The organism is Caballeronia sp. LjRoot29 (assembly GCF_964252755.1).
In the GTDB taxonomy this organism is placed as follows: Bacteria; Pseudomonadota; Gammaproteobacteria; order Burkholderiales; family Burkholderiaceae; genus Caballeronia.
On the sequence record NZ_CAXUPU020000013.1, the window covers coordinates 114698 to 170270 of the forward strand.

The window sequence follows — 55573 nt, forward strand, 5'->3', positions numbered from 1 at the left end:
GAATCCTATGCAACTGGATAGTGGAACAGTGGGGCCGGTCGTTCGAATGTCGATGTGCAAGGTATGCAACGAACCTGCGCCTCTTTACGGCGTTACGGATTTCAATAAGAGCTGCGAAGAGCGGCGCGGGCGCTACTTGCCGCTTACCGGCGTGCCGGTCTATTACCATCAATGCGATGCTTGCGGCCTGATCTTCACGAATGCGTTCGATCAATGGAGCAAGGCCGACTACCTGCAGCACATTTATAACGACGATTACGTGCTCGTCGACCCTGACTACATTGATTCACGGCCTGCGGGCAACGCCGCTTTCATTCTCGATTTCATCAAGAAAGATCGCGCGTTGAGGTGTCTCGACTATGGCGGTGGCAATGGCGCGCTGACGTCGTTATTGTGCGCGGGCGGAGTCGACGGACATAGCTGGGACCCGATGGATGAACAAGCTGTGTCGCCGGCCGGCTCATTCGATTTCATCAGTGCATTCGAGGTTCTGGAACACACGCCTGAACCGCTGGCAACGGCCAAGGAAGCGCTCGGACTTCTAAACGGACGGGGTGTGTTGCTGTTTTCCACGTTGACGATAGATCACGTGGCGCCGCGGGGGATGGACAATTGGTACATCGCGCCTCGCAACGGCCACATCACGCTTTACACGCGACGCTCATTGCAGACGATGTTTGCGGGATTGGGATATCGGATCCATCATTTCAACGACAACCTGCATATGGCGTTGAAGGAAGCTCCCGACTGGCTGAGCTGAGACCGACAAAGGCGAGATCGGAGAGAACGCTGAATTTTCAGCGCTCAACAGACGCTTCGGAAACCTAAGGTATTTCGTCGGGCCGTGATCCACGACATTCCAACATCGCCAACGGCGGATTAACCCTTAGCCTGAACCACGCCCAAATCCACGCCCACGACCCGCGTTCCGGCCAGCCGGTCGTGCAAGAACTGTCGCGCCGGATCGAGCCATACCGCTGCTGCCCAAAGCACGATCCACACAGTGGTCACCACCAGCGTGGTCGGAACGGAAAGCTTGAGCAGCGGATGCAATGCCAGCGGCGGCAAGAACCACAACCACGCGAACACATACCGCGCGATGGCGCGAGCGGTCGAAACCGGCGCGCCACGCGCATCGACCACTTTCAGCCGCCAGGTTTTCATCGGCAGGGTCTGGCCGCCATGCGTCCAGAAGTAGACGAAATAAACGGCGAGCACAAACCCGATCCACGCCATCAGCAGATTGTGATGGGTGAGTCCGTTGCGTTGCTGGGTGAGTGTGCTGAACAAATATCCAGCGATGAAAACGATCCCGAACAGGATCACGCCTTCGTAGAGCATCGTAGCCAGGCGACGACGCAGCTTGGGCGCGGTCAATCCGGGAGACCCGACAGATTCCAGGGAGGATGCGCTCACTTTTGCCTAAGACCCGTTGAAAACGGATGGCGCCTGCTGCGGCGAAACCGGAATTGGCGTGGCCGGCACAAAACTAGCGGCGCCGGGAATCGATGGCGCGGCGGGAGCGGCAGTGGCGGCGGGAGAACCGGACGCCCCCATTTCGCCAACAGCCTCGGAAGCGCGCGCGTGTTCCCGGGCAGTCATCAGCCGGTCGATATCCTTGACCTCGGTCTTGCCGGTTGGCGGCGCGCTGACAACGGTCGGCCGGCGAGGGTGCTCGGCCGCGGCGAGCTTTTTCTTCTGCTCTTCCGGGAGCTTTTGGTACGCATCCCACGCCCGTTCCCGTTTCTCAACAGGCACTGACTTGGAAACCTGATAATTCTCGCGGGCGACCTTGCGCTGATCCGGTGTCATATGGATCCACTCGGCCATTCGCTCGTGAAGGCGTTTTTGCGCTTCAGGCGACATCTTCTTGTATCGCGACGCTATCTTGATCCAATTGCGTTTGCGTTCCTCGCTGAACTGATCCCATTCGGAGGCAAACGGCGCGAGCGCGACCCGTTGAGCGTCGGTGAGCTTGGCCCAGGCCATGGGACTTGCGGGGGAGGAGAGCGAAGAAAGCGGCGACAAGACTTCTGCCGCGCTCGCCCCGGCAGGGGCGGCGGCAACGGGCACCGCCGAAGCGGACGAATAGAAACGCGGATAGGTGGCGGCAAACGCGACAAGTCCCGCAATTGCGCATCCAAAGACAATCGCGAGGCCGCGCTTGTAACTCACCCGATGACTCCTGCAGTCTTAGTGATTGCGCGTCAGGTACGCGTTAAAACCGTGGTCGAGATAGGCGTCGAGCGGAAGCGTGTCGCTGAGCATGGCAGCGTCGATATCGGCGAGTTCCGCGGTGCGCTGCTGGTCCTCGAAATAAGCGATGCCAGCCAATCCGATCACCAGCGCGAGCAGCGGCCACGCCAGCGCGAGCCGCGAGAAGCGACCGCGTTTACCCGTGTGCACCGAGTCGTGCGAACCCGGACCGGCGATGGCCGCCCCGGCGAGCGCAGGCGCAAAAACCGGCGCCGCGACGGCGACTTTTTCCGGTTTCTTGCGTGCGATCGCCGTCCGGCGCCCCGCTGCGAGCTTGTCGAGCGATGCGGTGGGCAGCGAATTGATATTTTCGTCGAGCGCGCGGCGTACCTTCAGCGCGAACTCGGTTTCCTTGTGATCGAGAGCGTTGCTCATAGCGTGATTCCTTTCGCCTTCAGCGCGTGTGCCAACGCATGCGTGGCCCGCGAGCAATGTGTTTTTACGCTGCCTTCAGAGCAGCCCATTGCAGCGGCGGTTTCGGCGACATCCATATCCTCCCAGTAACGCATGAGAAACGCTTCCCGTTGACGTGCTGGTAGTTTTTGGATCTCGGCGTCGATCAGGTTGAGCACCTGTTCACGCTCAAGCCGGCTCTCGCTGCTTTCCGCACCGACCGTCCCATCTTGCGATTCGAAGGTTTCGAGGGGGTCGAATTCGTCGTCGTCGGCGTTGCCGAACGAGGAAAACAGGCTTACCCACGTATTGCGGACCTTTTGGCGCCGGAAATAGTCGTGCGTTGCATTTTGCAGGATACGCTGAAACAAAAGGGGCAATTCGGGCGGAGGCCGGTCGCCGTATTTTTCGGCGAGCTTGATCATCGCATCCTGAACGATGTCGAGCGCCGCATCGTCGTCGCGTACGGTGTACACCGTCTGCTTAAACGCGCGTCTTTCGACGCCCGCCAGAAAATCGGCGAGTTCCTTGTCTGATGCCATCCGTGAGGCCCGGCGCAACGAGTGTGCGTCGATAAGGGTTGGTGAGAGGTTAAAGCCTGCGGATGCTAGCAAACTTTTGAGTGAACAGCGAGGAAATGCGCCGCTGTTACAGGCTGAAACACACAGCTTTCGTCGGTATTTCACAGAAATCCATGCTTTTAACGCCGAATTCCATGCGCTTGCCGCGCTATTGCGCAGTTTTTCCTTGACGAACTTTATAGCCTCGGGCTATTGTTTCCGACTCGCATCATAAAGTGAACTGTCTCTTTGAGGCGAGCCCAAGAAGCCCGCTTCCCATTTAGACGCGCCGCTTGAACCCGAGCCATAAGCCCGGCAGAGAGCACCCAATCAATTTTTTGCCGAAAATTCGAAAGGTGAATGTATGAATATGCCCAGCGCGGAATTCTCCACGTCGGATACGACTCCCTCGCTCGAAGCTGAATCCATTGGCGGCACCGTGCTCATGCGCGCGCTCGCTGACGAAAAGGTCGAGTTCATTTGGGGCTATCCCGGCGGCTCGGTACTCTATATCTACGACGAGTTGTACAAGCAGGACGAGATCCAGCACATCCTCGTGCGCCACGAACAGGCCGCGGTTCATGCCGCCGACGCCTACGCGCGCTCCACGGGAAATGTTGGCGTCTGCCTGGTTACCTCCGGCCCCGGCGTCACCAATGCGGTGACCGGTATTGCCACTGCCTACATGGATTCCATACCGCTCGTCATCATCAGCGGCCAGGTTCCTACGGCGGCAATCGGTCAGGATGCGTTCCAGGAGTGCGACACCGTCGGCATTACACGTCCCTGCGTCAAACACAACTTCCTCGTCAAAGACGTGCGCGAACTCGCTGCGACCGTCAAGAAAGCGTTTTATATCGCTCGTACGGGACGTCCCGGCCCGGTGCTGATCGACATTCCGAAAGACGTGTCGAAGACGCCGTGCAAGTACGAACCGCTCAAGTCCGTCTCGCTGCGTTCATACAATCCAGTGACCAAAGGCCATTCGGGCCAGATCCGCAAGGCCGTGCAGTTGTTGCTCTCGGCGAAGCGTCCGTACATTTATACGGGCGGCGGCATCATCCTGGCGAATGCGGCACGTGAGTTGAACCAGTTCGCCGACCTGCTCGGTTATCCGGTGACGAATACGCTGATGGGCCTGGGCGGTTATCGCGCGGACAACCAGAAATTCCTCGGCATGCTCGGCATGCACGGCACGTACGAAGCCAACATGGCCATGCAGCATTGCGACGTGCTGATTGCCATTGGCGCGCGTTTCGACGACCGCGTGATTGGCGATCCTGAGCATTTCGCGTCGCATGCGAAGAAGATCATTCACATCGATATCGATCCGTCGTCCATCTCCAAGCGCGTCAAAGTCGATATCCCTATCGTCGGCGACGTGAAAGAAGTGCTGAAGGAGTTGATCGAACAATTGCAGACGGCCGATCATGGTCCGGACACTGCGGCGCTGGCCGACTGGTGGAAGGACATCGAAGCATGGCGTTCGAAGGACTGCCTCAAGTTCGACCGCGCAAGCGAGATCATCAAGCCGCAGTACGTGGTCGAAAAAGCATGGGAACTGACCGACGGCGAAGCCTTCGTTTGTTCGGACGTCGGCCAGCATCAAATGTGGGCGGCGCAGTTCTATCGCTTCAACAAGCCGCGTCGATGGATCAATTCGGGTGGTCTCGGCACCATGGGCTTCGGCCTGCCGGCGGCGATGGGCGTGAAGATGGCGCACCCGAACGACGAGGTGTTGTGCATCACGGGCGAAGGCTCGATCCAGATGTGCATTCAGGAATTGTCGACGTGCAAGCAGTACAACACGCCGATCAAGATCATTTCGCTCAACAATCGCTATCTCGGCATGGTTCGCCAGTGGCAGCAGATCGAATACAAGAAGCGCTATTCCAGTTCGTACATGGACGCGCTGCCTGACTTCGTGAAACTGGCTGAGGCGTATGGTCACGTGGGCATGCGTATCGAGCACACGCGCGATGTCGAACCGGCGCTGAAAGAAGCATTGCGCCTGAAGGATCGCACGGTGTTCCTCGACTTCCAGACAGATCCCACCGAAAACGTATTTCCAATGGTCCAGGCAGGTAAGGGCATCACGGAAATGCTGCTCGGATCGGAAGATCTATAACGGCTCGTTTCTCGTTCGGATTCGCGCGCGCCCGTCTTCACAAAAGACGTCCGGCCGCGCACGAATCTCGCGAAAACACGCTATCTAACTGGATAAATCAGGAACGCACCTATCATGAGACACATTATTTCCGTGCTGCTGGAAAACGAACCGGGCGCGTTATCGCGTGTCGTCGGGCTCTTTTCAGCGCGTGGCTACAACATTGAAACCTTGACGGTGGCGCCGACCGAAGACAGTTCGCTGTCGCGGCTGACCATCGTTTCCATTGGCTCGGATGACGTGATCGAACAGATCACAAAGCACCTGAACCGCCTGATCGAGGTGGTGAAAGTGGTCGACCTGACAGAGGGCGCCCACATCGAGCGCGAGCTGATGCTGATCAAGGTGAGAGCGGTCGGTAAGGAACGGGAAGAGATGAAACGGATGGCGGATATCTTCCGCGGCCGCATCATCGACGTCACCGAAAAAAGCTACACGATGGAACTGACGGGCGCGAGCGACAAGCTCGACGCATTTATTCAGGGGCTGGACGCAACGGCGATTCTCGAGACCGTTCGCACAGGCAGTTCCGGCATTGGCCGGGGCGAGCGAATCCTGAAGGTCTGAGAGCGGCTGAACAAAGCGCACGTTATTTAGCACCCAATTCACTTATTAAATTCAAGTTAAGGAACCACCATGAAAGTTTTCTACGACAAAGACGCCGACCTCTCCCTCATCAAGGGCAAACAAGTCACGATCATCGGTTATGGCTCGCAAGGCCATGCACACGCGCTGAACCTGAAGGAAAGCGGCGTGAACGTGACGGTCGGTCTGCGTAAGAACGGCGCATCGTGGAGCAAGGCTGAGAAGGCCGGCCTGAAGGTCAAGGAAGTGGCGGAAGCCGTGAAGGGCGCGGACGTGGTCATGATGCTGCTGCCGGACGAGCAGATCGCTGAAGTCTACAAAAACGAAGTGCACGACAACGCCAAGGAAGGCGCTGCACTGGCATTCGCGCACGGTTTCAACGTCCATTACGGCCAGGTTATCCCGCGTGCCGACCTCGACGTGATCATGATCGCCCCGAAGGCGCCGGGCCACACGGTCCGCAGCACGTACTCGCAAGGCGGCGGCGTTCCCCACCTGATCGCCGTGGCGCAAGACAAATCGGGCGCAGCACGTGACGTCGCATTGTCGTATGCAGCAGCTAACGGCGGCGGCCGTGCCGGCATTATCGAAACGAACTTCCGCGAAGAAACCGAAACCGACTTGTTCGGCGAGCAAGCTGTGCTGTGCGGCGGTACGGTCGACCTGATCAAGGCTGGCTTTGAAACGCTGGTGGAAGCAGGCTACGCGCCGGAGATGGCGTACTTCGAATGCCTGCACGAACTGAAGCTGATCGTCGACCTGATCTATGAGGGCGGCATCGCCAACATGAACTACTCGATCTCGAACAACGCCGAATACGGTGAATATGTGACGGGTCCGAAGATCGTGACGTCGGAAACGAAGAAGGCCATGAAGCAAGTGCTGACGGACATCCAGACGGGCGAGTACGCGAAGAGCTTCATCATCGAAAACAAGGCGGGCGCACCGACGCTGCAATCGCGTCGCCGCCTGACGGCTGAACATCAGATTGAAACGGTCGGCGCCAAGCTGCGCGCAATGATGCCGTGGATCGCTGCAAACAAGCTGGTTGACCAGTCGAAGAACTAAAAAAGCTTGAACGACCGGCTTTGTTTGCCGGTCTTAGTAAAGACCGAAAGCCGTCCGGTGTCGCTTGGCGCCGGACGGCTTTTGCTATCCTACGGTTTTACTAAAAATATAGAACTCGTTCATGAACTATCCACATCCGATCATCGCGCGTGAAGGCTGGCCGTTTATTGCCATTGCGGCTGTCATTGCCGTGTTGATCCAGGCCATCGGCGGCTTTGGTTTTGCCTGGCCGTTCTGGCTGCTGACGATCTTCGTCGTCCAGTTTTTCCGTGACCCCGCCCGGCCGATTCCGGTTCAGGCGAACGCTGTGTTGTGTCCCGCCGACGGTCGCATCGTCGCAGTGGAAACGGCACACGACCCATACGCGGGCCGCGAAGCGCTGAAGATCAGCGTGTTCATGAACGTGTTCAATGTCCACTCGCAGCGCTCGCCCGTAGATGGCGCGATCAGCAAAGTGGAGTACTTCCCCGGGTCTTACCTCAACGCCGCCGTCGATAAAGCCTCGACCGAGAACGAACGCAACGCGATCGTGATCCAGACCGCGGCAGGGCATACGGTGACATCGGTGCAGATCGCTGGCCTGATCGCGCGGCGCATTTTGTGCTATGTCCATGTGGGCGAGCCGCTTAATCGTGGCCAGCGTTATGGCTTTATCCGCTTCGGGTCGCGAGTCGATGTGTATTTGCCGGTGGGCAGCCGTCCGCGGGTGGCGATTGGCGAGAAGGTGTCGGCCTCGTCTACCATCCTCGCCGAGTTCGCAGAATAATCAGTACAAGTAAAGCGGTAAAACCAGGCTGCACAACGGAGGACTCGATGGCGGCACTCAAACCGCGCCGGACGCGAAGCACGACAACACCCCCGCGGGCGTTTCGCCGCAATAAGGCGACACAGGATCTCGGCGTGCTGGAAACGCGGCGTGCGAAGCGGCAACAATTTTTGAGGAAGCGCGGCATTTACCTGCTGCCCAACGCGTTCACCACGGCCGCGTTGTTCTGCGGTTTTTTCGCGGTGGTTCAAGCCATGAACGTGCGCTTCGAGATCGCGGCCATCGCGATCTTCGTGGCCATGGTGCTGGACGGCATGGACGGCCGTGTCGCGCGCATGACGCATACGCAAAGCGCGTTCGGCGAGCAATTCGACAGCTTGTCCGACATGGTTTCGTTCGGCGTCGCGCCGGCGTTGGTGATGTACGAATGGATCCTGAAGGACCTGGGCCGCTGGGGCTGGCTTGCGGCGTTTGTCTATTGCTCGGGCGCGGCATTGCGTCTCGCGCGCTTCAATACGAACGTAGGCGTAGTCGATAAACGCTATTTCCAGGGCCTGCCGAGTCCGGCAGCGGCGGCGTTGATCGCGGGTTTCGTGTGGCTCGCCACCGACAACCGCGTGCCGCTGAAGCTCGTCTGGCTGCCGTGGGTGGCGTTTGCGCTGACCATTTATGCCGGTGTCACGATGGTGTCGAACGCGCCGTTCTACAGCGGCAAGGCGCTCGACGTGCGGTTCCGCGTTCCGTTCGCCGGCGTGTTGCTGGTGGTGGTGGCATTCGTGCTGGTATCGTCGGATCCGCCGTTGATGTTGTTCGGCTTGTTCGTGTTGTACGGTTTCTCCGGTTACGCGTGGTGGGGCTACATGGCCATCCGCGGCCGGCCGAATCCGGCCAGATCGTCTGAAAAGGCGCATTGACCGTATTGAACGCATTGAACATGAAGCGAGCGCGCATCGGAGTGATTCCGGTGCGCGCTTTTTGCTTTTGGGCGTTTAATGGCGCAAACGCATGCGGGCAGGCGTGACAGGCATCCTCAATGACGTCGATCGGAAAGCCCAATTGCACGCTCTCAAAAATCTCGTTATAGTCTTAAAATGATTTTTTTCGCCCATCCCCTCTCGTTTTCCCTAGCTGGCGCGCCGCTACGCGCGCTATCGCTACTAGCGCGTCTACCGCGCTAAGCTTCCCGCCTCCCGTCTGCTCGTTCGTGGTTTTCGACGCCAGCGGTGGCGCGAACACCCGGATTCCGTATTGTTTTTCCGTTTTTCCCCACCGTTTTCAATACTTAAAAACTCCCCACTGGAGCCCGACATGGCAGACAAACTGATCATTTTCGACACGACCTTGCGTGATGGCGAGCAATCCCCCGGCGCGTCGATGACGAAGGAAGAGAAGATCCGGATCGCGAAGGCACTCGAGCGGATGAAGGTCGATGTGATCGAAGCAGGCTTTGCTGCCAGCTCGAACGGCGATTTCGACGCGATCCATACCATTGCCGGCCTGATCAAGGACAGCACGATCTGCTCGCTCGCCCGTGCCAACGATAAAGACATCCAGCGCGCCGCCGACGCCCTGAAGCCTGCCGATCACTTCCGCATCCATACGTTCATTGCGACGTCGGCGCTGCATATGGAAAAGAAGCTGCGCATGACCGCGGATCAGGTCTACGAACAGGCGCGTCTTGCCACGCGTTTCGCGCGCAAGTTCACTGATGACGTCGAATTTTCGCCGGAAGACGGCAGCCGTTCCGATCTCGATTTCCTGTGTCGCGTGCTGGAAGCGGTGATCGATGAGGGCGCGACCATCATCAATATCCCTGATACGGTCGGCTATGCCGTGCCGGAGGGCTACGGCAACCTGATCAAGACCATCCGCGAACGCGTGCCGAATTCGGACAAGGCGATTTGGTCCGTGCATTGTCACGATGACCTCGGCATGGCGGTCGCGAATTCGCTGGCCGGCGTGCACATCGGCGGCGCGCGTCAGGTCGAGTGCACGATCAACGGTCTGGGCGAGCGCGCGGGTAATACGGCGCTCGAAGAAGTCGTGATGGCGATGAAAACGCGCAAGGATTACTACGGGCTGGAGCTCGGTATCGACACAACGCATATCGTGCCGACGTCGAAGCTCGTCTCGCAAATCACCGGCTTTGTCGTGCAGCCGAACAAGGCTGTCGTCGGCGCGAACGCGTTTGCGCACGCTTCGGGCATTCACCAGGATGGCGTGCTCAAGGCGCGCGATACCTACGAAATCATGCGTGCCGAAGACGTGGGCTGGTCGACCAACAAGATCGTGCTCGGCAAGTTGTCAGGACGTAATGCGTTCAAGCAACGCCTGGAAGATCTGGGCGTGACGCTGGAATCGGAAACGGATGTGAACGCCGCGTTCGTCCGCTTCAAGGAACTTGCCGATCGTAAATCCGAGATCTTCGATGAAGACATCATGGCGATCGTCTCCGAAGAATCCGCGGAAATGCAGGCGAAGGAAACCTTCCGCTTCGTGTCGCTGGCGCAGCACTCGGAAACGGGCGAGCAGCCGCATGCACGCGTGGTGTTTGCTGTCGATGGAATTGAAGTGCACGGTGAATCACGCGGCAATGGCCCGGTCGATGCCACGCTCCACGCGATCGAATCGAAGGTGACGAGCGGCGCCGAGCTGGTGCTGTATTCGGTGAACGCGATCACCACCGGCACGCAGGCTCAGGGCGAAGTGACCGTGCGGTTGTCGAAGAGCGGCCGGATCGTGAACGGCGTGGGCACGGACCCGGACATTGTGGCGGCGTCGGCGAAGGCTTATCTCGCGGCGCTGAACAAGCTGCATTCAAAGGTCGAGAAGCTCAATCCGCAGCTTTCCTCGCTTTGATTTCGTGAATTGACTCGGTCGAACGAGGCGCGTATCCGGCGCTTTATCGGTTAAAAACGGCTCTCGCCACAAGCGAGGGCCGTTGTTTACTGGAGCTGAATAGCCAGTCCGATACTGCATGCAATACCCTGCGGGATTCCGATCCACGGATCAGTCATCAGTACACCTACTATAGTCACGATGAATGACGAGAAGTGTTCGAAGATCCGGCGGGTTCTCCAGACGACAGTACCTTGATGCGCCCATCGCGCAGACCGAAAATCCAGCCGTGAACGCGCGGGGGACGCTCGGCGTCGCGCACGATGGACGTCTCACGCAGCGCGCTCACTTGTTCGAGCACGCTCAGTTCCGATAGTCGGTCGATGCGCGAATCCATTGTGCCGAGCGCGTCGAGTTCGCTGCCGTGGGTCCGAGCCAACGCACACAGCGGGGCAATGCGGCGATTGACGTGGGGCAGGGCGTCGGACAGCGGCAGCAACGACGCTCGCACGCCGCCACAGCCGTAGTGTCCGCACACAATGACGTCGTCCACTTTCAGGACGTTCACCGCGTATTCGAGGACGCTCATGGTGTTGTCATCGTCCGGTGAAACAGGTTCGCAATGTTGCGATGGACGAATAGATCACCGGGCTTCGAATGCGTGATGGTTTCGGCGGGAACGCGGCTGTCCGAACAGCCCAGCCACAGGACGGTTGGACTTTGGCCCTGAGCCAGGGTGTCGAAGAAATCAGGGTCGCTGGCGGCAACTTCCGCCGCCCAGCCGACGTTTTCAGCCAGCATGCGTTCGGGTCGATTCATAGGTATCAGTTCCAAAAGCGTAAGAGGTACGACACTGCAACGGCGAAATTATCGCTGGAAATAAACTTTCAACGTCATTGCTGCGGCGCGACGAAACTTGACGAATTACGTTCCACGACAATTTTCCGGCAATGAAGACGCGAAAAAAATGCCGCTTTCCGAGCGGCATTTTTTTCGTCGACAAAAGATTTCTTCGCTGTTTAAAAGCAATATCAGAAGAAATTCCGTTGATCGGGATCGTGGAGCGGGTCGGGCGTTTTTTGCGTCAGGCGCAGCGTGCCCTGATCGTCGAAGTAAAAGCTGTACATCATGTACCAGTAGTTCGCCTCCATGTACCGGTACGTCCAGACCTCGCGTTTCATTAACGGGAAGTAGGACGTTTCCACCGGGCGGCCGAAGTTGAGCAACACGTCCTTGCGCGTCCACGTGCCAATCTGCGCCTTGAAGAACTCGTTTTCATCGAGGACCTGGCGCACGCTCACGATCTTCCCCGATGCATCGATATCCGCCGCCGTCGTCACTTCGCCCAGTGGTTGCGTTGGCCACATCAGGCGGCGGCCGCCGTTCGGCAGGTCGTAGACCTCTCTTGGCGGCCCGAGCCTGGCCGTGATCGTCGACGAGTCCGCGCCTGCCTGATAGTTCTGCCATGGCTGGGCGCATGCCGTGAGCAGAAGGGCGAGTGCCATTGCTGCGGCGGGTTTTCGTATTGCCTTGCTCAACATCGAAGCCTCCTTCGTATTCGTATCGGCGCGATATCCGATTGGTCGCGGGTTTTTCTGCTGATCTGCGCCGTATTGCTTATTTTGACATGCGGGATAGCCGGGCGGTTTCGATCGACGTGCACTTAGAGCATGTCGATGGAACGTGCAGGCTCGGGCGGCTATTCCATTTGCGTTCGCATTTTCCACGGGCGGTTGCGCGCAGCGTGTTGAACGCCCTATGATCCGCGATTCGCTTTGCTGTCATTTTTCGATGGATGAACTGAAATGGACTGTATGGGTTTCGGCCTCGGCTTGCCGCGCGTGGTTTTTCTGAACGCACGTGATCGGTTCCTGCCGGCACGATGGTTTCGGCCGCTCGGTCGCGCGTCGCGGGTCGGCAAGCGCCTGTGCGGTTCATTACTGGCGGCCGCATGCGTTGGCGGCCAGTTGGTCGCTCCCGCGTGTGCGGCGGACGCCAATTCGAGTTTGCCGCCTATCCGTATCGCGATGATCGAAGGCATGTCCGGTCCGTTCGCGAACGCGGGCGCAGCCGTCGAGCGCAATGTGCGCTTTGGTGTCGAGCGCGTCAACGCGAACGGTGGCGTTACCTTGCCCGACGGCAAACACCCGCTGCAGCTGGTGGTTCTCGACGGCAAGGGCAGCAGCGAAGCCAGCCTGGTTCAGTTGCGTGCGGCTATCGACCAGAATATTGGCTTTGTCATGCAGGGCAACAGTTCGGCGGTTGCCGCGGCGCTCATCGACGCGATCAACAAGCAAAATGCCCGCGATCCCGAACATCGGGTGGTGTTCCTCAATTATTCCGCCGATGACCCCGCGCTCACCAACGCGGATTGCAGCTTCTGGCATTTCCGCTTCGATGCCCACGCCGGCATGCGCATGAACGCGCTCGCCGATGTCATCCAGCACGATCAATCGGTGAAAAAGGTCTATTTGTTCAACCAGGACTACAGCTTTGGCCACGATGTCGGCCGCGAAGCCCAGCGCGCGCTGAAGGAACGCCGTCCGGACATAACAATTGCCGCCGATGAATTCATCCCCGCCGGCCGCGTGAAGGACTTCGCGCCGTACGTTGCCAAGATCCGCGCAAGCGGCGCCGACGCGGTGATCACCGGCAACTGGGGTAACGACCTGACATTGCTTGTCAAAGCTGCGCGGGAGCAAGGGCTCGACACGCATTTCTACACGTTCTACGGCAACAGCCTGGGCGCGCCCGCCGCGCTGGGCGACGCGGGCGTAAAACACGTCGTAGCGGTGGCCGACTGGCATCCGAACGTGGGTGGCAGTGCATCCGACGCCTACTACGGGGCCTTTCGCGCCCGTTTTCCTGCCGCCGCCGATGACTACCTCTTCCTGCGCATGCCGCTCATGGTCGAGATGCTCGCGCAGGCGATGGAGAAGGCGCGCAGCGCCGATCCGGCCGCAGTCGCCCGAGCGCTGGAAGGGATGAAGCTCGACAAGGGTTTCCAGACGATGGAAATGCGCGCCGCCGATCACCAGGTGATCCAGCCCCTTTATGTCATGGAAATGGATAAGGCGGGGACGGCAGGCGTACGTTTCGACAACGAAGGCTCAAGCTTTGGCTTCCGGACTCTGCTGAAGATCCCGGCAGCCCAGACCGCGATGCCGACCACGTGCCAGATGAAGCGCCCTGCGTCGTAACAACAAAGCAACAACACAGAAAGCTTGGGCGCAGGCCTATTGCATCATTTCATCCGTCGTGTCGAACCGGGTCGACGGCAAAAACCGCTGTGCTATAATTCGCGACTTGCCGTATGGGAAGGGGGTTGCAAAACCCTTATAGAACCTCGCGCGGTGAGTGAATCAGAGCTTGATTCAAGAATGTAGAAAACCCACGGCACGGCCCTTCTTCCGTGACCGCCTGTCCGTTTCAAAGGAAAATCAAATGTCGACCGTAGCAGCAGTTACTCATGCAAAGAAGTCCGACGTCGTCGCAGAATATGCGCGCGCCGCTAACGATACCGGATCGCCAGAAGTGCAAGTCGCACTGCTGACCACCCGTATCAACGAACTGACCGTTCACTTCAAGGCTCACACGAAGGATCACCACAGCCGCCGCGGCCTGCTGCGCATGGTGAGCCGCCGTCGTAAGCTGCTCGATTACCTCAAGGGCAAAGACGCTGATCGTTATCGCTCGCTGATCGAGAAGCTGGGCCTGCGCAAGTAAGCGGCCAGCGTACACAACGAAATGCCTGTGTCAGTCTGCTGATACAGGCATTTTGTTTTTGAACGGCGCGCTCTTCATGGGCGCAGAAGTGAAAGTAGCGGGAATTATCGAAGGCTTGCATTAAAGCCAACCCCGGATCGGAAACTGATTCGACTACAGGACCGGGCCTCGCGGCAGAGCTTTGTGTCATTCCAGCGCGTCATGCGCATCGCGTGTCGTGTTGCGTTGGAATGACATACACCCCTCTCTCGTGTGGTTCCGGTCATCGCTTGGCTTCGCCGTTTCTTTATCGTGTGCATGGGCTCCGGATGCTCCGAAGTCCACGACAACACGTAGGAAACACGCGAGGCATAACGAAGAAGGAGTGAGAATGTTTAAAAAGATCGTCAAGGAATTCAAGTGGGGACAACACAACGTTCGCCTGGAAACAGGTGAAATCGCACGTCAGGCTGGCGGCGCGGTAATCGTTGATATCGAAGATACCGTGGTGCTCGCGACGGTTGTCGGCGCGAAAACGGCAAAGCCGGGCCAGGATTTCTTCCCGTTGACCGTCGATTATCTGGAAAAGACCTACGCAGCCGGCAAGATCCCGGGTGGTTTCTTCCGTCGCGAAGGCCGTCCGTCGGAAGGCGAAACGCTGATCTCGCGCCTGATCGACCGTCCGTTGCGCCCGCTGTTTCCGGAAGGCTTTTATAACGAAGTGCAGGTAGTAATTCATGTGCTGTCGTTGAACCCGGATGTGCCCGCGGACATTCCTGCGCTGATCGGCGCATCAGCGGCTCTGGCGATCTCCGGCTTGCCGTTCAACGGCCCGGTGGGCGCTGCCCGCGTTGCGTATATCAACAACGAATATGTGCTGAACCCGACCCGTCCGCAGATGAAGGAATCGGCGCTCGACCTGATCGTGGCCGGTACGGAACGCGCGGTATTGATGGTGGAATCGGAAGCGCAGCAACTGACCGAAGAAGTCATGCTCGGCGCCGTGGTGTTTGGCCACGACCAGATGCAGGTTGCTATCGACGCAATCCACGAACTGGTTGCCGAAGGTGGCAAGCCGGAGTGGGACTGGACGCCGGCCCCGAAGAACGAGCCGCTGATCGCCCGCGTGACGGAATTGGCGCAAGCCGACCTGAACGCCGTTTATCAGATCCGCGACAAATCGGCTCGCACCGCAAAGCTGAAGGAAGTCTACGCAGCAACGACCGCGAAGCTGACCGAGGACGCAGTGGCAGCAGGCCAGACGCCGGCTGACAAGGCGACCATCGGCAACGTGATGTTCGACATCGAAGCGAAGATCGTCCGTACGCAGATCCTGAACGGCGAACCGCGTATCGATGGCCGCGACACGCGCACCGTCCGCCCGATCGAAATCCGTACCGGCGTGCTGCCGCGTACGCACGGTTCGGCGCTGTTCACGCGCGGCGAAACGCAAGCGCTCGTGATCGCGACGCTGGGCACGAAGGGCGACGAACAAAACATCGACGCGCTCGAAGGCGAGTATCGCGAACGCTTCATGCTTCACTACAACATGCCTCCGTTCGCGACCGGCGAAACGGGTCGCGTCGGTTCGCCGAAGCGCCGTGAAATCGGTCACGGCCGTCTGGCGAAGCGCGCTTTGGTTGCAGTGCTGCCGAGCGCCGACGAATTCGGTTACTCCATCCGCGTCGTATCGGAAATCACGGAATCGAACGGATCTTCGTCGATGGCATCGGTTTGCGGCGGCTGTCTCGCACTGATGGACGCTGGTGTGCCCATGAAAGCGCACGTCGCGGGTATCGCGATGGGCCTGATCCTGGAAGGCAACAAGTTCGCAGTGTTGACTGACATCCTGGGCGACGAAGATCACCTCGGCGACATGGACTTCAAGGTGGCGGGCACGGCGCAAGGCGTGACGGCACTGCAGATGGACATCAAGATCCAGGGCATCACGAAGGAAATCATGCAGGTCGCGCTCGCACAGGCGAAGGAAGGCCGCATGCATATCCTCGGCAAGATGACGACCGCGGTTCCGGGCACGAACACGAACCTGTCGGACTACGCGCCGCGCATGATCACCATGAAGATCAATCCGGAAAAGATCCGCGACGTGATCGGCAAGGGCGGTTCGGTGATCCGTGCGTTGACCGAAGAAACCAACACGACCATCGATATTTCCGATGACGGCGTGGTGACCATCGCAAGCACGAGCAGCGAAGGCATGGCGGAAGCGAAGAAGCGCATTGAGAACATCACGGCTGAAGTGGAAGTGGGTCAGGTCTACGAAGGTCCGGTACTCAAATTGCTGGACTTCGGCGCGATCGTGAATATTCTTCCGGGTAAGGATGGTCTGCTGCACATCTCGGAAATCGTGAACGAGCGCATCAAGGACATCAACGACTACCTGAAAGAAGGCCAGATCGTGAAGGTCAAGGTCATTCAGACAGACGAAAAGGGTCGTGTGCGTTTGTCAGCAAAGGCTTTGCTGAACGAAGGCGGCGCGCCTATCGAACCGATCCAGCCGCCACAGCAGTAATGCGGTAAGTTCGGGATGGCCGGCGCGTGACGTTTGCGTGCCGGCCGTTTTTGAATTTGTCGGTGGAAGATGAAGGTTCAAATGTGATTCGATGTTATTGCGGGTTTCGGCTGATGGTTTGGCCGAGTGAGCCTGCAATGCCATGGAGTTATGTCTCGGTGTTATGTGCGTGTGACTTGAAGGGAACAAGCAGATGAAAGCCATCGAAATCACCGAGTTCGGCGCGCCCGACGTATTGAAGCTGGGCGAGCGTCCCATGCCCGAGCCGAAGGCCGGCGAAGTGCTGATCAAGGTCGCGGCGTCGGGCGTGAATCGTCCGGACGTGTTCCAGCGCAAGGGCGGTTATGCACCGCCGCCAGGTGCGTCGGATCTGCCGGGGCTGGAAGTGGCGGGTGAGATCGTGCGCGGCGACTTCGATCCGAAGCACAATCCGTTCGGGCTGAAGGCAGGCGACCGCGTGTGTGCGCTGCTCGCCGGCGGCGGTTACGCCGAATACGCGTGTGCGCCGCTCGAGCAATGCCTGCCGGTGCCGAAGGGGCTGACGGACATCGAGGCGGCGTCGCTGCCGGAAACGTTCTTCACGGTCTGGAGCAACGTGTTCGAACGCGCGCATCTGGGCAAGGGCGAGAACGGTGCCGAAGAAACGCTGCTGATCCAGGGCGGATCGAGCGGTATCGGCGTGACGGCTATCCAGATCGCAAAGGCGCTGGGGCATCGCGTGTTCGTGACAGCCGGGAACGACGAAAAGTGTCAGGCGTGCGAAACACTGGGCGCGGAACGCGCGATCAACTACAACACCGAAGATTTCGTCGATGTCGTGAAGTCGCTGACCAATGACCGAGGTGTGGACGTGATCCTCGACATGGTCGCGGGCGATTATCTTCCGCGCGAGTTGAAGGCGCTGGCCGATGGCGGCCGGGTCGTGGTGATCGCAACCCTGGGCGGATCGAAGGCCGAGATCAATCTCAACGAAGTGCTGCGCCGGCGTTTGGTGATTACCGGTTCCACCTTGCGGCCGCGCTCAATCGCGTTCAAGGGGAAGGTTGCGGTGCAATTGAAGACGCAGGTGTGGCCGGAAATTGAAGCAGGACGGATTAAGCCGGTCATTCACCAGGTTTTCCCAGCCGATCAGGCCGCTGCCGCTCACGCGTTGATGGAAGGCAGCACGCATATCGGCAAGATCATGCTGGACTGGAGCCAGGTTGCCTGAAGGCTGGGCGCGGAGTCCGGATAACGGCGATCTGGTTTTGCTGTTTGACTACGCTGATTGAGCACGTTGTTTGACCGATTTCCGCCGGGCACAGTAAAATCGCATGTTGTGCTGGAGCGTTGCGTCCGAAAGTTCCATTTTTCTATTCCAATGATCGGCAGCCTCGCTGCTACGACGAGACAAATGCCGAAAGAACAAGCCAAACGCGCAAAACTGGTAGTCGGAAACTGGAAGATGCACGGCCGTCTGGCTGAAAATGCGGTCTTGATGCAAGGAGTCGCCGCTGGCGCCGCGACGTTGGATAAGGGCGTGCGTGCAGCGGTTTGCGTGCCAATGCCGTATCTGGCGCAAGCGCAGGCGCTGCTGGGCGGATCGGTGGTCGCGTGGGGTGTGCAGGATGTGTCAGCCCACACGCAGGGCGCGTATACAGGTGAAGTCGCGGCAGGCATGGCGGCGGATTTTGATGCAACATTCGCGATCGTTGGCCATTCGGAGAGGCGCGCCTATCATGGCGAGCATTCGGGCCTGGTCGCGGTGAAAGCGCAGCGAGTGCTCGAGGCAGGGTTGACGCCCATCGTGTGCGTGGGTGAGACGCTGGAGCAGCGCGACAATGGTCTGACAGAACAAGTGATCGGCGCGCAGCTGGAAGCGGTGTTGCTGGTGCTGAGCGAAGCCCAGGCGGCGAAGATGGTCGTGGCGTACGAGCCGATCTGGGCGATCGGCACGGGAAAAAGCGCGACGGCGGCGCAAGCGCAACAGGTTCACGCATTCCTGCGCGCGCAACTGGCAGGCAAGGGCGCGGCAGTGGCGGACGTGCCGGTGTTGTATGGCGGCAGCGTCAAGCCGGAAAACGCCGAAGAATTATTCGCTCAACAGGACATTGACGGCGGATTGATTGGCGGCGCATCGCTGAAGTCGAAAGATTTTCTTGCGATTTGCCAGGCGGCACAAAACGTTTCGGTTTAATTACCGAGTTTCAGCTTTCGAAAATGTAAGCATTAAAAGCGTGGCGCAACAGTGTCACGTGAACATTAAAGAGTCGGGTGAACGTAATGCTGTATTTAAAGACTTTGATTATTGTCGTCCAGTTGTTGTCGGCATTTGGTGTTATCGGGCTGGTATTGCTGCAGCACGGCAAAGGTGCTGATATGGGCGCGGCGTTCGGTAGTGGCGCGTCGGGAAGTCTCTTCGGGGCGACCGGTTCGGCCAACTTCCTGTCACGCACAACGGCCGTGCTCGCCGCCGTGTTTTTCATCTCGACACTGACTCTGACGTACCTCGGCAGCTATAAGCCGGCAGCCTCCGCAGGCTTGCTGGGCGGGGCGGCAATGACCGCGCCCGTCGCGCATCCGGCCGTTGGCGTATCCGGTTCCGCGGCGGCTTCGGCACCGGTTGCATCGTCGGGTCCGGGCTCTGACGTTCCGAAATAATTTTTCGCCTGGATAGCTTTTTGTGCGTTGAACAAACTGGTTAACCCGGTTATAATTTTGTTCTTGAAGCGATTCCCGGCAATAAGAAGTTGTTTTTCCGGATTGCAAGACAGTGCCGACGTGGTGAAATTGGTAGACACGCTATCTTGAGGGGGTAGTGGCGAAAGCTGTGCGAGTTCGAGTCTCGCCGTCGGCACCAAAAGTTATCCAATGCCAGCCGCATGCATTGCTTCGGCTGGCATTGTCACTTCTGGCGAGTGATTTTGCTCAAGGTCTCTTGTGCATGTTTCTCGGCTTTAGTTGAAAATCGGCGGGGCAGTCGTCCCGGCCGGCACACCAGATCAAACCGATTTGAGGATAGTCGTGAATCTCTCAGCCTATTATCCCGTCTTGCTGTTCCTTGTCGTAGGCACCGGTTTAGGTATCGCGCTGGTCAGCATCGGTAAGATCCTCGGTCCCAATAAGCCTGACACCGAAAAGAACGCACCTTACGAGTGTGGCTTCGAAGCATTCGAAGACGCTCGTATGAAGTTCGATGTGCGCTACTATCTCGTCGCTATTCTGTTCATTATTTTCGACCTCGAAACCGCGTTCCTGTTTCCGTGGGGCGTCGCCCTGCGCGATGTCGGCTGGCCTGGTTTCCTGTCAATGATGGTTTTTCTGCTCGAGTTTCTGCTTGGTTTCGCCTACATCTGGAGAAAGGGTGGGCTGGACTGGGAGTGATGCCGTATCGAGCGGGTTGAAGATCACCGGATTGCTGGGCGGCTTTGGCTGGCTGCTCATCTGGAGTGAAAGCAAATGAGTATCGAAGGGGTCTTGAAGGAAGGGTTTGTCACCACCACGGCTGACAAACTGATTAACTGGACGCGCACGGGTTCGCTGTGGCCCATGACGTTCGGCTTGGCGTGTTGTGCGGTCGAGATGATGCACGCGGGTGCTGCCCGCTACGATCTGGACCGTTTCGGCGTCGTGTTTCGTCCGAGTCCGAGGCAGTCGGACGTGATGATCGTCGCCGGCACGCTATGCAACAAGATGGCGCCCGCGCTGCGCAAGGTCTACGACCAGATGGCCGAGCCGCGCTGGGTCATCTCCATGGGTTCGTGCGCCAACGGCGGTGGTTACTACCACTATTCGTATTCGGTAGTGCGCGGATGCGACCGGATCGTACCGGTCGATGTCTACGTGCCCGGATGCCCGCCGACGGCTGAAGCGCTGGTGTATGGCGTGATTCAGTTGCAGGCGAAGATTCGCCGCACCAGCACCATCGCTCGTCAGTAATTGTCGTTAGTATGTGCGCCGGAAAGTCCGCGCGCACATAAGCACGTCAGTCAGTGGCATTGAAGTCCCGGCGTTGAAGTCCGTGAAGTCCCATTAAGCGTCACCAAGGCCAGAGCCTCCCAATATGGCAAGCAAACTCGAGACCCTGAAAGCGAACCTCGAGGCGGCGTTCGGCGACCGCCTGCATAGCATCACCGAGTCGCTCGGGCAATTGACCATCGTCGTCAAGGCAGCGAACTACGCCGACGTGATCCTCAAGCTGCGCGACGACCGTTCGCTCGGCTTCGAACAACTCGTCGACCTGTGCGGCGTGGACTACTCCACGTACGGCGAAGGCGCCTACGAAGGCCCGCGTTTCGCGGCCGTCCTCCATCTTCTTTCGATCGCGAATAACTGGCGTCTGCGCGTGCGCGTGTTCGCACCGGACGACGAAGTGCCCATCGTGCCGTCGGCTGTCGACGTATGGTCGTCCGCGAACTGGTATGAGCGGGAAGCATTCGACCTGTTCGGTATCGTCTTCGAAGGCCACCCGGACCTGCGCCGCATTCTCACCGACTACGGCTTTATCGGCCATCCGTTCCGCAAGGACTTCCCGGTGTCGGGTTATGTCGAAATGCGTTACGACCCGGAAGAGAAGCGCGTCGTGTACCAGCCAGTGACGATCGAGCCGCGCGAAATCACGCCGCGCGTGATCCGCGAGGACCGCTATGGCGGTCTGAAACACTAAGAGAACGCCATGGCAGAGATCAAGAACTACACGCTCAATTTCGGTCCGCAACACCCGGCCGCGCACGGTGTGCTGCGCCTCGTGCTGGAACTGGACGGCGAAGTGATTCAGCGCGCCGATCCGCATATCGGCCTGTTGCATCGCGCGACTGAAAAGCTCGCGGAATCGAAGACCTTCATTCAGTCCGTGCCGTACATGGACCGTCTCGACTATGTGTCGATGATGGCCAACGAACACGGCTACGTGCTGGCGATCGAGAAGCTGCTCGGCATCGACATCCCGGTTCGCGCGAAATATATCCGCGTGCTGTTCGACGAAATCACGCGCGTGCTGAACCACCTGATGTGGATCGGCTCGCACGCACTCGACGTCGGCGCCATGGCGGTGTTTTTGTATGCGTTCCGTGAACGCGAAGATTTGATGGACGTGTATGAAGCGGTCTCCGGCGCCCGGATGCACGCGGCGTATTACCGTCCGGGCGGCGTGTATCGCGATCTGCCTGACGCAATGCCGCAATACAAGGCGTCGAAAATCCGCAATGCGAAGGCGTTGTCGCGGATGAACGAAACGCGTCAGGGTTCGTTGCTCGATTTCATCGAAGAGTTCTTTGGGCGTTTTCCGAAGTGCGTCGATGAATACGAGACGTTGCTGACCGATAACCGTATCTGGAAGCAGCGTCTGGTGGGTATCGGCGTGGTCAGTCCTGAGCGCGCATTGCAGCTCGGCATGACCGGCGCGATGCTGCGCGGCTCGGGCATTGAATGGGATCTGCGCAAGAAGCAGCCGTACGAAGTCTACGATCAACTGGATTTCGATATTCCGGTCGGCGTGAACGGTGACTGCTACGACCGTTATCTCGTGCGCGTGGAAGAAATGCGTCAGTCCACCCGCATCGCGAAACAATGTATTGACTGGCTTCGTAAGAATCCAGGCCCGGTGATGGTCGACAATCACAAGATTGCGCCGCCGTCGCGCGTGGGCATGAAGACCAACATGGAAGAGCTGATTCACCACTTCAAGCTCTTCACGGAAGGTTTTCACGTTCCCGAAGGTGAGACGTATGCGGCAATCGAACATCCGAAGGGCGAGTTCGGCATCTATCTGATTTCGGATGGCGCGAACAAGCCGTATCGACTGAAGATTCGTGCTCCGGGTTATGCGCATCTTGCTTCACTCGACGAAATGGCTCGCGGTCACATGATTGCGGACGCGGTGACGATCATCGGCACGCAGGACATCGTGTTCGGTGAGATCGATCGCTGACATGCAGTCGCGAGCACTTTGCGCCGCACTACGCCGGCACGCGCGCGCAACAGCGCTGAGCTTGCCGGCGAACCAACAACAGCAGGACGCCAGGTCTGCCGCAAAAGAAGGACGCGGCGGGTTTTCGTTCGGTAGGAACTGAAAGAGTCGTGTCTGAAATGATCTCAGCTGAAGGCCTGAAAGAAATCGATCGCGCGATCGCGAAATATCCCGTGGACCAGAAACAGTCCGCGGTGATGTCGGCGTTGACCGTCGCTCAGGAAGAGCACGGCTGGCTGTCGCCGGAGCTGATGCAGTTTGTCGCCGATTACCTCAGCATGCCCGCCGTGGCCGTGCAGGAAGTGGCGACGTTCTACACCATGTACGAGACCTCGCCGGTCGGCAAACACAAGATCACGCTCTGTACGAACCTGCCGTGCCAGCTCGGTCCGGACGGCGGCTCGGAAAGCGCGGCTGAATACCTGAAGCAAAAGCTTGGTATCGACTTTGGCGAAACCACCGCCGACGGCAAGTTCACCTTGAAAGAAGGCGAATGTTTCGGCGCGTGTGGCGATGCACCCGTGATGCTCGTGAACAATCACCGTATGTGCAGCTTCATGAGTCGCGAGCGGATCGACACGCTCCTCGAGGAACTATCGAAATGACGTCTCTCCACGACCGCCACATCCAGCCCCTGATTCTCGCCGGCCTCAACGGCGAAAACTGGCACCTTGAAGACTATGTGGCGCGCGGCGGTTATGCCCAGCTGCGCCGCATTCTCGAAGAAAAAATTCCGCAAGAGCAGGTCATTGCCGACGTCAAGGCGTCGGGCTTGCGCGGCCGCGGCGGTGCGGGTTTCCCGACCGGCCTCAAGTGGAGCTTCATGCCGCGCCAGTTCCCGGGGCAGAAGTACCTCGTCTGCAATTCGGACGAAGGCGAACCGGGTACGTTTAAAGACCGCGACATCCTGCGCTGGAATCCGCATTCGTTGATCGAAGGCATGGCCATCGGCGCATATGCCATGGGCATCACGGTTGGCTACAACTACATTCACGGCGAGATTTTCGAGGTCTATCGGATCTTCGAACAGGCGCTTGAAGAAGCGCGTGCGGCCGGGTACCTCGGAGCAAATATCCTGGGTTCGGGGTTCTCGTTCGAGCTGCATGCGCACCATGGTTACGGCGCGTATATCTGCGGCGAAGAAACTGCGTTGCTCGAGTCGCTGGAAGGCAAGAAAGGCCAGCCGCGCTTCAAACCGCCGTTCCCGGCGAGCTTCGGCGTGTACGGCAAGCCGACCACGATCAACAACACTGAAACATTCGCAGCCGTACCGTTCCTGCTGGCTATCGGCCCGCAGAAATATCTCGAGATCGGCAAGCCGAACAATGGCGGCACGAAGATCTTCTCGGTGGCTGGCGACGTCAATCGTCCGGGCAACTTCGAAGTGCCGCTGGGCACATCGTTCGAAACCCTGCTCGAGTTGGCCGGTGGCGTGCGCGGCAAGTCGGTGAAAGCGGTGATCCCGGGCGGATCGTCGGCGCCGGTGATTCCGGGCGACATCATGTTGAAGACCGACATGGACTACGACTCGATCGCCAAAGCCGGCTCAATGCTCGGTTCGGGCGCCGTTATCGTGATGAACGAAACGCGCTGCATGGTGCGCTCGCTGCTGCGTCTTTCGTACTTCTATTACGAAGAGTCGTGCGGTCAATGCACGCCTTGCCGCGAAGGTACGGGCTGGCTGTATCGCGTGGTTCATCGGATCGAACATGGACTCGGGCGCAAGGAAGACCTGGATCTGCTGAACTCGGTCGCAGAAAACATCATGGGTCGCACCATCTGTGCACTCGGCGACGCGGCGGCTATGCCGGTGCGCGGCATGCTGAAGCACTTCTGGGACGAATTTGAATATCACGTCGAGCATAAACATTGTCTCGTCGACGGACACGCGCATCACGCGCACACGTCCGAAGCGCTTACCGCGTGATCAGTGATCAGGCCAAGGACCATTCCCCATCATGGTTGAACTAGAAATCGACGGCAAAAGTGTAGAAGTGCCTGAAGGCAGCATGGTGATCCAGGCTGCGCATAAGGTAGATACCTACATTCCGCACTTTTGCTATCACAAGAAACTGTCGATCGCGGCGAACTGCCGGATGTGTCTGGTCGAAGTAGAGAAAATGCCGAAGGCGGTTCCCGCCTGTGCCACGCCGGTGTCGGCGGGCATGATCGTGCGGACGAAATCGGACAAGGCCGTGAAGGCGCAGCAGTCCGTAATGGAATTCCTGCTGATCAATCACCCGCTCGATTGCCCGATTTGCGATCAGGGCGGCGAATGTCAGCTGCAAGACTTGGCCGTGGGTTACGGCAAGTCGCAATCGCGCTACAACGAAGAAAAGCGCGTGGTGTTCCACAAGAACGTCGGACCGCTGATCTCGATGGAAGAAATGACGCGTTGCATTCATTGCACGCGTTGTGTCCGTTTCGGTCAGGAAGTGGCCGGCGTGATGGAACTCGGCATGCTGGGTCGTGGCGAGCATTCGGAAATCACGTCGTTCGTCGGCAAGACGGTGGACTCGGAACTGTCGGGCAACATGATCGACCTGTGCCCGGTCGGTGCGTTGACGAGCAAGCCGTTCCGCTACAGCGCCCGTACGTGGGAACTGTCGCGCCGCAAGTCGATCAGCCCGCACGATTCCGTCGGCGCGAACCTGGTCGTGCAAGTCAAGAACAACCGTGTCATGCGCGTTCTGCCGATGGAAAACGAAGCCATCAACGAATGCTGGATCTCGGACAAGGATCGCTTTTCGTACGAATCGCTGAACAGCGACGAACGTCTCACACAGCCTATGCTGAAGCAGGGCGGCAAGTGGATCGAGACCGACTGGCAAACAGCGCTGGAATACGTGGCGAAGGGTATCAAGGGCATTACGGCCGATCATGGCGCGAATCAGATCGCTGCTTTGGCTACGCCGCATAGCACCGTCGAAGAACTGTATTTGCTGAAGCAGTTTGCTGAAGGCGTGGGGTCGCCGAACGTCGACTTCCGTCTGCGTCAGAGCGATTTCTCGGCGCCGGTTTCGGACAGCGCACCGTGGCTTGGCATGAAGATCGCAGACCTGACGAATATCGATACGGCGTTTGTCGTCGGTTCGTTCCTGCGTCGCGATCATCCGCTGTTTGCTGCGCGCCTTCGTCAGGCCGCCAAGGGCGGGGCAATGCTCACGTTCCTGAACGCGACCAATGACGATTCGCTGATTCCGGCTGCGCATCGCGTAGTCGCGGCGCCGTCGGAATGGCTCGACCGCCTCGGCAGTCTGGCTGCAGCGGTTGGCGAAGCACGAGGCGTTGCAGTGCCGGAAGCGTTCGCTTCGTATGAAGCATCGGCTGCGGCGAAAGACATTGCGGCGTCGTTGTCGGCGGGTGAAAAGCGCGTGGTGTTGCTTGGCAACAGCGCGGTTCAGCATCCCCAGTTTGCGCAGATCCAGGCGGTATGCCAATGGATCGCGGACAACACCGGCGCCACGCTGGGTTATCTGACGGAAGCGGCCAACACGGTCGGCGCGCATCTCGTCGATGCACTGCCGGGCGAAGGCGGACTGAACGCACGTGAAGTGTTCGAACAGCCGCGCAAGGGTTACGTGCTGTTCAACGTCGAACCCGCATTCGATACCGCCAACCCGGCTCAAGCGCTGGCCGCATTGAAGCAGGCAGAAATGGTTGTCGCGTTGTCGGCATTCAAGCATGGCGCTGATTACGCCGACGTGCTGCTGCCCATCGCGCCGTTCACGGAAACGTCGGGCACGTTCGTCAACGCTGAAGGCACTGCGCAGACGTTCAACGGCGTGGTACGTCCGCTGGGCGAAACGCGTCCGGGCTGGAAGGTCCTGCGCGTTCTGGGCAGCATCCTCGGCCTGAAGGGTTTCGAATTCGATACCGCCGAAGAAGTCCGTGACGCGGCATTGGGCACGAGCGGCGATTTGACGGCGCGTCTGTCGAACAAGACGAACGTGGCGATCAAGGCTGTTTCGAAAGCGGCAGCAAACGAAGGCCGCTACGAACGTCTCGCCGACACGCCGATTTACCATGCCGACGCGTTGTCGCGTCGCGCTGAATCGTTGCATCTGACGGCTGCTGCGCGCGACGCAAACGTGGTTGGATTGCCGACGTCGCTGTTCGAGAAACTCGGTCTGAAAAACGGCGATGCAGTGCGTGTCGCCCAAGGTGATCTCGCGGTGGTCCTGCCGGCATTTCGTGATGCGAACCTGGCGGAAAGCGTGGTGCGTGTATCGGCGGGAACGTCGGCCGGTGCAGCGCTCGGGGCTCTGTTCGGTGAACTGGTAGTGGAGAAGGCGTAAATGGGCTTGTTCGATACGATCAACGCAGGCGGGACGCAGATTCTCGGCGTCGCCTGGCCGACGGTGTGGGCCTTAGTCCGCATTCTCGTGGTCTCGGTAGTGATCCTGCTGTGCGTGGCGTACCTGATTCTGTGGGAACGCAAGCTCATCGGCTGGATGCACGTTCGTCTCGGCCCGAATCGCGTGGGTCCTCTCGGTCTGTTGCAGCCGATCGCCGACGTGCTGAAGCTGTTGCTGAAGGAAGTGATTCAGCCGACGCAAGCAAGCCGCTGGATCTACCTGATCGCGCCGATCATGACCGTGGTGCCCGCGTTCGCGGTGTGGGCGGTGATTCCGTTCCAGGCGAAAGCGGTGCTCGGCGACATCAACGCGGGCCTGCTCTACGTGATGGCGATTTCGTCCGTCGGCGTGTACGGCGTGATCCTCGCCGGTTGGGCGTCGAACTCGAAGTACGCGTTCCTCGGTGCGATGCGCGCAGCAGCACAAATGGTCTCGTACGAAATCTCGATGGGCTTCGCGCTCGTCGTCGTGCTGATGGTCACGGGCAGCCTGAATATGTCGGCCATCGTGGTGTCGCAAGAGCACGGCATTTTCGCGAACTGGGGTATCAACTTCCTCTCGTGGAACTGGCTGCCGCTGCTGCCCATGTTCGTTGTGTACTTCATCTCGGGTATTGCTGAAACGAACCGTCACCCGTTTGACGTGGTGGAAGGCGAGTCGGAAATTGTTGCGGGCCACATGATCGATTATTCGGGCATGGCGTTCGCGCTGTTCTTCCTGGCTGAATACATCAACATGATCGTGATCTCGGCGATCGCAAGCACGTTGTTCCTTGGCGGCTGGAGTGCACCGTTTGGTTTCCTGTCCTTCATCCCGGGCATTTTCTGGTTCGTGCTGAAGATCTTCTTCCTGCTGTCGGTGTTCATCTGGGCTCGTGCGACGTTCCCACGTTATCGCTACGACCAGATCATGCGTCTCGGCTGGAAAATCTTTCTGCCGGTGTCGGTGGTGTGGGTGGTCGTGGTCGGGTTCTGGATCATGTCGCCGCTGAACATCTGGAAATAATGGGCGGATGAAATAACCATGAACGCATTTCAGAATTTCTTCAAAACGTTTTTCCTGACCGAGTTGCTGAAGGGTCTGGCGCTGACAGGCGGTTATCTGTTCCAGCGTAAGGTGACCGTTCAGTTCCCGGAAGAGAAGACGCCGATCTCCCCGCGATTCCGTGGCCTGCACGCATTACGCCGATACGAAAATGGCGAAGAACGCTGTATCGCGTGCAAGTTATGCGAGGCCGTGTGCCCCGCGCTCGCCATTACGATTGAATCGGAAACGCGCGCTGACAACACACGCCGTACCACGCGTTATGACATCGACTTGACCAAGTGCATCTTCTGCGGTTTCTGCGAAGAAAGCTGCCCGGTCGATTCGATCGTCGAAACGCACATCCTCGAGTATCACGGCGAGAAGCGCGGCGACTTGTATTTCACGAAAGACATGCTGCTCGCAGTGGGCGACCGTTATGAAACGGAGATTGCGGCTGCGAAGGCTGCTGACGCGCCGTATCGGTAAGAAGCTCGGTAAAGAAGAGCAATAAAGCGAAGCGGGGCAGAGCAAGCTGAACATCGCCGCGCCCCTTGCTGTTCCTGCATTTGAATTGACCTGCTGTTCCGGCCCGCGCGCCAAAGTTGGTGGTTGCGTTCTTAAAAAAACGCGGCTCGGCGCGCTTGTGTCAAAACACAAAGCCTAACGATGAACCGGTAATCATGGAATTCACGACCGTACTGTTTTACATCTTCGCGTTGCTGCTGGTTGTCTCGGCGCTGAAGGTGATCACTTCGCGCAATCCGGTAGCGTCCGCGCTGTTCCTCGTGCTCGCGTTCTTCAACGCGGCCGCGATCTGGATGCTGCTTGAAGCCGAATTCCTCGCCATTCTGCTGGTTCTCGTCTATGTAGGCGCGGTGATGGTCCTGTTCCTGTTCGTGGTGATGATGCTGGATATCAACCTCGACGTGCTGCACGGCGACTTCAAGAAGTTCGTGCCCATAGCCAGCATCGTGGGCGCGATCATCATCATAGAAACCGCGCTGATTCTCTGGCACGGCTACGGCGCAACCGTTACGCCGGTGCGCGACGCAATGCTGGTGAACGGAGTCGGTTCCGGCGTGGGTCCGAACGAGGTGATGTCGAATTCGCACCTGATCGGCAAGGTCATCTACACCGACTACATCTTCGCGTTTGAAATCGCCGGCCTGATCTTGCTGGTGGCCATCATCGCAGCCGTCTCGCTGACCGTTCGTGAGAAGAAGGACAGCAAGCGCCAGCGCATCAGCGACCAGGTCAAGGTGCGTGCGCAAGATCGCGTGCGGATCGTCAAGATGAAGTCCGAAACCGAAGCGCCGGACGCCGCGACCGAACCGCCCGTCACCGGCAATGCCGGCGCCGGCACGGTCGACAACAAAGGCTGAGGAGAAAAACAATCATGTTGAGTCTTGCCCATTACCTCGTGCTTGGCGCGATCCTGTTCGCGATCAGCATCGTCGGGATTTTTCTGAATCGACGTAACGTGATCATCATCCTGATGGCTATCGAATTGATGCTTTTGGCGGTCAACACGAATTTCGTCGCCTTCTCGCATTATCTCGGCGACATCCACGGACAAATCTTCGTGTTCTTCGTGCTGACGGTCGCGGCGGCTGAAGCCGCAATCGGCCTCGCTATCCTGGTCACATTGTTCCGCAGTCTCGACACGATCAACGTCGAAGACCTCGATCAGCTCAAAGGTTAATTTCAGGCAAGACAGATATGTCCATGACACTCAATGAAAACCTTCTGCTCACGATTGCGCTGGCGCCACTTGCCGGTTCGCTGATCGCCGGCCTGTTTGGCTGGAAGATCGGGCGCAAGGCTTCGCACCGCATCACGATCCTCGGCGTGATGATCTCGTTCGTGCTCTCGTGTTTCGTCTTCTTCGACGTAATACAAGGCGCGAGCTTCAACGCGACCATCTACGAATGGATGACGGTCGGTCCGCTGAAGATGGAGATCGGCTTCCTGGTCGACTCGCTCACCGCGATGATGATGGTGATCGTCACCTTCGTTTCGCTGATGGTGCACATCTACACGATCGGCTACATGGCCGATGAAGAAGTGGGCTACGAGCGCTTCTTCTCGTACATCTCGCTCTTCACGTTCTCCATGTTGATGCTCGTGATGAGCAACAACTTCCTGCAACTGTTCTTCGGCTGGGAAGCGGTGGGTCTCGTGTCCTACCTGCTGATCGGCTTTTACTACACCCGCCCGACGGCCATCTACGCGAACATGAAGGCGTTCCTGGTGAACCGCGTGGGCGACTTCGGGTTCCTGCTCGGCATCGGCTTGTTGCTGGCGTTTGCGGGTTCGCTGAATTACGGCGATGTCTTCGCTCACCGTACCGCGCTGGCCGGCATGACGTTTCCGGGCACCGACTGGGGTTTGCTGACCGTCGCCTGTATCTGCCTGTTTATCGGCGCGATGGGTAAGTCGGCGCAATTCCCGCTGCACGTGTGGCTGCCGGACTCCATGGAAGGCCCGACGCCTATCTCTGCACTGATCCACGCGGCAACCATGGTGACGGCCGGTATCTTCATGGTCACACGCATGTCGCCGCTGTTCGAATTGTCGGATTCGGCGTTGTCGTTCGTGACGGTGATCGGCGCGATCACGGCGCTGTTCATGGGCTTCCTGGGTGTGGTGCAAAACGACATCAAGCGCGTGGTGGCTTACTCCACGCTCTCGCAACTCGGTTACATGACGGTGGCGCTCGGCGTCTCCGCTTATCCGGTCGCCGTGTTTCATCTGGCTACGCACGCGTTCTTTAAAGCGCTGCTGTTCCTTGGCGCGGGTTCGGTGATCATCGGCATGCATCACGATCAGGACATGCGCAACATGGGCGGCCTGCGTAAATACATGCCGATCACTTGGATCACGTCGTTGATCGGTTCGCTTGCGTTGATTGGTACGCCGTTCTTCTCGGGCTTCTACTCGAAAGATTCCATCATCGATGCAGTGAAGGCCTCGCACATCGCCGGCTCGGGTTTCGCGTATTTCGCGGTCGTGGCGAGCGTGTTCGTGACGGCGCTGTATTCGTTCCGCATGTACTTCCTGGTGTTCCACGGCAAGGAGCGCTTCCGTGGTCCGAAGCATCCGGAAAGCCCGATGGGTATCGAAGCTGCAGAAGCCGCGGCGCACCCACATGATTCACATGGTCACGATGCACACGGCCATGACGATCATGGGCACGGTCATGATCACGCACACGTTCCGCACGAAACATCGTGGGTTATTACGCTGCCGCTGATCCTGCTTGCCATTCCGTCGGTGATCATCGGTGCAATTGCAATCGGTCCAATGCTGTTCGGCGACTTCTTCTCGCACGGCGTGGTGTTCGACAAGGTGATTTTCATCGGCGAAAACCATCCGGCGCTGCATGAAATGGCCGAGGAATTCCACGGCTGGTTCGCGATGGGCCTGAGTTCGGTCGAAGGCTTGCCGGTGTGGCTGGCGCTCGCGGGCGTGGTCGTGTCGTGGTTCTTGTACTGGAAGCGCACGGATCTGCCGGGCGTGATCAAGCAACGCTTCCTGCCGATCTATAACCTGCTCGACAACAAGTACTACCTCGACAAAATCAACGACGTCGTATTTGCGAAGGGCGCGGTCGCCATTGGCCGCGGGCTCTGGAAAGAGGGCGATGTCGCTGTGATCGACGGTATCGTCAACGGTCTCGCGAAGTTCGTCGGCTGGTTTGCCGGTGTGATTCGCTTCCTTCAATCCGGTTACATCTATCACTACGCGTTCGCCATGATTATTGGCATGTTGGGGCTCTTGACCCTGTTTGTAACGCTCGGCGGCAAATAAGGCGGGGACACCTATCTATGCACTCTTTACCCATTCTTAGTCTCGCTATCTGGTTGCCGATCGTCGTCGGCATCCTTGTACTGGCAATAGGCAACGACAGCAATCCAGGCCCGTCGCGCTGGCTTGCATTGATCGGCTCCATTCTTGGACTGATCGTCACCATTCCGCTGATTACCGGCTTCGACAATTCGTCGGCCGCGTTGCAGTTCGAAGAGAAGGCAGTCTGGATCGACCGCTTCAACATCTCGTATCACCTGGGTGTCGACGGTCTTTCCATGTGGTTCGTCGTGCTGACGGCGTTGATCACGGTGATCACGATCATCAGCGCGTGGGAAGTCATCACGGTGCGCGTGGCGCAGTATCTGGCCGCGTTCCTGATCTTGTCGGGCCTCATGATCGGCGTGTTCTCGACCGCCGACGGCATGTTGTTCTACGTCTTCTTCGAAGCCACGCTGATCCCGATGTACATCATCATCGGCGTGTGGGGTGGGGCGAACCGGGTCTATGCCTCGTTCAAGTTCTTCCTGTACACGCTGATGGGCTCGCTGCTGATGCTGATCGCGTTGCTGTACCTGTACACGCAGACGCACACGTTCGACATCGCTACGTGGCAGGCATTCAAGATCGGCTTCACGCCGCAGATATTGCTGTTCATCGCGTTCTTCATGGCCTTCGCCGTGAAGGTGCCGATGTGGCCGGTCCACACGTGGTTGCCTGACGCCCACGTGGAAGCGCCGACGGGCGGCTCGGTCGTGCTGGCCGCGATCATGCTGAAGCTCGGTGCGTACGGTTTCATCCGCTTCTCGCTGCCTATCGCGCCGGATGCCAGCCATTTCCTGGCGCCGGTGGTGATTACGTTGTCGCTGATCGCGGTGATCTACATCGGCTTCGTGGCGCTGGTGCAGGAAGACATGAAGAAGTTGGTCGCGTATTCGTCGATTGCGCACATGGGCTTCGTCACGCTTGGCTTCTTTATCTTCAGCACGCTCGGCATGGAAGGCGCGATCATCCAGATGATCTCGCACGGTTTCGTCTCGGGTGCCATGTTCTTGTGTATCGGCGTGCTGTATGACCGCATGCACTCGCGCCGGATCGCCGACTACGGCGGTGTGGTGAACGTGATGCCGAAGTTCGCCGCATTCGCCATGTTGTTCGCCATGGCCAACTGCGGTTTGCCGGGTACCTCGGGTTTCGTCGGTGAATTCATGGTGATTCTGGCTGCCGTGAAGTTCAACTTCTGGATCGGTTTCCTGGCGACCTTCACGCTGGTTCTCGGCGCGGCTTACACGCTGTGGATGTACAAGCGCGTGCATTTCGGCGCGGTAGCGAACGAGCACGTGGCGAAGCTGAAAGACATCAACAAGCGCGAATTCTTCATGCTCGCCGTGCTTGCTGTATTCACGCTGTACATGGGCCTGTATCCGAAGCCGTTCACCGACGTGATGCACGCATCCGTAGAAAATCTCCTCTCCCACGTCGCGCAGTCCAAACTGCCGCTGGCCCAGTAACGCGTGCGGAGGAAATAAAAGATCATGCAAAACGCCCCCATGAGTGCCCTGTTACCCGATGGACTGTTGATGTTGATGGTCGTCGTGGCCTGGTTGAACGACACCATCTTCGGCGCGAAGAGCCGTCACACGACCTATCTGATATCGGTTGTGACGGCCATTGTGGTCGGTGTGTGGTTCGCCTTCCAGGCGCTCGATCCCACGCCGCATTACTACTTCACGCGCATGTACGTGGTCGACCCGTTTGCGAGCGCGATGAAAGCGGTCGTGACCCTCGGCTTCGCGGTGTCGATCATCTATTCGCGCAAGTATCTTGAAGATCGCGACCTGTTCCGCGGTGACTTCTTCCTGCTCGGTTTGTTCTCGCTGCTCGGCCAGTGCGTGATGATTTCCGGCAACAACTTCCTGACGCTGTATCTCGGCCTGGAACTGATGTCGTTGTCGTTGTACGCAGTGATCGCGTTGCGCAAGGATTCGCCGCAAGCCAACGAATCCGCGATGAAGTACTACGTACTCGGCGCGCTCGCTTCGGGTTTTTTGCTCTACGGTATCTCGATGCTGTACGGCGCGACCGGCTCGCTTGAACTGAACGAAGTGGCGAAGGCGATTGCAACGGGCCGCATCAACGACGCAGTCCTTTTGTTCGGCGTGATCTTCGTGGTAGCAGGCGTGGCGTTCAAGATGGGCGCGGTGCCGTTCCACATGTGGGTGCCTGACGTGTACCAAGGCGCACCGACGGCGATGACGCTGCTCACTGGCGGTGGCCCGAAGGCTGCAGCGTTTGCGTGGGGCTTGCGTTTCCTGGTGATGGCGCTGCTGCCGCTGGCCGTGGACTGGCAAGAGATGCTGGTGATCCTGGCCGCGTTGTCGCTGATCGTGGGTAACGTGACCGGTATCGTGCAGAAGAACATCAAGCGGATGCTGGCGTACTCGGCTATCTCGAACATGGGCTTCGTGCTGCTCGGCATGCTGGCAGGGGTGGTCGACGGCAAGGCTGACGGCGCGGCGAACGCGTATAGCTCGGCCATGTTCTACAGCATCATCTATTTGCTGACCACGCTCGGCACCTTCGGCGTAGTCATGTTGCTGGCACGCAAGGACTTCGAAGCCGAAACCCTCGATGACTTCAAGGGCCTGAACCAGCGTAGCCCGGTGTTCGCATTCGTGATGATGATCATGATGTTCTCGCTCGCCGGCATTCCGCCGATGGTCGGCTTCTACGCGAAGCTTGCCGTGCTCGAGGCCACCATGAACGCCGGCCTGACGTGGCTCGCGGTGCTGGCTGTCTTGTCGTCGCTGGTGGGTGCGTTCTACTACCTGCGTATCGTCAAGCTGATGTACTTCGATGCACCGACCGATGCATCACCGATCATCGCAGACAACCTCAAGCGCGCGCTGCTCGCCTTCAACGGCCTGGCTGTGCTGGTGCTTGGCATTGTCCCCGGTCCGCTGATGAACGCCTGTCTGGCAGCGATCACGCACACCTTGCCGTTCCAGCTCTAATGTCGGCAGCGGGCTGGTTTATCGTGTTGTTGGCGCTGGTCGGCGCCAACCTCCCGTTCGTGAATCAGCGTCTTTTCTGCGTCGTGCCAATCAAGACGACGAAGAAAAACGGCTGGATTCGCATCGCGGAATTGATCGTGCTTTATTTTGTCGTGGGCGTGCTCGGCTTCATGCTCGAGGCGCGTGCGGGCAACCGCTTCGAGCAGGGCTGGCAGTTTTACGCCGTGACCTTCAGCTTGTTCCTGGTGCTCGCGTTCCCCGGTTTCGCGTTCCAGTATCTCGTCAAGCGCCGCTGACCGCGACAGCCGTCAGCGGCCTGATTCTCGCGCTCTAACAGCGCGTTTCTTTCAAGGTGTACGATGGCTGATCAATCTCTCGATTTCCCCGATTCCGACGATGGCTTGCTCGAGAAGACGGTCGAGAGCAAGTTGCTGCATAAGGGCAAGTTCCTCACGCTCAAGATCGATACGGTTGAACTGCCTGATGGCAAGCATGCCACGCGCGAGTTCGTCGAACATCCGGGTGCCGTGATGATCCTGCCGCTGTTCGATGACGGCCGCGTGCTGCTTGAACGGCAGTATCGATATCCGATCGCCAAGGTCCTCCTCGAATATCCCGCCGGCAAGATCGATCCGAACGAGAGCGAGCTGGCGTGTGCAAAACGCGAGCTCCTCGAAGAAACCGGGTATACGGCGCGCGAATGGTTTCTCCTGACGCGGATTCATCCAGTGATTTCGTACTCCACCGAATTCATCGACGTGTATCTGGCGCGCGGGTTGACGGCAGGCGAGCGTAAGCTCGACGAGGGCGAGTTCCTGGAGACGTTCATCGCGGACCAGTCGCAGGTTTTGGAGTGGATCAAGAGCGGCCATATCAGCGACGTCAAGACGATCATCGGCAGCTTCTGGCTGGAGAAGGTGATGTCGGGTGAGTGGGCGTTGGGCGATCCGATCAGCGATTAAAAAGACTAACTTTCGACAAAAAAGCGGCCAACAAGGCCGCTTTTTATTTGTCTGTCAAATCATGCGTGCACACCTTTCGGCACGGGTTCCAGCGTCGGGCTAAAATCGAACGTGTGTTCCACCATTCCATCGAACCGTCGCAAGGTCATTTTTTGCGAACGGTCGTTCACAAAACGCGTTTTTGCGATTAAACTTTCTGGCAAGCCCCGATCAGCATGAAGGTTCTCGACTTGAAGTGCTCACACGACCATCGTTTCGAAGGCTGGTTTGCTTCGACCGATGAGTTCGAATCCCAGTTGTCGCGCAAGCTCGTGGCTTGCCCGGTGTGCTCGACAACAGAGGTGAGCCGCATGCCGTCGGCCCCACGGCTGAATTTGCTAGCGGGCCGCTCATCGAGCAGTTCCGATCAAGGCGAGAAAGAAGCGGCCAGTTCTGGCGCTGCGCAAGCAGTCCGGCCGACGCAAGACGCAGATCAGGCGCTTCAGGCGCGTGCGCTGCAGTTCATGCGGGAAATTCTCGCGAAGACCGAGAACGTGGGCGATCGTTTTGCTGAAGAGGCGCGACGCATGCATTACGACGAAGCGCCGGCGCGCAATATTCGCGGCGTCGCAACGTCGGAAGATGCGCACGCATTGATGGAAGAAGGCATCGACGTGATGCCGTTGCCCGTGCCGGCCGCACTGAAAGAGCCGCTGCAATAAGCTGAATCTGGTTCAGCCTAGCGCGCGTCTCCTCATGGCCGACCCGGGTCATGACAGGAGACACCGCACATGGACCTGAATTATTCCCCCGCCGACGACGCATTTCGCGCCGACATCCGCGCCTGGCTCGACGCAAACCTGCCGCAAGCTCTGCGGACCAAGGTGCTCGAACACAAACGTCTGAATCGCGACGACTACGCGAGCTGGCACAAGCTGCTCGGTACGCGCGGCTGGTCCGTTGTCGCATGGCCGAAAGAGTACGGCGGTCCCGGCTGGAACGCGACGCAGCGCCATATCTGGGACGAAGAATGCGCGCGTATCGGTGCGCCGGGCGTGTTGCCGTTCGGGGTATCGATGGTCGCGCCTGTGCTGATGAAATACGGCAGCGACGCGCAAAAAGCCCACTATCTCCCGCGCATTCTCGATGGCACCGACTGGTGGTGCCAGGGTTACTCGGAACCCGGATCGGGTTCTGATCTGGCATCGTTGAGAACGCGCGCTGAACGCCAGGGCGATCACTACGTGGTCAACGGCCAGAAAACCTGGACCACGCTCGGCCAATTCGCGGACATGATGTTCTGCCTCGTGCGCACCGACACCGGCGCGAAGAAGCAGGAAGGTATCTCGTTTCTTCTTATCGATATGAAAACGCCGGGCATTACCGTGCGGCCGATCATCACGCTCGATGAAGATCACGAGGTCAACGAAGTTTTCCTCGAAGACGTAAAAGTGCCGGTTGAAAACCTCATTGGCGAAGAAAATCGCGGCTGGACCTATGCGAAGTATTTGCTCGGACATGAACGCACGGGCATTGCGCGCGTCGGGCAATCGAAGCGCGAACTCGTGTTCCTGAAACGGCTGGCCGCGAATCAGAAGAAGGGTAGCGGTTCGTTACTCAGCGACCCCGTGTTCTCTTCGAAAATTGCTGCGCTTGAAATCGAGATGATGGCGCTCGAAGTCACTGTGCAACGCGTGGTCGCGAGCGAAGCGAACGGCCGCGGGCCGGGACCAGAGGCATCGATGCTCAAGATCAAGGGCACCGAAGTCCAGCAGGCGCTGACCGAACTCATGGTCGAAGCCATTGGCCCGCAAGCTGCCGCGTTCGACCCCGCGTATCTGGAAGGCGAACGTGAACACAGCCTGGCCGGCGACGACGATGCCGCGCCGCTCGCCGCGTACTACTTCAACTTCCGCAAGACGTCGATCTACGGCGGCTCGAACGAAATTCAAAAAAACATCATCGCGCAGATGATTCTGGGCTTGTGAGGAGCGGCACATGGACTTCAATTTCACCGATGAGCAGCAACAGTTCAGGGACGCATTGCGCCGGTATCTCGACAACGAGTACACGTTCGATGCACGGCAGAAGATCGTGGCATCCAAGGAAGGTGTCGATGCAAACCATTGGACGGCATTCGCCGAGCTAGGCTTGACGGCTTTGCCGGCGCCGGAAGCGCAAGGCGGTTTCGACGGCGGTCCGGCCGACATGCTGGTCGTGATGCAGGAACTCGGACGCGCGCTTGTCGTGGAGCCTTATTGGGCCACGGCGGTGGGTATCGAAGCCCTGCGGCTGGTGGGCGATGACCATGCGAACGCGTTACTCGCACGCACGGCCGGCGGCGAGATCAAGCTCGCGGTCGCGTTTCACGAACCGCACGCCCGCTACGACCTGTTCTCGATCGATACCACCGCGCAGGAGAAAGGCGACGGGTTCGCGTTGAGCGGCCAGAAGTCACTGATCCTGCACGGCGCGCAGGCCGACTATTGGATCGTGCCCGCGCGGCTGGCTGGCGAAATCGCGTTGTTCGTCGTTGCGCGTAACGCGGCGAATGTGGAAGTCATCGAGTATCGGACGATTGATGGCCAGCGTGCCGCGACGCTCACGTTCACGGGGACTGAAGCAGTCCGTCTCGGCAAGGCCAACGTGGGTGCTGCAACGCTTGAGCATATTGCCGATTACGCGACCTTTTTGCTGTGCGCAGAAGCCGTCGGCGTGCTCGATGCGCTGAATCACGCGACGGTCGAATACACGAAGGAGCGCAAGCAATTCGGCACGCCAATCGCGCGTTTTCAGGCTTTGCAGCATCGCATGGTCGAGATGTTGATCCATGCCGAGCAGGCGCGTTCCATCACTTACCTTGCCGCCGCACGATATACAAGCGATAACGCCGATGAACGTCGCAGGGCGATTTCCGCGGCCAAGGCGCGAGTGGGTCAGGCAGCGCGTTTCGTCGGTCAGCAAGCGGTGCAGTTGCATGGCGGAATGGGCGTGACGAACGAAGTTGCAGCGGCGCATTGGTTCAAGCGTTTGTCGATCATCGAAACAACCTTAGGCGACGTCGATCATCATCTTGCACGGTTTGCGTCGTTGCCCGGATTCGCCAACACTGATGTTTAAATAATCGATGCATTGAAACAGGAGAGCGGAGATGACGTTCAGCTATGAAGATTTCGAAGTGGGAGCCGTGGCGCAATTGAGCGGTCATACGTTTCTGAAAGAAGAGATTATCGAATTTGCCGGGCGTTATGATCCGCAGCCTTTTCATTTGAGCGAGGCGGGTGGCGAGGCATCGCCGTTTCGCGGGCTGGTCGCGAGCGGCTGGAATACATGTTCGGCAATGATGGGCATCCTGGTGCGCGACATGCTGGCCGATTCCACTTCAATGGGTTCTCCCGGCCTCGATAATATCCGCTGGCTCAAGCCGGTTCGCGTGAACGACACCGTGCGATTGACGGTGCGCGTGCTGAGCAAGCGAGTGTCGCAGAGCAAGCCGGATCGTGGAATTGTCGGTACGCGTTGGGAGGCTTATAACCAGCACGACGAACTGGTCTTGACCGTGGATTCAGCAGCAATCTTCGGGCTTCGCCACCCGGGAAATATGCAATGACGCTAGCCACGTTAGCCAGTGCAGCGGATGTAAAAGCCGCGGCGGGTGGGGAAGAGTATGTGAGCGAGTGGTTGGAAATAGATCAATCACGCGTGAACCGATTCGCAGATGCCACCGACGATCATCAGTGGATTCACGTCGACGTAGAGCGGGCGAACGAAGATTCGCCATTCGGTGGTCCGATTGCGCATGGGTTTTTGACCTTGGCGCTGGTCCCAATGTGGCTTGAGCAATGCGTGCCGTTTCAGCAGAAAATGGGCGTGAACTACGGCATGAACAAGGTGCGGTTCATGTCGCCAGTGCGCGTTGGGACGAAGCTGCGGGCGAGTTTCGTAGCCGAAACGGTGACCGATGTGGAAGAGGGTGGCGTGCAGGTCATCTGGCGCGTGACCGTGCAGAAAGAAGGCGGCGATAAACCCGTGTGCGTCGCTGAGTTCATCACGCGGCATTACTTCTGAAAGCCGGTACTTGTCATCGCGCAGGTTCCCCTAGCGAGGAACCTGCGCCAATTCACGCTTAACGCCGCGCGTACTGCTGCGCGCCAAACAACACTTCGCGTTGTTTATCGCCGGTCAAATCTCGGCGAGCGGAAGCCAGCACTTCAACACCGCGAATCACTGCAGGCCTCGCCGAAATCTCGTCAAACCATCGCTTCACGTTTGGAAATTCGTCCAGCTCAATCCCCTGGTTTTTCCACGATCGCGTCCACGGAAACGTCGCGATATCAGCGATCGAATATTCGTTTCCAGCGAGAAACCGCGTCACGCCCAATTGCTTGTCCATTACGCCATATAAGCGCTTGGCTTCGTTCGAATATCGATTGACCGCGTACTCGATCTTCTCCGGCGCGTAAATCCTGAAGTGATGCGCCTGGCCAAGCATGGGTCCAACGCCGCCCATCTGGAACATCAGCCACTGCATGGTCGTGTATCGGCCGACAGGATCCAGAGGCAAGAACTTACCCGTCTTCTCAGCGAGATAAAACAGGATCGCCCCGGATTCAAAGAGTGCCAGCGGCTTGCCTTCGGGGCCATCGCTGTCGATAATCGCGGGGATCTTGTTATTCGGGCTGATCGCCAGGAAATCGGGCGTGAACTGATCGCCCGCGCCAATATCGATGGGAATCGCTTTGTACTCGAGTCCGAGTTCTTCCAGCATGATATGAATCTTGTGGCCGTTCGGCGTGGCCCAGCTATAGACGTCGATCATCTTCGCTCCTGGTCCTAATACGGGAAAGCGGCGACCCGAGCAATCAGGGGTTGCCACTCAAAAACGCTTCCAAAAATTAGACCATAGTTCGCAGAAGGACGCTCAACACCGCGTCACGCGTACCGTGAAAGCTCCAGCTTGGCGATCGCGTTCCGATGCACTTCATCGGGTCCGTCGGCAAGCCGCAACGTCCGCGCATGCGCGTAGGCGTACGCCAGCGGAAAGTCATCGGAAACACCGGCCGCGCCGTGGGCCTGGATCGCCCAATCGATGATCTGGCACGCGATATTCGGCGCGACCACCTTGATCATCGCGATCTCGCCGCGTGCGCCCTTGTTGCCGACGGTATCCATCATGTAAGCCGCTTTCAGGGTGAGCAGACGCGCCTGTTCGATCATGATGCGTGCCTCGGCAATACGCTCCTGCGTCACGCCGTGCGCAGCGATCGGCTTGCCGAAAGCGACCCGTTGCAGCGTGCGTTTCGACATCAATTCGAGCGCGCGTTCAGCCAGTCCAATCAGGCGCATGCAGTGATGAATCCGGCCCGGGCCAAGACGTCCCTGCGCGATTTCAAAGCCGCGCCCTTCGCCGAGCAGCATGTTCGATACCGGCACGCGTACGTTCTCGAGCGTGATGTCCATGTGACCGTGCGGCGCGTCGTCGTAGCCGAACACCGAGAGCGGCCGGTGAACCGTGATACCGGTCGCGTCTGCGGGAACGAGAATCATCGATTGTTGCTGATGTTTCGGCGCGTCGGGATCGGTCTTGCCCATCACGATATACACCTTGCAGCGCGGATCGCCCGCACCCGACGACCACCACTTGTGGCCGTTGATCACATAGCCGTCGCCATCGCGCACGATGCTGCACTGGATATTCGTCGCATCCGACGAAGCCACGTCCGGCTCGGTCATCAGGAATGCTGAGCGGATCTCGCCTTGCAGCAACGGTTCGAGCCATTGGAGTTTCTGCTGCTCGCTGCCATACCGTTCGATGGTCTCCATGTTGCCCGTATCCGGCGCGCCGCAGTTGAAGACTTCGGGCGCCCATGGCACGCGGCCCATGATCTCGCAGAGCGGCGCATATTCCAGATTACTCAGTCCGGCGCCGCGTTCGGATGCGGGCAGGAACAGGTTCCACAGGCCGGCATCGCGGGCTTGTTCCTTCAGCTTTTCGATCAACGCCGTCGGGACCCAAGCGTTGCCGTTTGCGCGATTGGCGGCGACTTCGCTGTTGAACGCCCGCTCGTTCGGGTAGATGTGTTCATCGAAGAAATTGCTTAGCTTGTGGCGCAGTTCCTGCACTTTCGGCGTGTAATCGAAATTCATATCCTCTCCTCATTAATCTCTATTCACCGATTTTCTGCGCATACAGCCACGCGAGTTCGGCCATGGGTTTCGCGCGCTTTCCAGCATCAAGAGCCTGCGTGCTTGCCGCCGTGCCTTCGCTCACCCGCTTCATGATTCCTTGCAGGATCGCGGCAATGCGGAACATGTTGTACGCGAGGTAGAAATTCCAGTCGCCCTGAATGGCAAGGCCCGTGCGGGCGAGGTATGTCGCGACGTATTCGTCCTCATCGGGAATACCCAACGCGGTCCAGTCGAGGCCGCCGATACCACGAAATTGCGTCGGATCGACGTGCCACGCCATGCAGTGATAAGCGAAATCGGCAAGCGGATCGCCAAGCGTGGACAGTTCCCAGTCGAGCACCGCAAGCACGCGCGGTTCGGTTGGATGGAAGATCAGGTTGTCGAGCCGGAAGTCACCATGAACGATCGATACACGTTCCGCCGGCGCGCCTTCTTCGCCACGAGGAATGTGCTTCGGCAGCCATTCGATCAGCTTGTTCATTGCATCGATAGACTCGGTTTCCGACGCAACGTATTGTTTGCTCCAGCGGCCGATCTGACGCTCGAAATAGTTGCCGGGCTTGCCGTAGGTCTCAAGCCCGACCTGAGCGATGTCCACCGAATGAAGCGCCGCGATCACGCGATTCATCTCGTTGTAGATCGCACCGCGTTCGGACGGTGTCATGCTCGGTAGCGCCTGATCCCACAATACGCGGCCTTCGATGAACTCCATCACATAGAACGCGCGCCCGATCACGCTTTCGTCCTCGCATAACGCGAACATTTTCGCGACGGGAACATCGGTGCCGGCGAGCGCGTCCATCACGCGATATTCACGTTCGATCGCATGCGCCGATGGCAATAACTTCGCCGCCGGCCCGGGTTTCGATCGCATCACGTAACTGCGCGCGGGCGTGATCAGCTTGAAAGTGGGATTCGATTGACCGCCGGCAAATTGCTCGACGGTGAGCGGTCCGGCAAAACCTTCAACATGCGATTCCAGCCACGTGGACAACGCCGGAACATCGAATTGTTGCCGCTTGTTGACCGGGCGTGTTCCCTCGAACGCTGAGAAGTCCTGCGGGACGGGGGTATCGTTTGCAGCCATCGTTGTCTCCTCCGGTCTTGCGTTTATTTACCGAGGCACCGCGCTTGAGGCGCTATGACTTCATCAGCGATTTGAAGCGCACGAACTGCGCGTACAACAGTTCCATAGTTGTGTTGCGTACCGCGGCGTGAAGCGGCGAGGGCGGGGAATGATTCATCGCGCGGATGACCCAATCGGCCGGTTTATCGCCGACATCGAGCGCGTTGATGCAGCCCGTAGTCTGCGAAAGATGGCCGAAAAACGTGCGGCCGCCGCTGGTGATCGCGTGCGATAACAATGCGCGATTGACGCCGCCATGCAGCACAAGCAGCACGGTGTCCCAGGACGAATCGTCGCGTAGCCGTTGCATCGCGGGCAATACGCGATCAAGCAATTCGCCGATAGTCTCGCCACCCAGAAACGCAGTCGTTTCCGGCACGATGCCATCGAAGACGCTGAGAAACGCGCGCTCGAAATCTTTGGGCGGAAGGTCGCCCAGACGGCCGCCGCGAATCTCCTGCCACTCCGGCCATATATCAATGTCGATCTGCTGACCGGTTTCGGCCAGTACGCGTTGCGCGGTTTCGAGCGTGCGCGGCAGACCGCTGGCGATGACTTTATCGAAGTGAATTTGCTGCGCCTTGAACTCGCGTCCCGCCGCGCTGGCTTCTTCCCGGCCGCGTTCGTTTAGCGGCACACCTTCGGGATCGATAGCACGGCCGGTTGCATCGAAGTAAGTGACGTCGCCGTGGCGCATCAGGAAAATACGGCGGCGTTTGGGCAGTTCGTACGAGGTCGTCATTTGTAGTGCGGTGGCCGTTTTTCGAGGAACGCGTTGATGCCTTCGAGCGCGTTGCCGTTATGAAGAGCATCGACGAAACCATCGCGTTCGTCATCCAGATGTTCCGCCAACGACTGCGTTTCGGCCGCGGTGATCAGCGTCTTGATCCGCGAGAGCGCTTTCGGCGCCATGCGGCCGAGTTCATCGGCCCACGCGATGGCCGCGTCGAGCGCTGCGCCCGGTTTCGTCACGCGGTTCACGACACCGACTTCATGCAGTCGCGTGGCGCCTATCGGTTTTGCCTCGAGCAGAATTTCGGTGGCGAGCGCACGCGGCAACGCGCGCGTGAGGAACCACGAGCCGCCGCCATCGGGCGTGAGGCCCACGCGCGAGTACGACATGACGAACTTGGCGTCGTCAGCCGCGACCAGCAGATCGCACGCGAGCGCCAGCGAGAACCCGGCGCCCGCCGCAGCGCCTTCCACAGCGGCGATCACCGGTTTCGTCGATGACCGCAACGCGATGATCCACTCGCCGAGCATGTCGATACTCGCAGCCTGTACCGACGGATCCTTGGCGCGGTTCTCAAGCAAGCGGTTCAGGTTGCCACCGGCGCAAAAGAAGTTATCGGCGCCGGTCAGCACGATCGCGCGCACCGACGTATCGCGTTCAGCCGTATTCATCGCTTCGATGCCGGCGGTGTACATGTCCGGGTGCAGCGCGTTGCGGGCGCCCGGATTGGACAGCTTGAGAACGAGCGTGGTGTCGCTTTCGGCGGGTCGGGCGGACAACAGTTCGGCGCTCATGCTGCGACTTCATCGAAGGTAAGCGGCAAGCCGAGTTGCGCACGCCGCGCGAGCCACGGCGACGGACGATAACGCGGGTCACCGAGCACGGCCTGCATGTTGCGCAGGATCGTGAGAATGGTGCTTGCGCCGAGCGCGTCGCCCAGCGCCAGCGGACCGCGCGCATAACCTAGGCCAAGCGTCACGGCAAGGTCGATATCCGCAGGCGACGCAATGCGTTGCTGCGCGATATCGCAACCAATGTTGACGATGGTCGCCACCACGCGCTGCGCGACGAAGCCGGTCGAATCGCGAATCACGGTGACGGGAACGCCATCGAATGCGAAGAGCGCGTGCGCGGCATCGCGGAATTCGGCGGTCGTGGCGGGCGTGGTCATGATGGTGCGCCGGGTGGCATCGGCGAGGGAAAACAGCGTGTCGATAGCGACCGTGCGCGACGCGTCGAGTTTCTCCACGACGGCTGCGGTGGTGGCATCGTGGCCGAGCGGCGTGACAATAATCAGCGAATCCGGCGCGGGGCTGCCGCCGGTATCGATAGTCACCGCCGTTTCCATCTTCGCGATCAGCCGGAACACTTCTTCGCGCGCGTGGGCAGATGCCCGGCTGACCCATACGCGACGCGGCAACGTTGTAGGCGCCGGTGCCTCTTCGGGAACCTGCTGCTTGCCGTCCACGTATTTATAGAAACCTTCACCGACCTTGCGCCCGATCAAGCCACCGGCGAGCCGCGTGCCCGTGATAGGCGACGGCGTGAAGCGCGGTTCCTCGTAGAACTGGTGATAGATCGACTCCATCACCGGATGCGAGACGTCGAGCGCCGTCAGGTCGAGCAACTCGAACGGCCCGAGCCGGAAACCCGCTTGTTCGCGCATGATCCGGTCGATATCCGCGAAACTCGCCACGCCTTCGCTCGCGATCCGCAGGCCTTCGGTATTCATGCCGCGCCCGGCGTGATTCACGATGAACCCGGGCATGTCCTTCGCGCGCACGGCCGTGTGGCCCATCTGGCGGCCGAGCGCCATCAGCGCGTCGCCGGCAGCAGGGTCGCCGCGCAAGCCATCGATTACTTCGACCACTTTCATCAGCGGCACGGGGTTGAAGAAGTGCAGGCCGACCACGCGCTCCGGCTTGGCGCACCCTGCGGCAATGGCGGTAATGGACAGCGACGACGTATTCGACGCCAGGATGCAATCCGCACGGACCACGCTTTCCAGCTCGCGGAACAACTCGCGCTTGACCTCCAGCTTTTCCACGATCGCTTCGACCACCACATCGCAATCGGCCAGATCGCCGATCGCCCCAGCCGCATGAATGCGCGCCAGCGCCGCGTGGGCATCGGCTTCGTTCAGCTTGCCTTTTGTGGCGAGTTTGTTCAGGGTGTCAGCGAGATACTCGCGTGCAGCCGTGATGGCTTGCTGATTGGTGTCGTACAGACGCACGTTCAGGCCGCCGAGCGCTGCGATCTGCGCGATGCCGCGTCCCATCGCGCCACTGCCGACAATGCCAACGGTCCGAATCTCTGTATCGCGAAAACTCATGGCGTGTCTCACTCCTTTTTTGCTAGATTAGCACGATCGTACTGTTTGTAAGATGACCCCAAAGGCGATCGATTGCCTGTATTGATTAAAACGAAAGATGTCCAGGAGACTCAAGATGCTCAAGCTGTATGGTTTTCCGCTGTCCAACTACGTGAACAAGGTGAAATTCGTGCTGCTCGAACACGGCATTCCGTTCGAGGAGGTGCGCGCGAATTTCGGCCAGGACGAAGCAACCCTCGCGCGCTCGCCGCTTGGCAAGGTTCCGTATGTGGAAACCGAGGCTGGGGCGCTGTGCGAGTCGCAGGTGATTGTCGAATATCTGGCGAGCGCTTATCCGGAGAAGCCCATTTTTTCCGCCGATCCGTTCACGGCCGCCAAGGAGCGCGAGATGATCGTGTTCCTCGAAACGCATCTTGAACTGGTTGCGCGCGAGCTTTACAAGCAGGCGTTTTTCGGCGGCACGGTGACTGACTACACGAAGGTACGCGCGGAAAAACGGCTCAGGCATGGCATCGCGGGATTGAAGCGGATTGCGAGGTTCGAACCGTACGCGCTCGGCACGACCTTCAGTATCGCCGATGTGAGCGCGTTCGTGAATTTGCCGCTGATCGGGCTGACGACGAAAGCCATCTATGGAGGGGATTTCCTGCTGGAATCGGGGATCGACTGGAAGACTCACAACAAGCTGGTGGGCGAGCGGTCGGCCGCACAAAAGGTCACGGCCGACCGGCTCGCCTTCATGGACGCGCAGAAAAAAGCGCTGCCGAAGATATAGCCGTTAAAGGGTGGCGAGACGTTCAAGCGCGGTGCGTAACGTCTCTTCCTTTTTCGCGAAGCAAAAACGCACGACGCCCGATTCGTGGCTCTCGTGATAGAACGCCGAAACCGGAATGGCGGCGACCCCGATTTCGCTCGTGAGCCATTGCGAGAATTCGGCCTCAGGCAGGTCGCTGATGGCCGAATAGTCGACGCACTGGAAATACGTGCCGTCGCAAGGCAGCAGCTTGAAGCGCGAGTTGGCCAGCCCTTCGCGGAAAAAGTCGCGTTTTTGCTGATAAAACGCGGGTAATTCCAGATACGGCGCGGGATCTTTGAGGTATTCCGCAATGCCGACCTGCATCGGCGTATTCACGGTGAAGACGTTGAACTGGTGAACCTTGCGGAATTCCGCCGTGAGCGCGGCGGGCGCCGCGACATAGCCGATCTTCCAGCCCGTCACGTGGAAAGTCTTGCCGAAACTCGACACCACGAAACTGCGCGCGGCGAGGTCTGGGTATCGGCACACGCTTTCGTGCGGAGCGCCGTCGAAGACCATGTGTTCGTAGACTTCGTCGGAGAGGACCAGCAGGTCGGTGCCGCGCAGGATCTCGTCGAGCTTCTGCATGTCCTCGGCGCGCCAGACGCGGCCTGTCGGATTGTGCGGTGAGTTGATGATCAGCAAGCGCGTTTCCGGCGTGATCGCGGCCGCGATCTTGTCGAAGGGCAGCGCGTAATCGGGTGCTTCCAGCGATACAAACACCGGTTTGCCACCCGCCAACTCGATGGCGGGCACGTAACAGTCGTACATCGGCTCGATCACGATGACTTCGTCGCCCGGATGCACGCAGCACAAGATGGCGGTCAGGATGGCCTGGGTCGCGCCGGCCGTGACGGTGATCTCGCGCTCGATGTCGTAGTGGCGGCCGTACAGCCGTTCGATCTTCTCGCTGATCGCGTGGCGCAACGGCGCGGCGCCGGCCATCGGCGGATATTGGTTGTGGCCGTCGCGCATGGCCGTCGATACGGCGTCCACGATGCGCGGATCGCATGCGAAATCCGGAAAGCCCTGGCCTAGATTGACCGCGCCTTTCTGTGTCGCGAGCGCGCTCATGACCGTGAAAATGGTCGTGCCGACGTTCGGCAAACGCGAGGCAATGGCGGGAGCAGCGGACGAAGTCGGAAGGTCGTGCGAGGCGTTCATGGCGTGGGCGATCGGCTGCGCTAAAAGGAAATGTGTCCTATTTTAAACGTCGAAAGCGTTTGTTACCTCGTTCGTTGCTTTAGTTGTTTCTTCATAAGCTTCAATGTCCGCTTTCAGGCTGCCTAAGAAGCTGGCTACGAACGGCGCGGGCTGGGCGATTCGAAACCCGAAATCGCGTGCCGTGCGTTTCGCGAGTTTAAGCACGGCGCGATCCTTCGATACCAGCCAGTCGGCCTTGCTCGCGTGCGCCAGTTCGAGAAACTTCTGGTCGTCGCGATCGCGGCATTTCGGCAGCGGCGGCGCGTCTGCAGGCGGCGGTTCGGGCGCGACGAATTGCGAAAGCCGCGCGACCGTTTCAAGCGCTTCGGATTTATTCACGGCGAAGCGCGCGAATTGCGGATAGTCCAGCACATATGTCAGTTCTTTGAGGCAGCGCGCATCGATCAGCGCTTGCAGCGTGCCGGCTTCAAGCGCGGCACGGATTGGGCGCGTGATGGGGTCATCGAATACAAGGATGTCGATCCAGACATTCGAATCGAGCACGGCGCGCAGCACGGGGGATTTTTTCATTCGATACAATCGAGGGTTTCCGTCTTCATCGTTGGCAGCATGCCGGCGAGCCCCTATGATAATCGTTCTATCGCCGGCCAAATCGCTCGACTACGAGACCCCGCCTCACGTCAGCAAGCACACGTTGCCTGAATTCGCCGCCGATTCCGCTGAACTCATCGACGCGTTGCGCAAGCTCTCGCCACAGGAAATCGGCAGCCTCATGCATATCTCCGATCCGCTCGCGCGCCTCAATTTCCAGCGCTATGCGGACTGGTCGCCGAGCTTTGACACGCATAATTCGAAGCAGGCCATGCTGGCGTTTAACGGCGATGTCTACGAAGGTTTCGACGCAAAGTCGCTGCACGCGGCGGATCTCGACTACGCTCAAACTCATGTGCGCGTACTCTCCGGATTGTACGGACTGCTGCGGCCGCTGGATCTGTTGCAACCGTATCGGCTGGAAATGGGCACGAAGTTCGCCAACGCGCGCGGCAAGGATTTGTATGCGTTTTGGGGTGATCGAATCACGTCAGCCCTGAACGCGCAGATGAAAAAACAGAAGGGCGCGCGCGTGCTGGTGAACTGCGCGTCCAACGAGTATTTCAAGTCGGTGCAGCCGAAGCGCCTGGACGCGCCGGTGATATCGCCGGTCTTCCAGGACTGGAAAAATGGCCAGTATAAGATCATCAGTTTTCACGCAAAACGCGCGCGGGGCATGATGGCGCGATTTGCCGTGCAGCATCGGATTGACGAGCCGGAAGGCCTGAAGGCTTTCGACAGCGATGGGTATGCCTTCGATAAAAAGGCATCCACCGAAACGAGTTATGTGTATCGCCGGCGGCTGGGTTCTTGAGCGCCACGAGCACGCACTATTAAGGAAGCGTCATGAGCATTTCAATCACGAGTCAATTCGATGCAGGCGCGATCGAGGTTGTGTCCGCCGAGGACCCCGCGGCCATTCGCTTGCGTGTGCGGCCGGACAGCCACGCCGAGTTCGCACAGTGGTTCTACTTCCGCGTCTCGGGCGTGCGCGACGAGCCGCTCACGATGAACTTCGAAAACGCCGCTGACTGCGCGTTCGCCGATGGTTGGCGCGAGTATCGGGCAGTGGCGAGCTACGACCGCATCAACTGGTTCCGTGTGCCGACTCGTTACGACGGCCGCGTCTTGACCATCGAGCACACGCCGGATTTCGATGCCGTGTATTACGCCTATTTCGAGCCGTATAGCGAAGAGCGCCATGCAGGATTTCTCGGTGCCGTTCAGCAAATGCCGCACGCGACGCTGACTGAAATAGGCCGGACGGTGCAAGGCCGGCCCATGTCGCTCGTGTCGCTTGGGTTGACCGAAGAGACCGAGCGCCCGGTGAAGCCGAAGAAGAACGTGTGGATCATCGCGCGCCAGCATCCCGGCGAGACCATGGCCGAGTGGTTCGTGGAAGGTCTGGTCAAACGGCTGGCGGGCTGGGGCGACTGGGCGGGTGATCCTGTCGCACGATTGATCTTCGATCACGCCGTGTTCCATATCGTGCCGAACATGAATCCCGACGGCAGCGTGCTCGGCAATCTGCGCACCAACGCCGCGGGTGCCAACCTGAATCGCGAATGGATGGAACCGGACGCCGCGCGCAGTCCTGAAGTGCTGGCCGTTCGTAATGCCATCCACGCGCTGGGCTGTGATCTTTTCTTCGATATCCACGGCGACGAAGCGCTGCCTTACGTGTTCGTGGCCGGGTCGGAGATGCTGCCCGGCTTTACTGAAAAGCAGGCGCTGGAACAGAAGGCGTTCATCGAATGCTTCAAGCAGGCGAGTCCCGATTTTCAGGACGTGTACGGCTATGAAGCGAGCAAGTACCAGACGGACGCGTTGAAGCTGGCATCCAAATATGTGGGCAATGAGTTCGGATGTTTGTCGTTGACGCTTGAGATGCCGTTCAAGGACAACGCGAATTTGCCGGACGAGCGGGTTGGATGGAACGGCGAGCGCAGCGCCGCGCTGGGGGCGTCGATGCTTCAGGCTATCCTGCGGCATCTGCAGGCGTTCTGAGGTTGGCGCGCTGGGTGAAGTGAACGCGCTGGTGCGCATGCGATGCCTGCGCGTTCTGAAGGGTGTATATCAAAAGGGTGTGATCGCTGGATAGCGATCACACCCTTTTGCATTGACGTTGAGGTTGAGACGATGGCTCGGAGAACGTGCCTCAGAGCCCCACGGCTCAGTGCTTCTTTTTGCTCGCCGATTTTTTCGTCGTCTTGCTGCCTGCCGATTTCGAGCTCGTTTTCCCTTTGCCCTTGACCGCACCATGCCGGCCTCTTGCACCGTGGCTCGAGCGGGGTTCAGCTCGCGGCCTGGCTGACGGCACCGGATCGTTCCAGCCGAAAGCCAGCATCTGGCTGCCTACATAGCCGCAACGGAACTTCAGCGTAGAAGGCGTGGAGTCGCCGTCCTTGGTGACCCCAAGGCCCTCGACCGTCACGACGTTGTCCACCTTGATGCGTTGCTTGTGGTCGTCGAATGACTCGTTCCAGGGGACGATGCTGCCATGAGCGGAATCGAAGGAACTGGCGGGAAACTCCACATGATCGAACGCCGTCGATGTACTCGCCACGAAACTTCCGTGGGCAGCGCAGTCGGCCACCAGGGGATTGGCGTTGAAGTCGGTAACGAAGTGATTGACGAGCTCGTTGCGTTCGTCAAGCGTATCAGCGAACGCAGTGGCGCTGCACGCGGCCGACACCAGGGTCGCCATTGATGCAACTGCCACCAGCCGGCCGACCAGCCGGAGCAGTCGACGCGGTACTTGAATACTATCCATCAGGTTATGCACTAAAGAGACAACAGGCACGTAAGATGCCCGACAGTGAGGTGGAGTTCCATCTTATATTAAATTCTTTCACGAACTGCCAAAGATGCCCGGCCTCGACACAGCTTCTGCCGAGGACTTTGATGCGGGACAAGGTTTGGAATCGATACAGCGTTTAGACCCGCGGCCCACGATCCAGCCGATAACGCCGGACGTCGAACGTAGTGATCCAGGCAGGCCGGTAGACGGTGATCAGGATGGTGAATACGCCGGAGAACAAGGCCTCGCCGGCTACGAGCAGGGAGGCAGCTAGCGTAAATCCGGCCGGGATAATCATCGCGCCATTTGCAAGCACGATTTCCAGCAACAGCCCTGCGGAACATGCTACTGCGACAGCGCACGCTGATGTCAGGAAACCGTGGCCGACGATAAAGACAAACAGACTGCGCGGAATCCACGCCTGGATAGCTTTCTGTAGCAGCGACGATACGGCGACGGGCAATGCCCCGAACAATAAGAAGGTCACGGGAACACCGGGCCATGAGGCATCCAGCACGACCGCCGCCAAACCGGTTGTTACCGCCATGCCGACCATTGCGAGTTGCCAGTCGAACAGCGTGACCATAAGCGTTGCGCCTAGCAGATGAATGGCGGGTCCATCTTCGAACCAGGTATTGCACGCCCACAGTACCGTGACGGCAACCACAATGCCGAACCAGACGTGTTGAAGCGTCCCGTCCTGCAACCGTCGAAACGGGTTCTTCCAAATTGCAAGGGCGAGCACACCCGCAGTGACAATCCAGCCACCTATTGCGAGCCAAAGCGGAAGAGGTGTGTAGAAGAAACCCATAAATCTTATATTACTCGTTTGCGCCAGAAAACGTGTGCATTGACTGTGCCAGCGGGGATTTTCCAACACGCAACGCGTTAATTTACGCGTTGCGTGCCGGCTGTGAAATAAGCGCGTTCAGTCGCCGAAACGAGGTTGAGGTTCTGCTGCCATTGGCAGCAGATGTTCTTCAAGCTCCGGCCGCGGCGCATACGTCAGCAAAGCGGCCGTGCGCAGCGGCACGGGACCGGCATCGCCGAGCGCCGGCCTTGGCGACGCGTCAGCCTCGCGCTTCAGGACTTCCAGGTAGCCGTTCTGCCAGCCGTTATAAATAGCGACGGCGGCTGCGCGATTCGGCGCACCGAGTTGCTGGAAAATGCTGCCCAAGTGAATTTTTACGGTGCCCTCGCTGATTCCAAGTGTTTTCGCAATGATCTTGTTGGTGCTGCCCATGTGCACGCACCGCATGATTTGCTGTTGGCGCAGTGACAAAGTGTTGAAGCGCTTTGAGCCCTTTCGGATTTGTTTCGGCTCAGTGTCGCGACGTGGCAGGAAAACAGGCTCGAGCGCGGGGTCAAGCGCGCACGCGGGAACGTAATGGCCGCCCAGCAGAACCATTTCGAGCGCCCTGACAATCAGCGTAGGGTCGAGATCGCGCGGCACCACGCCGAGGACACCTGCGCTCAGAAGAAGTCGGACCTGAGCGGTCGACGCTTCGTCCACGATGATTGCCGCAGGAATCCCGGGGAAGGCATTCAACAGCGTGCGCAGGTCTGCCATGCGCATGGCGTCGTGCCAGTCGATCACGATCATGTCCGGCTCGAGCCGCAAGATCGCACTTGCCGCTTGCCGCCAGTCTTTTGCCTCATTGAAACGCGCGCGCCGGTCGATATGCCTCAAGAGCGCCTTCAAACCTTCGCGACGCTCGGCTTCGGAGTTGACTATGGTGAATTTCATGCGTGCCTCGTTGTTATATGGGTTCGGCGCGATGCCCGCTGCCGGGCGGGCGATATGCGGCTAACCAATAATGACCAATCGCGGCCGAAATTGCGCCCTGACCGAATGGCATAAACATTACGCACAAAATTCCCCGCAGTGTTTCGCTTGGCGGTTGATTTAGCGAATTAATTTCAATTCAAGGAGACTTTGTTAGGAGGGTTCTGAAATGCGTGTGCGCGATGTTGGGATGAGTCTTAAGTATGAGTGCGAATACGAGACGAGATGAGACGTATCCGAAGCGTGCTTCCGCGCTGTGGCATCGGAATAAATTTGGATAATTGGGATTGCATTTGCTTGAATCCACGAGCGGCGTTGTTTTCATTCAACAACTTGGCAAGTGGCTTGAGGTTTTCGCTGTCTTCACGCACGGATTTTGTTCGCCCGGCAGTGTTGACGGGGCGATAGATAGTGGCTTGGAGAATGGAAACACGAGGAGCCGCTGCTGCCCGGATCGCATCTCATAGACGACAGGGCGGAGGTATTCGGTCGCTGAGGGTGCTGCATGAAAAAGAACCGTTCCAACGGGCGCTGGAACGGTTCTTTGTGTCGCTTCGGGAAAGTTACAAATGGGCCCGTCAAGATGGGCGTTGCATCTTCTCGCCGGGTTCGGAAGCGCTAACTTCTCGATCCCTTGTGATGATGCAAATGAGGGGAGGGTGGCAACAAGCGGCACACGAGACCCAAACGCCTTCGCCCTCCAGCTTCTTCAAACCTCTTACCTCAGTGAAAATGAGGCTGGGCTGGCTCAGCGTCTTCGGGCATTTCCGCGTGGACAATTTCCCCGAGCGGATCCGCGTACAGCGGCACGCCGCAATCGTCGCAATATTCAGGTTCGAAACGGCCGGTGTGTCGGCGCACGTCGGTCACGCCCGAGCGCTTCAACAGCGCGACGATCTCTTCGACCGGACCATCCGCGCCCTCTAACTCGGCCGCTTCTTCGGCCGCGTTAATCTCGCCGTTTTCTCGTCCGTAAAGTGGCCAGACGACGCCATAGATCACTTCGTTGCTGCCACGGCGCGTAAAGCCGATCCGATATTCATCGACGCGTTGCTCGCCAAATCCCGCAATCACGGCACGTAGTTCGTCAGGCGCCGTTCCGAGCGTGTCGAACAGGTACCGAACCGCGGTGCGGACCGAGTGCGGCCGAACCTGTTCGTCGGCGTCACGACATGCCGAATAGTAGGCGTCGGGCAGCAGACATTCGAATTCGCAGCCGGGCAGGATGGCCGCAAAACTGGCGCCGCCTTGGGTCGCCCAGTGTTCAAGACACTGGCCGCGTTCGATCCGGGTGCCGGCCGTTTCCTCTTGCCATCGAAACAGCGCAGTGCCAACAGGCACGATGGCCATCGCCAGCAGAAAGCGCGGGTCCGCAAGTATGGGCGATGTTTCGGGCAGGTCACCGAGGTTGAGGCGTGCAGGCGCGTGGCCGAGCACGGCCTGTATGAGCTGCTGCGCGACGCGTGCAGTTTCCACGTGGTGCCGCGGTAACTGGTCGATGCTATAGAGGTACGGCGCGAGCGCCACTTTCGCGCCTTCCGCGAGCACGTGCGCTTGCAATTGGATGCGCAACGCGTCGACCACTTCGGCTTTGAGCGGCCCGGAAGGGATCGAGTAGCGCGTCCAGGCCAGCACGGGCGCCGCAATCAGCAGCGCTTCGTGCGGCACACCGTCGATCTCGATTGCGAACGACTCGCTTTGTGTTTCCGCCATATCGGCGAGCGCGCCGTAAGCGTCGGGGAACTTGAGTTGGAGGTGATCGAGCGCGGCATCGAGCGCGGTCTGATTGCCGTTGCGAACAATTTTCCCGAGAAGCGTGTCGAGGCGCGCTTCCCAGAATCGGTCTTCTATACGGCTGCCCGATGCGAACAGCGAGAGCGAAAGACCGACGAGCTTGTCGGCATCCGGGGGAAGTCGTTTGGCGATTCGCGAGCGCATAGGAGGCAGTTATCAGGTGCAGAGAACCTTAGATTGTAGTCGCTATGAGTCGGGTTGGACCATTAGTGCGCGACCTCTCTGCGATGCTGGTTTTGGAGCTTCACTAAAGCTTCCCCGCGCCTGCCTTTGGCGCGCTTTGTAGGTGTGGAGAAAT

54 protein-coding genes, 1 tRNA gene and 1 pseudogene are annotated in these 55573 nt (G+C 59.0%); 38 read left to right on the forward strand and 18 right to left on the reverse strand.

Translation table 11 applies throughout. From position 1 onward, the window contains the following. Positions 1-52 precede the first annotated feature (52 nt). Positions 53-760, forward strand: coding sequence for a class I SAM-dependent methyltransferase (locus ACSQ83_RS16635; RefSeq protein WP_436228914.1), 708 nt, complete (start codon positions 53-55; stop codon positions 758-760). 119 nt (positions 761-879) lie between these two features. Here ACSQ83_RS16635 and ACSQ83_RS16640 read toward each other — a convergent pair whose 3' ends face one another. From ACSQ83_RS16640 to ACSQ83_RS16655, 4 genes are read right to left on the reverse strand one after another with little or no spacing between them, the layout of a single operon-like run. Then, a complete protein-coding gene (locus ACSQ83_RS16640) occupies positions 880-1416 on the reverse strand; it encodes an RDD family protein (protein WP_436228915.1) in 537 nt (178 codons plus the stop codon). 6 nt (positions 1417-1422) lie between these two features. After that, positions 1423-2175, reverse strand: coding sequence for a DUF3106 domain-containing protein (locus ACSQ83_RS16645; RefSeq protein ID WP_414952294.1), 753 nt, complete (start codon positions 2173-2175; stop codon positions 1423-1425). 18 nt (positions 2176-2193) lie between these two features. Beyond that, positions 2194-2631 (reverse strand): DUF3619 family protein, encoded by a 438-nt coding sequence (locus tag ACSQ83_RS16650; RefSeq protein ID WP_436228916.1) that lies wholly within the window; start codon positions 2629-2631, stop codon positions 2194-2196. Beyond that, positions 2628-3191, reverse strand: a complete 564-nt coding sequence (locus tag ACSQ83_RS16655; protein WP_047844602.1) for an RNA polymerase sigma factor — start codon at positions 3189-3191, stop codon at positions 2628-2630. The genes ACSQ83_RS16650 and ACSQ83_RS16655 overlap by 4 nt, the downstream gene beginning before the upstream one ends. Positions 3192-3573: 382 nt before the next feature. On the opposite strand from ACSQ83_RS16655, the gene ACSQ83_RS16660 reads away from it, so the two are divergent. The 6 genes from ACSQ83_RS16660 (at position 3574) to ACSQ83_RS16685 (ending at position 10654) form a co-directional block, all read left to right on the forward strand. Next, positions 3574-5337: an acetolactate synthase 3 catalytic subunit gene (locus ACSQ83_RS16660; protein ID WP_414952296.1), complete on the forward strand. Its 1764-nt coding sequence runs from the start codon at positions 3574-3576 to the stop codon at positions 5335-5337. A 114-nt stretch (positions 5338-5451) separates the two neighbouring features. Continuing rightward, positions 5452-5943 carry an acetolactate synthase small subunit gene (gene ilvN / locus ACSQ83_RS16665; protein WP_047844600.1) on the forward strand — a complete coding sequence of 164 codons (492 nt, stop codon included), beginning with the start codon at positions 5452-5454 and terminating at the stop codon, positions 5941-5943. A gap of 69 nt (positions 5944-6012) precedes the next feature. Continuing rightward, positions 6013-7029 (forward strand): ketol-acid reductoisomerase, encoded by a 1017-nt coding sequence (ilvC, locus tag ACSQ83_RS16670; RefSeq protein WP_031360656.1) that lies wholly within the window; start codon positions 6013-6015, stop codon positions 7027-7029. Positions 7030-7150: 121 nt separating this feature from the next. Continuing rightward, positions 7151-7795 (forward strand): phosphatidylserine decarboxylase, encoded by a 645-nt coding sequence (locus tag ACSQ83_RS16675; RefSeq protein ID WP_062084542.1) that lies wholly within the window; start codon positions 7151-7153, stop codon positions 7793-7795. Positions 7796-7842: 47 nt separating this feature from the next. Then, positions 7843-8709, forward strand: coding sequence for a CDP-diacylglycerol--serine O-phosphatidyltransferase (gene pssA, locus ACSQ83_RS16680; RefSeq protein ID WP_414952297.1), 867 nt, complete (start codon positions 7843-7845; stop codon positions 8707-8709). Between the two features lie 394 nt (positions 8710-9103). Continuing rightward, a complete protein-coding gene (locus ACSQ83_RS16685; RefSeq protein WP_414968380.1) occupies positions 9104-10654 on the forward strand; it encodes a 2-isopropylmalate synthase in 1551 nt (516 codons plus the stop codon). 175 nt (positions 10655-10829) lie between these two features. Here the strand turns inward: ACSQ83_RS16685 and ACSQ83_RS16690 are convergent. Further along, a pseudogene (locus tag ACSQ83_RS16690) lies at positions 10830-11452 on the reverse strand (carbonic anhydrase). Positions 11453-11664: 212 nt separating this feature from the next. Beyond that, positions 11665-12174 (reverse strand): hypothetical protein, encoded by a 510-nt coding sequence (locus tag ACSQ83_RS16695; RefSeq protein WP_414952300.1) that lies wholly within the window; start codon positions 12172-12174, stop codon positions 11665-11667. Positions 12175-12438: 264 nt separating this feature from the next. Between ACSQ83_RS16695 and ACSQ83_RS16700 the strand changes: the two genes are divergently transcribed. From ACSQ83_RS16700 to ACSQ83_RS16835, 28 genes are all read left to right on the forward strand, one after another. Further along, positions 12439-13833 (forward strand): branched-chain amino acid ABC transporter substrate-binding protein, encoded by a 1395-nt coding sequence (locus tag ACSQ83_RS16700; RefSeq protein ID WP_436228917.1) that lies wholly within the window; start codon positions 12439-12441, stop codon positions 13831-13833. Positions 13834-14077: 244 nt separating this feature from the next. Beyond that, entirely contained in the window at positions 14078-14359 is a 282-nt protein-coding gene (rpsO, locus tag ACSQ83_RS16705) for a 30S ribosomal protein S15 (RefSeq protein WP_414968404.1), read from the forward strand. Between the two features lie 364 nt (positions 14360-14723). Beyond that, on the forward strand, positions 14724-16871 hold the full coding sequence (pnp, locus tag ACSQ83_RS16710) for a polyribonucleotide nucleotidyltransferase (protein WP_414952303.1): 2148 nt from the start codon (positions 14724-14726) through the stop codon (positions 16869-16871). A 193-nt stretch (positions 16872-17064) separates the two neighbouring features. Continuing rightward, complete coding sequence (locus ACSQ83_RS16715) at positions 17065-18081, forward strand: NAD(P)H-quinone oxidoreductase (RefSeq protein WP_414968379.1); 1017 nt, start codon at positions 17065-17067, stop codon at positions 18079-18081. A gap of 183 nt (positions 18082-18264) precedes the next feature. After that, positions 18265-19047: a triose-phosphate isomerase gene (gene tpiA, locus ACSQ83_RS16720; RefSeq protein WP_436228918.1), complete on the forward strand. Its 783-nt coding sequence runs from the start codon at positions 18265-18267 to the stop codon at positions 19045-19047. An 86-nt stretch (positions 19048-19133) separates the two neighbouring features. Then, positions 19134-19511 (forward strand): preprotein translocase subunit SecG, encoded by a 378-nt coding sequence (gene secG / locus ACSQ83_RS16725; RefSeq protein WP_414952306.1) that lies wholly within the window; start codon positions 19134-19136, stop codon positions 19509-19511. A gap of 114 nt (positions 19512-19625) precedes the next feature. Next, positions 19626-19710: transfer RNA gene (locus tag ACSQ83_RS16730), tRNA-Leu, on the forward strand. A 164-nt stretch (positions 19711-19874) separates the two neighbouring features. Then, positions 19875-20234, forward strand: a complete 360-nt coding sequence (locus ACSQ83_RS16735; RefSeq protein ID WP_299719831.1) for an NADH-quinone oxidoreductase subunit A — start codon at positions 19875-19877, stop codon at positions 20232-20234. A 75-nt stretch (positions 20235-20309) separates the two neighbouring features. After that, positions 20310-20789, forward strand: a complete 480-nt coding sequence (locus ACSQ83_RS16740) for a NuoB/complex I 20 kDa subunit family protein (protein ID WP_027819582.1) — start codon at positions 20310-20312, stop codon at positions 20787-20789. A gap of 124 nt (positions 20790-20913) precedes the next feature. Continuing rightward, a complete protein-coding gene (locus ACSQ83_RS16745; protein ID WP_436228919.1) occupies positions 20914-21516 on the forward strand; it encodes an NADH-quinone oxidoreductase subunit C in 603 nt (200 codons plus the stop codon). Positions 21517-21525: 9 nt separating this feature from the next. After that, on the forward strand, positions 21526-22779 hold the full coding sequence (locus ACSQ83_RS16750) for an NADH-quinone oxidoreductase subunit D (RefSeq protein ID WP_414952308.1): 1254 nt from the start codon (positions 21526-21528) through the stop codon (positions 22777-22779). A 158-nt stretch (positions 22780-22937) separates the two neighbouring features. Continuing rightward, on the forward strand, positions 22938-23423 hold the full coding sequence (nuoE, locus tag ACSQ83_RS16755; RefSeq protein ID WP_414952341.1) for an NADH-quinone oxidoreductase subunit NuoE: 486 nt from the start codon (positions 22938-22940) through the stop codon (positions 23421-23423). Beyond that, positions 23420-24745 (forward strand): NADH-quinone oxidoreductase subunit NuoF, encoded by a 1326-nt coding sequence (nuoF, locus tag ACSQ83_RS16760; protein ID WP_414952309.1) that lies wholly within the window; start codon positions 23420-23422, stop codon positions 24743-24745. The genes nuoE and nuoF overlap by 4 nt, the downstream gene beginning before the upstream one ends. A 31-nt stretch (positions 24746-24776) precedes the next feature. Continuing rightward, positions 24777-27116: an NADH-quinone oxidoreductase subunit NuoG gene (nuoG, locus tag ACSQ83_RS16765; RefSeq protein WP_414952310.1), complete on the forward strand. Its 2340-nt coding sequence runs from the start codon at positions 24777-24779 to the stop codon at positions 27114-27116. Beyond that, a complete protein-coding gene (gene nuoH, locus ACSQ83_RS16770) occupies positions 27117-28181 on the forward strand; it encodes an NADH-quinone oxidoreductase subunit NuoH (RefSeq protein ID WP_436228920.1) in 1065 nt (354 codons plus the stop codon). Between the two features lie 18 nt (positions 28182-28199). Then, positions 28200-28688 carry an NADH-quinone oxidoreductase subunit NuoI gene (gene nuoI, locus ACSQ83_RS16775; protein ID WP_299715067.1) on the forward strand — a complete coding sequence of 163 codons (489 nt, stop codon included), beginning with the start codon at positions 28200-28202 and terminating at the stop codon, positions 28686-28688. 194 nt (positions 28689-28882) lie between these two features. Next, entirely contained in the window at positions 28883-29584 is a 702-nt protein-coding gene (locus ACSQ83_RS16780; protein ID WP_414952312.1) for an NADH-quinone oxidoreductase subunit J, read from the forward strand. Between the two features lie 14 nt (positions 29585-29598). After that, on the forward strand, positions 29599-29904 hold the full coding sequence (nuoK, locus tag ACSQ83_RS16785; protein ID WP_031360677.1) for an NADH-quinone oxidoreductase subunit NuoK: 306 nt from the start codon (positions 29599-29601) through the stop codon (positions 29902-29904). Positions 29905-29921: 17 nt separating this feature from the next. Next, positions 29922-32012 carry an NADH-quinone oxidoreductase subunit L gene (nuoL, locus tag ACSQ83_RS16790; RefSeq protein ID WP_436228921.1) on the forward strand — a complete coding sequence of 697 codons (2091 nt, stop codon included), beginning with the start codon at positions 29922-29924 and terminating at the stop codon, positions 32010-32012. A gap of 17 nt (positions 32013-32029) precedes the next feature. Next, positions 32030-33520 (forward strand): NADH-quinone oxidoreductase subunit M, encoded by a 1491-nt coding sequence (locus ACSQ83_RS16795; protein ID WP_414968376.1) that lies wholly within the window; start codon positions 32030-32032, stop codon positions 33518-33520. A gap of 24 nt (positions 33521-33544) precedes the next feature. After that, on the forward strand, positions 33545-35023 hold the full coding sequence (gene nuoN, locus ACSQ83_RS16800; RefSeq protein ID WP_299720052.1) for an NADH-quinone oxidoreductase subunit NuoN: 1479 nt from the start codon (positions 33545-33547) through the stop codon (positions 35021-35023). After that, positions 35023-35319 (forward strand): DUF2818 family protein, encoded by a 297-nt coding sequence (locus tag ACSQ83_RS16805; RefSeq protein ID WP_436228922.1) that lies wholly within the window; start codon positions 35023-35025, stop codon positions 35317-35319. Before nuoN ends, ACSQ83_RS16805 begins: the two co-directional genes overlap by 1 nt. A 63-nt stretch (positions 35320-35382) precedes the next feature. After that, positions 35383-35985, forward strand: coding sequence for an NUDIX domain-containing protein (locus ACSQ83_RS16810; RefSeq protein WP_414952315.1), 603 nt, complete (start codon positions 35383-35385; stop codon positions 35983-35985). Between the two features lie 215 nt (positions 35986-36200). Continuing rightward, positions 36201-36686 carry a DUF1178 family protein gene (locus tag ACSQ83_RS16815; protein ID WP_436228923.1) on the forward strand — a complete coding sequence of 162 codons (486 nt, stop codon included), beginning with the start codon at positions 36201-36203 and terminating at the stop codon, positions 36684-36686. 69 nt (positions 36687-36755) lie between these two features. Then, positions 36756-37952, forward strand: a complete 1197-nt coding sequence (locus ACSQ83_RS16820) for an acyl-CoA dehydrogenase family protein (protein WP_436228924.1) — start codon at positions 36756-36758, stop codon at positions 37950-37952. Positions 37953-37962: 10 nt separating this feature from the next. Further along, a complete protein-coding gene (locus ACSQ83_RS16825; protein ID WP_436228925.1) occupies positions 37963-39084 on the forward strand; it encodes an acyl-CoA dehydrogenase family protein in 1122 nt (373 codons plus the stop codon). Positions 39085-39115: 31 nt separating this feature from the next. After that, positions 39116-39574: a MaoC family dehydratase gene (locus ACSQ83_RS16830; protein ID WP_436228926.1), complete on the forward strand. Its 459-nt coding sequence runs from the start codon at positions 39116-39118 to the stop codon at positions 39572-39574. Continuing rightward, positions 39571-40032 (forward strand): MaoC family dehydratase, encoded by a 462-nt coding sequence (locus ACSQ83_RS16835; RefSeq protein ID WP_436228927.1) that lies wholly within the window; start codon positions 39571-39573, stop codon positions 40030-40032. The genes ACSQ83_RS16830 and ACSQ83_RS16835 overlap by 4 nt, the downstream gene beginning before the upstream one ends. 58 nt (positions 40033-40090) lie before the next feature. Here ACSQ83_RS16835 and ACSQ83_RS16840 read toward each other — a convergent pair whose 3' ends face one another. The 6 genes from ACSQ83_RS16840 to ACSQ83_RS16865 form a co-directional block, all read right to left on the reverse strand. Continuing rightward, positions 40091-40783 carry a glutathione binding-like protein gene (locus ACSQ83_RS16840; RefSeq protein ID WP_436228928.1) on the reverse strand — a complete coding sequence of 231 codons (693 nt, stop codon included), beginning with the start codon at positions 40781-40783 and terminating at the stop codon, positions 40091-40093. A 113-nt stretch (positions 40784-40896) separates the two neighbouring features. Then, positions 40897-42111, reverse strand: a complete 1215-nt coding sequence (locus tag ACSQ83_RS16845) for an acyl-CoA dehydrogenase family protein (RefSeq protein ID WP_436228929.1) — start codon at positions 42109-42111, stop codon at positions 40897-40899. A gap of 19 nt (positions 42112-42130) precedes the next feature. Continuing rightward, on the reverse strand, positions 42131-43240 hold the full coding sequence (locus tag ACSQ83_RS16850; RefSeq protein ID WP_436228930.1) for a phosphotransferase: 1110 nt from the start codon (positions 43238-43240) through the stop codon (positions 42131-42133). Between the two features lie 52 nt (positions 43241-43292). Further along, positions 43293-44021, reverse strand: coding sequence for a histidine phosphatase family protein (locus ACSQ83_RS16855; protein WP_436228931.1), 729 nt, complete (start codon positions 44019-44021; stop codon positions 43293-43295). Next, entirely contained in the window at positions 44018-44806 is a 789-nt protein-coding gene (locus ACSQ83_RS16860; protein ID WP_414952325.1) for an oxepin-CoA hydrolase, alternative type, read from the reverse strand. Before ACSQ83_RS16860 ends, ACSQ83_RS16855 begins: the two co-directional genes overlap by 4 nt. Next, on the reverse strand, positions 44803-46344 hold the full coding sequence (locus tag ACSQ83_RS16865; RefSeq protein WP_436228932.1) for a 3-hydroxyacyl-CoA dehydrogenase: 1542 nt from the start codon (positions 46342-46344) through the stop codon (positions 44803-44805). Before ACSQ83_RS16865 ends, ACSQ83_RS16860 begins: the two co-directional genes overlap by 4 nt. Before the next feature lie 115 nt (positions 46345-46459). Here ACSQ83_RS16865 and ACSQ83_RS16870 point away from each other — a divergent pair, with 115 nt between their 5' ends. Further along, positions 46460-47119, forward strand: coding sequence for a glutathione S-transferase family protein (locus tag ACSQ83_RS16870; RefSeq protein WP_414952327.1), 660 nt, complete (start codon positions 46460-46462; stop codon positions 47117-47119). Positions 47120-47122: 3 nt separating this feature from the next. Here ACSQ83_RS16870 and ACSQ83_RS16875 read toward each other — a convergent pair whose 3' ends face one another. Beyond that, positions 47123-48304 carry a pyridoxal phosphate-dependent aminotransferase gene (locus ACSQ83_RS16875; protein ID WP_436228933.1) on the reverse strand — a complete coding sequence of 394 codons (1182 nt, stop codon included), beginning with the start codon at positions 48302-48304 and terminating at the stop codon, positions 47123-47125. Between the two features lie 42 nt (positions 48305-48346). Further along, positions 48347-48874, reverse strand: a complete 528-nt coding sequence (locus ACSQ83_RS16880) for a putative toxin-antitoxin system toxin component, PIN family (RefSeq protein ID WP_414952329.1) — start codon at positions 48872-48874, stop codon at positions 48347-48349. 55 nt (positions 48875-48929) lie between these two features. Between ACSQ83_RS16880 and yaaA the strand changes: the two genes are divergently transcribed. After that, entirely contained in the window at positions 48930-49709 is a 780-nt protein-coding gene (gene yaaA / locus ACSQ83_RS16885) for a peroxide stress protein YaaA (protein WP_414968369.1), read from the forward strand. Positions 49710-49741: 32 nt separating this feature from the next. Continuing rightward, positions 49742-50902, forward strand: a complete 1161-nt coding sequence (locus tag ACSQ83_RS16890; RefSeq protein ID WP_414952331.1) for a M14 family metallopeptidase — start codon at positions 49742-49744, stop codon at positions 50900-50902. Positions 50903-51068: 166 nt separating this feature from the next. Here ACSQ83_RS16890 and ACSQ83_RS16895 read toward each other — a convergent pair whose 3' ends face one another. The 4 genes from ACSQ83_RS16895 to ACSQ83_RS16910 form a co-directional block, all read right to left on the reverse strand. Further along, positions 51069-51668: a BspC domain-containing protein gene (locus ACSQ83_RS16895; protein ID WP_436228934.1), complete on the reverse strand. Its 600-nt coding sequence runs from the start codon at positions 51666-51668 to the stop codon at positions 51069-51071. A gap of 163 nt (positions 51669-51831) precedes the next feature. Further along, entirely contained in the window at positions 51832-52506 is a 675-nt protein-coding gene (locus ACSQ83_RS16900; RefSeq protein ID WP_414952333.1) for a hypothetical protein, read from the reverse strand. Between the two features lie 117 nt (positions 52507-52623). Continuing rightward, positions 52624-53442: a LuxR C-terminal-related transcriptional regulator gene (locus ACSQ83_RS16905; RefSeq protein WP_436228935.1), complete on the reverse strand. Its 819-nt coding sequence runs from the start codon at positions 53440-53442 to the stop codon at positions 52624-52626. A gap of 762 nt (positions 53443-54204) precedes the next feature. Beyond that, on the reverse strand, positions 54205-55419 hold the full coding sequence (locus ACSQ83_RS16910) for a DUF2863 family protein (RefSeq protein ID WP_414968366.1): 1215 nt from the start codon (positions 55417-55419) through the stop codon (positions 54205-54207). Between the last annotated feature and the right edge of the window lie 154 nt (positions 55420-55573).

Excerpts from the sequence above, each read along its gene's own strand:
- ACSQ83_RS16825 (WP_436228925.1), top strand. The coding sequence starts at position 37,963 with ATGGACTTCAATTTCACCGATGAGCAGCAACAGTTCAGGGACGCATTG.
- pssA (WP_414952297.1), top strand. The coding sequence starts at position 7,843 with ATGGCGGCACTCAAACCGCGCCGGACGCGAAGCACGACAACACCCCCG.
- ACSQ83_RS16795 (WP_414968376.1), top strand. The coding sequence starts at position 32,030 with ATGCACTCTTTACCCATTCTTAGTCTCGCTATCTGGTTGCCGATCGTC.
- nuoN (WP_299720052.1), top strand. The coding sequence starts at position 33,545 with ATGCAAAACGCCCCCATGAGTGCCCTGTTACCCGATGGACTGTTGATG.
- ACSQ83_RS16810 (WP_414952315.1), top strand. The coding sequence starts at position 35,383 with ATGGCTGATCAATCTCTCGATTTCCCCGATTCCGACGATGGCTTGCTC.
- secG (WP_414952306.1), top strand. The coding sequence starts at position 19,134 with ATGCTGTATTTAAAGACTTTGATTATTGTCGTCCAGTTGTTGTCGGCA.
- ACSQ83_RS16855 (WP_436228931.1), bottom strand. The coding sequence starts at position 44,021 with ATGACGACCTCGTACGAACTGCCCAAACGCCGCCGTATTTTCCTGATG.
- ACSQ83_RS16660 (WP_414952296.1), top strand. The coding sequence starts at position 3,574 with ATGAATATGCCCAGCGCGGAATTCTCCACGTCGGATACGACTCCCTCG.
- ACSQ83_RS16715 (WP_414968379.1), top strand. The coding sequence starts at position 17,065 with ATGAAAGCCATCGAAATCACCGAGTTCGGCGCGCCCGACGTATTGAAG.
- ACSQ83_RS16865 (WP_436228932.1), bottom strand. The coding sequence starts at position 46,344 with ATGAGTTTTCGCGATACAGAGATTCGGACCGTTGGCATTGTCGGCAGT.
- ACSQ83_RS16845 (WP_436228929.1), bottom strand. The coding sequence starts at position 42,111 with ATGAATTTCGATTACACGCCGAAAGTGCAGGAACTGCGCCACAAGCTA.
- ACSQ83_RS16650 (WP_436228916.1), bottom strand. The coding sequence starts at position 2,631 with ATGAGCAACGCTCTCGATCACAAGGAAACCGAGTTCGCGCTGAAGGTA.
- nuoL (WP_436228921.1), top strand. The coding sequence starts at position 29,922 with ATGTCCATGACACTCAATGAAAACCTTCTGCTCACGATTGCGCTGGCG.
- nuoF (WP_414952309.1), top strand. The coding sequence starts at position 23,420 with ATGACGTCTCTCCACGACCGCCACATCCAGCCCCTGATTCTCGCCGGC.
- ACSQ83_RS16820 (WP_436228924.1), top strand. The coding sequence starts at position 36,756 with ATGGACCTGAATTATTCCCCCGCCGACGACGCATTTCGCGCCGACATC.
- yaaA (WP_414968369.1), top strand. The coding sequence starts at position 48,930 with ATGATAATCGTTCTATCGCCGGCCAAATCGCTCGACTACGAGACCCCG.
- ACSQ83_RS16880 (WP_414952329.1), bottom strand. The coding sequence starts at position 48,874 with ATGAAAAAATCCCCCGTGCTGCGCGCCGTGCTCGATTCGAATGTCTGG.
- ACSQ83_RS16745 (WP_436228919.1), top strand. The coding sequence starts at position 20,914 with ATGGCAAGCAAACTCGAGACCCTGAAAGCGAACCTCGAGGCGGCGTTC.
- ACSQ83_RS16750 (WP_414952308.1), top strand. The coding sequence starts at position 21,526 with ATGGCAGAGATCAAGAACTACACGCTCAATTTCGGTCCGCAACACCCG.
- ACSQ83_RS16685 (WP_414968380.1), top strand. The coding sequence starts at position 9,104 with ATGGCAGACAAACTGATCATTTTCGACACGACCTTGCGTGATGGCGAG.
- ACSQ83_RS16900 (WP_414952333.1), bottom strand. The coding sequence starts at position 52,506 with ATGGGTTTCTTCTACACACCTCTTCCGCTTTGGCTCGCAATAGGTGGC.
- ACSQ83_RS16895 (WP_436228934.1), bottom strand. The coding sequence starts at position 51,668 with ATGGATAGTATTCAAGTACCGCGTCGACTGCTCCGGCTGGTCGGCCGG.
- ACSQ83_RS16910 (WP_414968366.1), bottom strand. The coding sequence starts at position 55,419 with ATGCGCTCGCGAATCGCCAAACGACTTCCCCCGGATGCCGACAAGCTC.
- ACSQ83_RS16695 (WP_414952300.1), bottom strand. The coding sequence starts at position 12,174 with ATGTTGAGCAAGGCAATACGAAAACCCGCCGCAGCAATGGCACTCGCC.
- ACSQ83_RS16740 (WP_027819582.1), top strand. The coding sequence starts at position 20,310 with ATGAGTATCGAAGGGGTCTTGAAGGAAGGGTTTGTCACCACCACGGCT.
- ilvN (WP_047844600.1), top strand. The coding sequence starts at position 5,452 with ATGAGACACATTATTTCCGTGCTGCTGGAAAACGAACCGGGCGCGTTA.
- nuoI (WP_299715067.1), top strand. The coding sequence starts at position 28,200 with ATGAACGCATTTCAGAATTTCTTCAAAACGTTTTTCCTGACCGAGTTG.
- ACSQ83_RS16840 (WP_436228928.1), bottom strand. The coding sequence starts at position 40,783 with ATGATCGACGTCTATAGCTGGGCCACGCCGAACGGCCACAAGATTCAT.
- ACSQ83_RS16805 (WP_436228922.1), top strand. The coding sequence starts at position 35,023 with ATGTCGGCAGCGGGCTGGTTTATCGTGTTGTTGGCGCTGGTCGGCGCC.
- ACSQ83_RS16815 (WP_436228923.1), top strand. The coding sequence starts at position 36,201 with ATGAAGGTTCTCGACTTGAAGTGCTCACACGACCATCGTTTCGAAGGC.
- nuoK (WP_031360677.1), top strand. The coding sequence starts at position 29,599 with ATGTTGAGTCTTGCCCATTACCTCGTGCTTGGCGCGATCCTGTTCGCG.
- ACSQ83_RS16870 (WP_414952327.1), top strand. The coding sequence starts at position 46,460 with ATGCTCAAGCTGTATGGTTTTCCGCTGTCCAACTACGTGAACAAGGTG.
- nuoE (WP_414952341.1), top strand. The coding sequence starts at position 22,938 with ATGATCTCAGCTGAAGGCCTGAAAGAAATCGATCGCGCGATCGCGAAA.
- ACSQ83_RS16835 (WP_436228927.1), top strand. The coding sequence starts at position 39,571 with ATGACGCTAGCCACGTTAGCCAGTGCAGCGGATGTAAAAGCCGCGGCG.
- ACSQ83_RS16700 (WP_436228917.1), top strand. The coding sequence starts at position 12,439 with ATGGACTGTATGGGTTTCGGCCTCGGCTTGCCGCGCGTGGTTTTTCTG.
- nuoG (WP_414952310.1), top strand. The coding sequence starts at position 24,777 with ATGGTTGAACTAGAAATCGACGGCAAAAGTGTAGAAGTGCCTGAAGGC.
- ACSQ83_RS16635 (WP_436228914.1), top strand. The coding sequence starts at position 53 with ATGTGCAAGGTATGCAACGAACCTGCGCCTCTTTACGGCGTTACGGAT.
- ACSQ83_RS16655 (WP_047844602.1), bottom strand. The coding sequence starts at position 3,191 with ATGGCATCAGACAAGGAACTCGCCGATTTTCTGGCGGGCGTCGAAAGA.
- ACSQ83_RS16675 (WP_062084542.1), top strand. The coding sequence starts at position 7,151 with ATGAACTATCCACATCCGATCATCGCGCGTGAAGGCTGGCCGTTTATT.
- rpsO (WP_414968404.1), top strand. The coding sequence starts at position 14,078 with ATGTCGACCGTAGCAGCAGTTACTCATGCAAAGAAGTCCGACGTCGTC.
- nuoH (WP_436228920.1), top strand. The coding sequence starts at position 27,117 with ATGGGCTTGTTCGATACGATCAACGCAGGCGGGACGCAGATTCTCGGC.
- ACSQ83_RS16850 (WP_436228930.1), bottom strand. The coding sequence starts at position 43,240 with ATGGCTGCAAACGATACCCCCGTCCCGCAGGACTTCTCAGCGTTCGAG.
- ACSQ83_RS16860 (WP_414952325.1), bottom strand. The coding sequence starts at position 44,806 with ATGAGCGCCGAACTGTTGTCCGCCCGACCCGCCGAAAGCGACACCACG.
- ACSQ83_RS16780 (WP_414952312.1), top strand. The coding sequence starts at position 28,883 with ATGGAATTCACGACCGTACTGTTTTACATCTTCGCGTTGCTGCTGGTT.
- ACSQ83_RS16905 (WP_436228935.1), bottom strand. The coding sequence starts at position 53,442 with ATGAAATTCACCATAGTCAACTCCGAAGCCGAGCGTCGCGAAGGTTTG.
- ACSQ83_RS16830 (WP_436228926.1), top strand. The coding sequence starts at position 39,116 with ATGACGTTCAGCTATGAAGATTTCGAAGTGGGAGCCGTGGCGCAATTG.
- ilvC (WP_031360656.1), top strand. The coding sequence starts at position 6,013 with ATGAAAGTTTTCTACGACAAAGACGCCGACCTCTCCCTCATCAAGGGC.
- tpiA (WP_436228918.1), top strand. The coding sequence starts at position 18,265 with ATGCCGAAAGAACAAGCCAAACGCGCAAAACTGGTAGTCGGAAACTGG.
- ACSQ83_RS16890 (WP_414952331.1), top strand. The coding sequence starts at position 49,742 with ATGAGCATTTCAATCACGAGTCAATTCGATGCAGGCGCGATCGAGGTT.
- ACSQ83_RS16875 (WP_436228933.1), bottom strand. The coding sequence starts at position 48,304 with ATGAACGCCTCGCACGACCTTCCGACTTCGTCCGCTGCTCCCGCCATT.